Below are 56,481 nucleotides of genomic sequence, written 5' to 3' on the forward strand. Positions count from 1 at the left end.
GGTGACGACGTTTTTGCCTGCGTGATGATCGGCGGTTGCGGTCATTTTCCCGATATAAGCCGATTGCCTTCAACCGCCTTGATTCCGGTCAAAAGCGGCGGTGATCACCACATTGTGCCCAAGCGTGAGGCCCGTGTGGCAGTCGACCTTGGAACCGGCTAAGCTATGTATGAACGTATGGAACAGGTCGTCGCGATGGAAGAAAAGGACGTAACGGAGCCTTCGGCGCCTGCCGAGTTTGGTGAAGCCCTCTCTGTTGTCGCCCTGGAGCACATGACCGGCCCTTGCCGTGGAACCGTCACGTGGCTGTGGCAACCGGAGGTCTATCTGCGGCTTGGGCCCTATGGGCATATGCATATCACCGAAGGACCCATGAACGAGGCGCGGGAAGGATGGGTTGCCCGAATTTGCCGCGACGGCAATGGCTTCAACATCAGTGCAGTTGACGATCAGCCGCTGTGGATTAACCGGAAACAAGTTGATTCAAAGGTTCTGGAGCATCATGACACGATTGAATTCGGCAATAACGGGCCGATGTCGCGTTGCTATCTCTATGACAATCAGCATCCGATGCGCGAAACCGTTACGGATATTATCGGTGACACGCTTGCCTATTTTCGAAACAGCCGCCAACCGTTCTTCAATCGGCTGATGCGCTCGGCGGGTCAGCTTGCACGGCGGCTGGCGGGTGAAACAACGCTTCTCTTTCGCTTCTCCGTGATCGTGGCGCTCGCTTTTCTCGGTTGGTTTACCTACCAGCAGGGCCGTATCGACACGCTGCTCACGCAACAGGTGGAAAGCGGCGCTGCCGAACTTGAGGCATTTTCCAGCCGGCTGACGCGGGCGCGCGAGGAGGCTTTGACACCGGAAGACCTGACGGCGCTCAGCAGTGAGCTGCGCGATGAGCTCGCGACTACGGCGGAGCGGGTGACGGATATCGAGCGCCGCTCGGAGGCGAGCGCCAATGTCATCGCCGACGCGATGCCGTCGGTGCTGTTCCTGCAAGGGTCATGGGGTTTTAGGGAAAAGGACGGCGAGCGCATGCTGCGCATCGTTGTCGATGAAAACGGCAATCCGTTACCGACAGCTTCGGGTGTCCCGCGCCTGTCGCTGGACGGCACCGGGCCGGTGGCGGAACGCCAGTTTACCGGGACCGGCTTCATGGTCGGCGATAACGGGGCTCTTGTGACAAATCGCCATGTCGGCCTGCCGTGGGAATATGATGCCAATGTCAAAATGATGCTGACCGGCAATCTCGAACCGATCATGACGCGGTTTATCGCCTATGTTCCCGGTGTTCCCGATTCGATCCCGGTTGAGTTCGTGGCCGGAAGCGACGATGCGGATGTTGCGATACTGAGGCAGACCGAGACCGTACTGCAGATCAAGGGGCTGCGGCTTGCGGGCGCGCCGCCGGATCCGGGCGAGGAGATCATCGTCATGGGATATCCGACCGGCCTTCGTTCAATGTTGGCTCAGGCGGGCGAGAGGTTCCTTGAAGATCTGCGCAAGACCGGCGAGACGGGTTTCTGGAGTGTTGCCGAGCGGTTGGCGCTTTCGGGACGTATTCTGCCGCTGGCGAGCCGCGGCATTGTCGGCGGCACGTCAGGCGAGACCATTGCCTACGATGCGGAGACCACCCACGGCGGCAGCGGTGGCCCGGTACTCGATATCAATGGAGAGGTGGTCGCGGTGAACGCTGCCATTCTGCCTGAATATGGCGGCTCCAACCTCGGTGTTCCGGTTGCCAAGGTCCGCGAACTGCTTGAGCGGGCCAAAATGAACTAGGACTATCCTGCAGCAAGGGCATAGCGACCGACCTCCTTGTTGGCGCGGGCCGGCCGCTATGCGGGCATGATCAATAGGACACGCCGACGGCGCGGTTCAGGTAGCGCCCATCCGACAATTGCCGCCTCAGGAAGGCCGCGACATCGGCCCGGGGAATTTTCAGGGACAGGCTGCGGTCATTGGAGCCGAAGTCTTCCCGGTAGGTGCCACGGGCAGGTCCGTCGGTGAAAGCGCTGGGCCGGACCAGTGTCCAGTCAAGGCCGCTCTGCCGCACCAGATCCTCCTGGAGTTCATGATCCTTGAAGACCGGACGCAAGAGTGCGCCGAACATGATGCGTTTCCAGAAGAAGTTCAGGTTGCCCCAGCTTTCATGGGCGCCAAGGGTGGACTGGCAGACAAGGCGGCGGACGCCGTGTCTCTTCATGCCGGCGATAATATTGGCCGTGCCCACCGAACGGATGACGCTTTTGCGGGACATGCCCGATCCGAGGGTAATGACCACGGCATCGTGACCTTTGATCGCACCGGCCACCGATGCCGGGTCCATTGCATTGCCCTCGGTCAGGGTCAGATTGGGGTGCTGGATTTCCAGCTTCTGCGGATGACGGGCGAAGGCCGTGACATGATAGCCTTCGTCCAGCGCCTGCTCGACAAAGAGACGGCCGACCGTGCCGGTGGCTCCGAAGATTATGACTTTCATTTTTCTGCTCCTTTGAGTATGAGTCTTTCTCGACTTTACACTATGTAAAGTTTACACGGTGTCAAATAGGAGATGCTTTACACAATGTCAAGTGACAATCTGGAAACGCGTGAGCGTATCCTGCAGTCGGCCTGGAAATTGCTGGAGGACGGAACGGCCAGCGCGGTGCGTATGTCGGATATTGCCAAGGCCGCGGGTGTCTCGCGGCAGGCGGTTTATCTTCACTTTCCCAAGCGCGCCGAGCTGCTGGTGGCCATGACCCGTTACCTGGACGAGGTGAAAAATGTCGATGGCCGGTTGGAGAAGAGCAGGGGGGCAAGGTCCGGCAGGGATCGACTTGATGCCTTCGTGGAAGCCTGGGGCAACTACATTCCGGAGATTTACGGTGTCGCCAAGGCTCTGCTTGCCATGAAGGACACTGATCTCGAGGCCGAAATGGCATGGAACAACCGGATGGAAGCCGTACGCCAGGGCTGCGAGGCTGCGGTCCGTGATCTGAAGCGCGATGGCGACCTCATGGATGGGCTGACGCAGAAACAGGCAACGGAGCTTTTGTGGATGCTTTTATCGGTGCGGAACTGGGAGCAGCTCACCCGCGAATGCGGCTGGTCGCAGAAGCAATATATCAAGCTGGTAAAGTCCGCAGCGCGCAGGATGCTTGTCGTTCAGCAAGCCGGATAGATTACCGGGTTTGTCGCCGGACTCGGATGTCTATCGAGACGCCGCTATAGTGTGCCGGTGAACCGGCTTATGGAGAATTGGCCGGCAGGGAAGCGATAGATGAGCACAGCGCAGCCTTTTTCGGATGTACAGGCGCATGGGGAATTGCGTCAGGTTCTGCCCGGCATCCATTTCGTGACGGGATCGCTTGCATTGGGGCGGCTCATGCCGGTGCGGTTCAGCCGCAATATGACTGTCATCGCGCAAGACGGGGCTCTGACCCTCATTAACTCGGTTCGGCTTGATGGGGGCGGGCTAAGAGCGCTCGATGCGTTGGGTGAGGTCAAACATGTTGTTCGTCTTGCCGGGTTTCATGGTATGGACGATCCCTTCTACAAGGACCGCTATGGAGCCAAGGTCTGGTCGGTCGACGCTCCATACGTCAAAGGTTTCGGTGAAAATCCCAAGCGCTATTTCGAGGCCGACGCTGTTCTTGACGAGCAGACCGAATTGCCGATCAAAGGCAGCAGGGTTGTCCTTTTCAAGTCGGCACATCCCGGTGAGGGGCTGCTCTTTCTGGACCGGGAAGGCGGTGTCGTCATCTCCGGCGACTGCCTGCAGCACTGGGCGCATACCAATGAATATTTCAATCTGCCGGCCAGAATCATGATGCGGATGATGGGATTTATCAAGCCGCATAATGTCGGACCGGGATGGCTGAAGGCGGCCAAGCCGGACAGGTCTGAAATCCGCAAGGTTTTCAATGGGCTTGAGTTCGAGAACGTCTTGCCGGCCCATGGCGAGCCGGTCATCGGCAATGCCAAAACCAATTATCTGCCGGCTGTTGAGGCACTATGACAAATCTACCCTATGAACGCATCGTTGTCTTGACTGGGGCAGGCCTTTCAGCTGAATCCGGTCTTTCGACATTCCGTGACAAGGACGGCATCTGGTCGAAAGTCCGGATTGAAGACGTTGCTACACCCGAGGCGTTCGCCCGCGATCCGCAAGGCGTCCTTGATTTCTATAACGGGCGGCGCAATGGCGCGGGCGAGGTGGAGCCGAACGCTGCCCATGCGGCCCTTGCGCGTCTCGAAGCGGAGCACAAGGGAGACGTTCTGACGGTCACGCAGAACATTGATCCCCTTCACGAGGCGGCGGGCACGCGGAACCTCGTCCATATGCACGGCGAAATTCGCAAGGTACTTTGCAACCATTGCGGCACACGCACACCCTATGAGGACGATCTGACGGTCGATCTCGTCTGCACCCAATGCGGCAATCAAGGCGGCCTTCGGCCGGATGTTGTCTGGTTCGGCGAGATGCCCTATCAGATGGACCGTATTTATGCGGCGCTTGGCGCGTGCGATCTTTTCATATCCATCGGAACGAGCGGCAATGTCTATCCGGCGGCGGGTTTTGTTGCCGAAGCGAGGGGCGCCGGCGCACGCACGGTGGAGCTCAACCTTGAGCCCTCGGAAGGGATCACGATGTTCGATGAGGCCATCCACGGCAAAGCGACGCAGGTCGTGCCCGCCTATGTGGAGCGGCTGCTCAACGGCGGTTAGCCGGTTTGGTCATCGGATAGTCCGGCCATGGCAAAGAGCGCGGTCCGGGTTGGTTCATCAGCGGGAAACATAAGCTCGATCTTGAGCTCGGAAAGGGCGATATCTTCGGCCGAGCCAAATTGCGCGATGGTGGAGAAGAAGGACAGCACCATATCACCGGCGCGATAGCGGGCCGGTATGACTGCCGGCAGTGCGCCGTCATTTGCAGGCAGGCGATGGCCAAGCTCTTTGGTTAGGTGCTCAACGGCGTCGTCCAGTACCGGATCACCGCCGAGATGGACACTTTCGGTGCGCAGGCGCACGATCATGTGCTGGGCCACTTCCAGCCAGTTATCCAGGGCGCCGGCCATTCTGTCCGTATCAAACAGAGCCTCCAGCAGGCTATCGCCCTCACCAAGTCCTGCGCCGGAGAGGATGAGGCCCGCCGATGTGTTGACACGAACGACCCGCCAATGCCGGTCAAGCGCCATCGCCGGAAACGGGTCCTGTCTTTCAAGCGTCCAGTCAACAGCAGCGCGCACATGCGCCATGTCCGTGTCGTTCAGGTCGCGGCGCCGGTATGCCGGCGCGAATCCGGCCGCACCCAAAAATGCGTTGCGTTCGCTGTGCGGCAGTTCGAGGGAATCGGACAGCAGGCGCACCATCGAGCGGCTCGGCCGGGAGCGCCCCGTTTCCAGGAACGAAATGTGCCTGGCGGAGACATTGGCGGCGAGGCCGAGATCAAGCTGGCTCATCCGGCGCTGGCCGCGCCAGTGTTTTAAAGAGTCTCCAAAAGCGTTTTGCACGGGTTTGTCCTCGCTCTGATCGTCAGGGACTCACTATAGCCAGTGTCTGACTGAAAACACTTACCTCCTAGGTAATTGAGACTGTGCAGCCGCGATCCTATCCAAATGGCATCGAATGCTACTCGGAGACACGGTTATGCAGCATCAAACATCAGTCACCTGGCTCAAGGGCGCGGCGGCACTTCTTGTCGGTTTCGGCCTGATCAGTCTTCCCGGCGCGCACCCTTCGACCTCGGGCCTTGCGCACATCATGATGGACCTTGCCTTCTGGCCGCTCGATGCGAGCCCTTCCGGTGACCCGCCGCAGGCCCGCCTCCTGTGGGCAATCGGCAGCGGCATCATTGCCGGTTGGGGCGTCATGATCTGGATGGTGACCTCCCGGGTCTATGCCAGGGATCCGGCGCTTGGCCGGCCGATCATCCTGACTGCCGTCATTACCTGGTTCGTGATTGACAGCACCGGGTCGGTCCTTGCGGGTGCGCCGATGAATGTCCTCTACAATTGCGGCTTCTTGCTGCTTTTTGTCATTCCCCTCCGGCGGCCTGCCGAAGTCGTCCATGGCTGACCGCAACCAAAGTATTGCCGCCCCGCAGGCCGGACTTATATTCTGGTCTGCGGGATGGCTTGTCTTGGAGGTTGCAACTGTTGGCAAAGACAAATGAAGGCCAATTATCAAGAAAATGGCAGCCGGAGGCTGTCAGTTCGTGGATTCTGGAGACGGGCCGCATGTCGGCAAGTTTCGATGAACTCGTCGTTGGTCTTTGTGAGGCGCTTTGCGCCGAGGGCGTTCCACTGTGGAGGCTTCGACTAGCGTTTCGGACCCTGCATCCGCTGGTGACGGCCACGTCATCGGTCTGGGAGCGAGAGGGTGCGGAAACCGAACGCATCGACACACCGCACGGAATGGAGGGGCGTTCGGATTATGCCGGCAGCCCGATGGAATTCATTGCAAGCAACCGCTCGACCTACAGAAGAAGGTTGCGGGAGCCACTGACACAAGACGATCATCACGTCCTGCATGGGCTGCGTGAGCGTGGCGGAACCGACTATTTCGGTATGCCCCTGGAGTTTTCCGATGAGATGCGCGCCATCATTGTCTTCGTGACCGATGCGGAGGGCGGATTTAGCGACGGCGATATCGAGGGTTTTATAGCGCTGGCGCCGGCACTTGCGCCAATCGTCGAGGTTTTCCGCGGGCGGCTCCTGTCGCTGGCGGTTACGGAAGCCTATCTTGGACGGCGAACGGGAAAACGTGTGCTTGACGGCAAGATCACGCGTGGGGATGTCGAAACAATCAATGCGGCGATCCTTTTCAGCGATATCCGCGGCTGGACCGGGATCAGCAGCAGGCTCCCGGCCAATGAAGCGCTGGCGCTGGCAAACAGCTATTTCGAATTGGTCGGTGAAGCCGTGGAAGCCCATGGCGGTGAGATATTGAAGTTCATGGGCGATGGCGTGCTGGCGGTGTTTTCCGCCGACGACATGCCCTCGGGCCGGTCTGAATGCCGCTCTGCGCTGGATGCGGCTTTTGAGGCATTGCGGCAGGCCGAGCAGGCAAATATTCCTGACCTGGAATTCGGGATCGGCCTGCATTTCGGTGAGGTGCTTTACGGTAATATCGGATCGAGAACCCGTATTGACTTCACGGTTCTCGGCTCGGCCGTCAATGTTGCGGCGCGCATTGAAAGCCTGTGTGGTCCGCTGGCGACGCCCGTGCTTTTCTCGGAAGCGTTCGCCGAGCGCGCCCGGGTATCGCACCGTCTGGTTTCAACGGAACGGCTGAAGGGCATCGACGGTCCGATGGCGGTCTATACGGCCACAGTGGATTGAAGCAGAAACGCTCTAAGCACTGCTGCCGCGCACTTCTTCAAGTATCCAACTGACCAGCGTTTGCACCGCCGGTTTGGTGTCACGGCTCTTCGGCCAGACTGCATAGAAGCCGCTGGTGTGCGTGCGCCTGTCACACCACAGCTCAACCAGCCTGCCCTGATCAAGGTCCATGTCCAACAGCAGTTTCGGGGCAAGGACAACACCTTGACCGTTTGACGCCGCATCGATGCCGAGGGCCGTCTGGTTAAACTGCATCGGTTTTTTCTCGGGGCGGATATCTTCTTCCGCGAACAGGCGATCCCAGTTGCGATGGCTGTCCTGGACCAGATCCAGCCCGGCGAAACCGGCTGCCTTGTCAATCTGCCGCAAACCTTGAGCAAAAGCGGGGCTGCAGGCGGCACGCAGTCTCAGGGGTGAAATCAACTCCACGGCGAGGTTTGCGTCGGTCGGCGGTTCGCCCTGGCGGATGGCCGCGTCCGCACCGTCTGACTGAAAGTCGCTCAGCGCCTCGCTGGCGATGATCTGCACATCGATGTTGGGATGGGTGGCGGAAAACTTCGGCAGGCGGGGAACAAGCCATTTGGACGCAATGGAGGGTGTCACGCTCAAGGTTACATGCGGCCTTTCGGGTGTGAGCTGCCGTGCGGCTGTTTCTATGAGAGCCAGCGCCCGGGCGACGGGGGCATGAAGGCTCCGCCCCGTATCGGTCAATGCAAGACCGCGTGCCTTGCGGTGAAAGAGCTTTTGTCCAAGATCGGCCTCCAGCCGCCTGACCTGCTGGGCCACCGCACCTTGTGTCAGATGCATCTCCTCGGCGGCGGCACGAAAGTTGAGGTGTCGTGCCGCGGCATCGAACATGCGCAAGGCATTCAGGTTCGGTATGCGTGCCATGACGCCTCCACCAGCCAGTAGAATTTCTACACTCTTGCGCGATGAGACATGATTGGTCAATCACCCCGGACCGGTTCATTGTGTCGTCAGACACATCATGGGAGTGGTCACAATGGATACACAGAAAGTGGCGGTTATCACGGCCGGGGGCAGTGGCATGGGTGCCGGTGCGGCACAGCGGCTTGCGCAAGAGGGTTATCAGGTTTCCATCCTGTCATCATCCGGCAAGGGAAAGGCACTGGCTGAAGAGCTCGGAGGCGTTGGTGTAACGGGCTCAAACCGTTCGAGTGACGATTTGCAACAACTGGTCGATCTGACCATGACGCGCTGGGGCCGGATCGATGTGCTGGTCAACAGCGCCGGGCACGGGCCACGCGCGCCGGTGCTGGAGCTGAGTGACGAGGATTGGCACAACGGCATGGAGGTCTACTTCCTCAATGCGGTGCGCCCGACACGGCTGGTCGCGCCGATCATGCAGGAACAAAAATCCGGATCGATCATCAATATATCGACCTTTGCGGCTTTTGAACCTGACCCTGTATTTCCGACTTCGGGTGTTTTTCGCGCCGGTCTTGCAGCGTTCTGCAAGCTGTTTTCTGACGCCTATGCGGCAGATAATGTGCGCATGAACAATGTCCTGCCGGGCTTTATCGACAGCCTGCCCGAAAAACAGGAGTTCCGTGACCGCATCCCGATGATGCGATACGGGAAAACGGAAGAAATCGCCGGGACGATTGCGTTTCTCGCCTCAGACGCCGGCGGCTATATCACCGGCCAGAATATCAGGGTCGATGGCGGCATCACCCGCGCGGTGTAACCGCTTCCGCGGCTGCTAGCGCACGGCGATGCAGGTCATCGGGGCCGTGTGTGCGATGCGGTGTGAAACGCTGCCGACCATCAGTGCTTTCAGGTCCGAAAGGCCCCGCGCACCGGTAACAATGAGATCGGCGCCGGTTTCCTCCGCAGCTTCGACAATCCGCGAGGCCGGATTGCCATCCTCGATGCGCGAATCCACATCCTTGACGCCGTGTTCGCGTGCAATCCGGGTTGCGTTTGAGATGATGTGATTTGCGACAGCGTGCAAAGCGTCATGCGGGCCGCTCACATCTTCGGGTATGATATTGGCCAGAGGAAAGCGTCCGTAGGGGGACGCGGCGATGACCGCCGTAAACGGCATTTCCTGACCGGTTGCGCCATATTCCTGCGCAGCCATGTGTCTCAGGCTCTCGGAGAGGTGATCGCGCAGCAGAACGTGGACAACCACGACCTTGGCGCCGTATTTGGAGGCGATGTCGCAGCCGAAGGCGACCGCCTTGTCGGCATGGCTTGAACCGTCTGTCGCAATTAATACCGTATTGATCATGTTCGTATCCTCATTGGTTTGCCCCTGCGGCAAGGCAGATGCCTGTTCAGCAGCCCCAAGATATCGTCGCCCACAATCATTTATATATCGTTTGGTCGCTCTCGCATCCCTCTATGGCACTACGGATTAAGCTCATAAGGATATTGGTCGATGAAATGCTGCCATATCTTTTCGCCGATGAGACAATCGTAGCCGGTATCGGTCTTGCCGCTGAAAGCTGCCTTGAGCGGCTGGGGCATGGCGGCGAGTTCGAGGACAAGTTTCCTGCGCACAGCTTCCGGGAATTCATCCCAACTTGTTACCGGGATGACGAATGAACCCGGACCGCCGATAACGCAGTGATGATAGTATTCGTCGAGGTCTTCCAGATGAAATTGGGTGCCCAGACCCTCGCGTGTCATGAGTGGCAATCCGTTTATGGTAATACCTCTTGCGACGGCCGTATCGCGCGCGCCGGTAACGGGCGGTCCGGAGTTGTTGGGCCCGTCACCCGAAATGTCAATGACGCGGCGCAGGGATTGAATGTCGTTGTTCTCAATGCGTGCTGCCGCATCGGCGATGGCGCCGGATATCGATGTGCGCCGCATGCCGGTATCGACTGTCAGGGTGATCTTTTCGGCAAAGGCTGCAAGATCGGCTGCATTTTCCAGGATATGCCAGTCAACAACCACCCGCTGCCAGGCGATGCCGCCCCATTCGACATAGGTGAGCGCAATCTTGCCGGTCAGTGTGTTCTGAACGGCGCGGGCAACTGCCGGACTGCGCAGCGCCTCGGCGTAGCCTCGCCGCTGAATGCGCAGTTCGCGCTCGGTCATGGACCGGGACACATCAACGGCGATGACGAGTTCGACATCGACCTCGGTCGCCGAGACGGCTGAAACAGGGCCGATAGCTGTGAGGGCGCAAAGGACAGCGGCCAAAAGCCCATTCAGGCACCATTGAAGACCCGGTACGGGGTCAGCGGCTCGTGCGTTCAAGGCTCTGGCGTTCGGGGTCATATGATCCGTTCAACTGGTGCCGTCTGCCTTGTTAGAATAGCGGAATTGAGGACGGTGGCATAGTTCCGGTATCGGTCTTCAACCGCAGCGTTGTTGATTTTGGGCGCATTCCTGTTGCAAATAGGCATCCGACATTCCGACCCTTCTCGTCGCAACACATCATGTGTACCGACCCCGGACCCGGCGACGACTTCTCAGCTCCTGGAGATACCACATGCATTACAACGAGCTTGGCCGTACCGGCATCATGGTGAGCGATATCTGCCTGGGTTCGATGACCTGGGGATCGCAGAACAGCGAACAGGAAGCGCATGAACAGCTCGACTATGCGGTCGGCGAGGGCGTCAATTTCATCGATACGGCCGAGATGTACCCGACGACACCGCGGCTGAAGGAAACGACCGGCAGAACCGAGGAACATATCGGGACCTGGCTGGAAATCCGTGCCGATCGGGACGACCTGGTGATCGCCACCAAGATTACCGGTGAAGGCAACAAGGACGTGCGTGATGGCAAACGGGTGACCGGCCAGATGGTGCGCGAGGCACTGGAGGACAGTCTCAAGCGTCTTAGAACGGACTATGTCGATCTCTATCAGCTACACTGGCCCAACCGCGGGTCTTACCATTTCCGCAAATACTGGACCTTCGATGCGACGGGGCAATCGCCTGAGGATATGGACCAGGAGGTGGCCGATATACTCGGCGAAGTGGGGCGGTTGCGTGACGAGGGCAAGATGCGTGCGTTCGGCTTGTCGAACGAAAGCGCCTGGGGCGTGATGAAATTCCTTGAAGTCAGCCGCAAGCATGATCTGCCGCGTGTTGCGTCTGTCCAGAATGAATACAGTCTGATCTGCCGGCTCTTCGATCTCGACATGGCCGAAGTGAGCGTTCATGAGGATGTCGGTCTGATGGCGTTTTCACCGCTCGCAGCCGGTGCGTTGTCGGGTAAATATCTTGACGGAGATATTCCGGAAGGCTCACGCCGATCGATGCAGCCCAATCTTAACGGGCGCTATGTTGAAAACTCCGAGCGGGTGATCAAACGTTATGCAGATATTGCGGGAAGACACGGGCTGAACCTGGCGCAGATGTCGCTTGCCTTCTGCCGGATCCGCCCGTTCATGATGTCCACCATTATCGGTGCGACCTCGATGGAGCAGTTGAAGACCGACATTGCGGCCAAAGATGTGACGTTAAGCGATGAGGTTCTGGCAGATATCCAGGCCGTTTATCGCGAAGACCCTATGCCGATGTAGGCATCTCACCGGCCACAATGCCCTATCGCCGGTCAGGATCATGTTTTGGCTTGCGCCTGCGGTTTGCCGCGCCGCTTCTCGCGCAGGCGCTGAATGGCGACATAAAGAACCGGGATCATCAACAGCCCGATCGTGCTGTCGAGCACCATGCCGGCAAAGACCGGAAGGCCTATCGAAATGCGGCTGGAGGAGCCGGCGCCGCTGGCGAAGACAAGTGGCAACACACCGATAATAAAACACAGGCCGGTCATTGTAACAGGCCGGAAGCGTGTATGTGCGGCGCTGATCGCGGCCTCGACAATGCTGTCTCCGGCATCGCGCCGGTTGCGGGAGAATTCGACCAGCATGATGGCCTTTTTCGCCGCCAGGCCGATGAGAAGCACGATGCCGATCTGGGCATAGATATTGTTGTTCAACAGGCCGATGAAGTAGAGCGGCAACAGCGCCCCCAAGACGGCAAAGACCGTCGAACACATCACCGATATGGGCAGTGACCAGCTTTCGTACTGAGCCACAAGGCACAGATAGGCAAAAGTGAAGGCCAGCAGGAACACATAGATGACAAATGAGCCGGCCTCGATCTCCTGGAACGATACGCCGGTCCATTCGATGCTGTAGCCATCCGGCAGGGTCTTTTGCGCAATGCCCTTGAATGCTTCAATGCCTTCACCGGTGCTGTGCCCGGTGCTGGTCAGACCCTGGACAGCGGCGGTGCGGACCAGATTGTATCGGGTGATTGCCTCGGGCCCCAGAACGGGATCCGTGCCGACCAGCGTGCTGAGCGGGATCATGTCGCCCGACGCACCCTTGACGTAGATATTGCCGATATCGTCGATCGTCTGGCGGTAGCCGGGTTCGGCTGAAAGGATGACCCAGTATATCTTGCCCTCGAGCAGGAAATTGTTGACGAACATCGAACCGAGATTGGCCTTCAGTGCGGTGAAGATGTCGCTGACATTCACACCCAGCGCCTCGGCTTTGTCGCGGTCGATGGATACGCTGTATTGCGGAGAGCCGGTCGACAAGGAGCTGAAGACCTGCTGAAAGACCGGATCGGCATTGGCGGCCGATACAAGCGCGTTGGTTATGGAACCCAGCTTTTCAACACTGTCGTTGTTATTGTCCTGCACCTGCGCCGTGATGCCGCCGGAGATACCCAGCCCGTCAATGGGCGGAAGGGGAAAGACGAAAGATGTGGCGCCCTGCACCTTTGTCAGGTCTTCATTCATGGTCGCCAGAATATTGAACCACTGTGTCTTGGAGGTCTTGCGCTCATCCCAGGGCGCGAGGACGGCGATCAACGTCACGTAATTCGACGCATAGTCCGAGATCAGACTGAAGCCGGAAACGGAAATGACATCCGTCACACCATCGACCTTCAAAATGATGTCCGTCATTTCGCTTGCAACGGCTTGCGACCGCTGAAGGGATGCCCCGTCGGGCAGTTGGGCGTTGACGAAGAGCACGCCCTTGTCTTCCAGCGGAATGAAACCGGTTGGCGTTTCACGCATCATGTAAAGCGTGCCGGCGACCGCTGCGACAAAAATCAGAAGCGAAACCCAGACATTCTTCAGCATGATCCGCACGAGGCCGACATAGGCGTCGCGCACCTTGTCGACGGCCCTGGGAACAATGCTCAACAGGCCGGATGATTTGCCGGTCTTCGGCTTCAACATGGTTGCACACAGGGCGGGCGCCAGTGTCAGAGCATTGACGGCCGACAGGCTGAAGGCGACGATGATGGTCAACGCGAATTGCAGATAGATCTCCCCGGTGATGCCCGGGAAGAAACACACGGGCACAAAAACCGCCGCAAGGACAAAAGTCGTCGCGATAATCGGCCCGGTGACCTGATCCATTGCCTTGAGCGTCGCCTCGCGCGGCTCCAGGCCGTCTTCCTCCATGATCCGTTCGGTATTTTCGATGATGACAATGGAATCGTCGACGACAAGCGTAATAGCGAGGATGATGCCGAAAAGCGTTATCAGATTGGCGCTGAATCCGATCAGGAAAAGAACGGCGAGCGTGCCGAGCAGGGACACCGGTATCGCAATGGCCGGAATAAGAACGGCGCGCCAGCTCATCAGGAACAGGAATACGACCAGAACCACCAGAACGGCGGTGATGCACAAGGTGACGATAATTTCCTGGATCGAGGCGCGGACCGCTTTTGTCACGTCATAAAGAAGCTGGTATTCGACGCCCTGCGGGAAAGACGATTTCATGTCTTCCAGTGCCGTGTAGACGCTTTCAGCGACCTGCAGGGCGTTTGCACCTGGCGCCTGATAGATGCCGATGGCTGTGGAAGGTTTGTTGTTGAGCGAGGATGTGGCGGAATAGGAGCGCGAACCCAGTTCAACACGGGCTACGTCGCGCAGCCGTACAAGCTGGCCCGAACTGTCTCCCGAAACGATAATGCGTCCGAATTCCTGCGCCGTTTCCAGGAGCCCCTCGGCGCGCAAGGTGAACTGGAAGTCGGTCTCATCATTGAACGGAGGGCTGCCTATGCTGCCGGCTGTCGCCTGGACGTTTTGTGCCTGAATGGCGTTGGAAAGATCGCTAGCCGTCAGCCCCATCGCCGTCATCTGATCGGGGCGCATCCATATGCGCATGCTGTAGTCGAGCGGTCCGAACTGGGAGACGCTGCCGACACCGGGAAGGCGTGCCAGCGCATCCTGCATATGGATCGACGCGTAGTTGCTCAAATAGAGCGCATCGCGTGATTCATCCGGTGAAATCAGATTGACGACTAGCAGCATGCTGGATGATTGCTTGCGCGTCGAGACGCCTTGCTGGGTCACGGCGCTCGGCAGTAGCGGCTCGGCCAGGGAGACCCGGTTCTGGACATTCACCGCCGCGATGTCGGGATCGGTGCCCACCTTGAAGGTGATCGTCAGCGTATAGGTGCCGGCATCGGTGCTGGTGGATGCCATGTACAGCATGTTGTCCACCCCGTTGACCTGTTCCTCAATCGGAACGGCAACGGTTTTTTCAATCAATCCGGCATCGGCGCCCGGATAGTTGGCACTGACGACAACCTGTGGCGGGGTTACATCGGGGTATTCGGCAATCGGTATGAGTATGATCGCAATGACGCCGACAAGCGATGCGATGAGCGACAGGACGATCGCGAATTTGGGCCGTGCGATGAAAAATCTCGACAACATAACCGTTGTGCCCGCCTACTGCTTTATCTCAACGGGGTTGACCGTGACGCCGGGGCTTACTCTCTGAATACCCTGAACCACGACCTTTTCGCCCTCCTTGAGGCCGGAGGCAACAGCCCAGAGCGCCCCGTATTGTCGACCCAGATCGACGTCCTGACGCACGATCTTGTCAGACCCGTCCACCAGGAAGACAAAGTGCCCCTTGCTATCAAGCTGCACGGCGGATTGCGGGACAACCAGCGTGGTTTGCGGCTGCGCTTCCTCGATGGCCACATTGACGAACTGTCCGGGAATGAGGATATTTTTCGGGTTTGCGAACGTTGCCTGGATTTCAACGGTGTCACTGTTTTCGTCAACGGTGGTGCCGACATAGGTGATCGAACCCACCGTATCGAAAGGTTCCCCGTCAGAAAGGGTCAGTTTTACCTTCAGGCTGCCATTGTCGTCATCGATGAGGCCCGCCCTTCGATCCTTTATGAGGTCCTTTTCGCCCATGTAGAAGCTGACCTTGATCGGATCGACGCTGGTGATGGTGGTGAGCGTGCCGGAATTGCTGTTGACCAGATTACCGACATCGATGTTGGATTTGCTGATGCGCCCGTCTATCGGGCTGCGGATTTCGGTGTAACCGAGATTTATGTTGGATGTATCGAGGCTGGCCTGAGCCTCGTCGACGCTTGCCTGGTCCTGCCCGACCGTTGCGAGGGCCGAATCATAAGTGGATTGCGGAACGTCGTCTTTCGACAAAAGGATCCTTTGTCGTTCCAGATCGATAGTCGCATTTTTCAGGGTCGCCTGCGCCCCTTCCAACTGCGCCTTTGAACTGGCGACATCGGCTTCATAGATACCCTTTTCGATGACGTAGAGCAGATCTCCCTTCTTGACGGTGCCGCCTTCCTGGAAATTGCGCTGTTCCAGAAAACCCTCTACCCGAGCCACGATGTTGACGGTGCTGACGGCCTGCACCCGGCCTATATAGCTGCCCCGATTGCCAAGCTGTTCGCCGGCTACAGTGGCGACCGTCACATTGGGTTTTGATGCTGATTGTTCTTGTGCTGTTGCAGCGATGGTTAAAAGAAGCAGTCCGAGAATGGTGGTTAAGCCGGAGACATACTTCATTTTCTACGAATCCCAACCTGGCTGCAAATTATTGGATTGCATATTATCCATGACTGCCCAAAAGAAAAGCATCATGCCAAACCGGCTTTGGATAAGACTTCCGGCGTGGGCGCAGATTCCCGTGTAAGCCACGGATCAGGCCAGTTTCCTTGGCGGCGGCTCAGTGCCAGAATTTCGGGCTGGATTTTAGATGACGCCAGCGCCTGCCGGCCTTTCGCAGCTCCAGGCGGGCGCGTATTGTGTGCCATCTGCAGATGTGGGTGACGCTTTTGTTCAGATCGTGGCCGGCAGGAAACTCCGCCGCGATTTTGGCGGCCAGCTCATCGGCCATTGCCACGTCGTTGAGATAGCCGAACACGTCCTGGAGGCTTCTCAGTTTCTTGTAGAAGACCTTGGGTTCGGGCCCCGAATATATCGGCATCAGATAGTCACAGGCATAACGCAGGGTCTTTAGCGATTTGCGCATATTGTGACGGTCATCGATCCGGTGCTTGCTGAAACCCCGGCCTTTCCGTTTGACATGTTTCCAGCGCTTGCGAAGCGCCACGCCGGCGATTGTGCCCAGCTTCATGTCTTGCAGGGATTGATCCGAGCCGTGGCAGGCGCGCTCGACAGCCTGGTCGAACAGCATGCAGTTGAGCTTCAGCAGCGTCCATTGTTCGCTGGCAAGTGCAGTCCTGACCGCGTTGCGCTGTTCAATCCGGTTCTCCTCCAGATAGCGGATCAATGCATCATGTTTGTTGTTCCTGCCGAGTTGATCGACTGCCGGCAGGACGATGTCGTCGATGATGACGTCCGCGTTTCTGAGTTCACCGACGACCTTGCCAAGATGCTGTGCCGCGTGTGACAGCGCCTTTAGATCGGGGCCGTAGGCGAGGGGCTTGAAAAAATTCAGGCAGGTGCGCAATCTTCGAAGACCAACGCGAAGCTGATGGGGTACTTCCGGATCGTCGGAGATGGAAATGCGCCCCCAGTTCCCAAGGATCTGCTGCGATGCAGAGCGACCGATCGCGGACATAGCGTTCCTTGCGGTCATGTCGGGGTCAAGCGCCGGTTTTTCAGGCAGATACGGACCTTTATCGGACCCGGAGGTGCAAGGCTCACACAGTGCGTAGCCGCGGCCGGCCTTGCTGGAGGTTGAGGGATCTATGCGTTCGCCGTCGAATATTTTCTCGGAGATCGACAGGAGCGTATGGGGTAGCCCGGACATCAGTTCAAGTTCAACCTCGCTGAAATCCTGCGACCGGCCGGTGGTTTCCACTTTGCCGTTGTCGAGCGCAAGTTCCGCGGTGCCGATGCCGTCACAATTCAACAAAAGTGTGTCGCGATCGATCTGTGTCTCGAACACCGGTTCCAGTGTCTGGCCGGAGACAAGATCTTTCAGCCACGGGATGATTTTCGGGTCGCTGATTTTCGTCAGATCCAGTTGCTGCCTGTCCACCGGGTGTTCGATCTCCACCGGATTGGACAGGCCGTTCTTCAAGCCGGTGCCGCATTTAAGGGTCTGGATCCAGGCTTTTCCGTCCCATCTCAAACGAAGCGAGGCCTTGGCTTTTTGCAGGCGATGGTCCGCCGTGTCGTAATAGATGGATCTAAGCCGACGTGAGGCCGGTTTGCCGAGTGTCAATTCCTTCAGCGCGGCCTTGCCAGGCAATCTACGCAGAACGTCCGTGCCAACTTCCAGCTTTACTTCCAGCTCGGGGTTACTCATGTACCGTTTGACGCTTTGATGACGGAATACACATATACATCTAGCATCGGGAAAAGGCGGCAACAAGCAAAACGGACTGTCCGTTAGCGGCGATCAGTCGTCCTGCATCTCCCTGATCTCCAGACCCATTTCGTTTTTGTCTTCATCGACCAGCTTTGGTGCGATTTCCTGCGAGATCAGCCTGTAGTGCACGATGCGCCAGATATGGTAGGCGACCCGATGCAGCCAACGTACGCTGTCTATGCGTACAAGTATTTCGTCGACATCGGTTCCGGGAGCCATGTCGAGCACCTCGCTGCGAAAGGCGTTTCGCCGCGCACGCAGATGTTTGCGCAACCGGTCCGTTTCTTTCTCGCCGCTTTTGTCGATGGGGCCTTCCACGATTTGAAGAAGCTGTGCGCGCATTTGGCTGCCAAGCCCGGCCAGGCCGGGATCACGGGCGATCTGTTCTATCCGTTGCAATTGGCGGCAGCGGCGCAGCATTCGGATCAAGTGATCCATTGCGTGCAGGGTTGCGGTGTATCTGTCACGATCTGCTGTGCGGGAAGGATCGATTCTGACCTGTTCGGCATAGCGACGAAATGTTTCCAGCGCCTTGTCGATATCGCCCAGTCGGCTGACGGTCGAACCCGCGCCCCGGCCCGCCATCTGATCAGCGACGACCTCAAACAGGGAGTTCGATATCGTCTTGATCGTGCCAACCATCGCATCGACGGCTGCACCGCTGTCGGAAAGCAGGTGATCGTCAAGTTGTGCTGTCAGCACGGGCCCTCTTTCCGGTACGAGACGAATGACCAGCCTGGCGAAATAACGGATGATGCTCAGCATCACAATCACACCCATGACATTGAAGGTGGTGTGAAACGCGACCAGTGCGATCTGCGGGTCGAACGAGCCGTTTGTGCTCGTCAGCCGTTCGATCAATCCGGTCAGCGGCGTCAGCAGGATGAGCGCCAGGGTTCCGGCCAGAACATTGTAGATGACGTGGGCGTAGCCGGTTCTCCGCGTCGATGTGGAGCCGCCGAGCGTTGCAAGCACGGCCGTAAAAGTCGTTCCCACATCCATGCCGATCACCAGTGCTGCCGCCTGTGGAAACGAGATCGCACCAGTCGACAACGCCGCCAGTGCAACGGCGACACCGGCGCTGGATGATTGCGTTACCAGTGTAATCGCCATGCCGATGAAGACGAGCTGGATGCGGCCGAACACCGTATTATCGGGAAAGTCCGACGGGCTGACCACTTCGCGCAGGAAGGACATGCCTTGCTGCATGGCATCGATGCCGATGAACAGCAGGCTGAAGCCCGCCAGCGACCAGCCGATATGCTGCCAGCGGCCGGAACCGAAGATTTTTAGCATTGCGCCGAAGAAGACGAGCGGCGTCACGATCAGTCCCAGGTTCAACTTGAAACCAAGTATCGCGACAAGCCAGCCGGTCATTGTCGTTCCGATGTTGGCGCCGAAGATCACGCCGAGCGCCTGGGGAAATGTGATGAGGCCGGCTCCGACAAACCCGACCGTGGCGACCGTCGTCGCGCTGGAAGATTGAAGGATGGCCGTGGTGAAAGCACCTGCCACCGCGCCGCTGAGAGGGCTTCGTGTCGACCGCCGCAGCAGGTTGCGAAGGGCGTTCCCGGCAAGCTGGCGCAATCCGTCGGTGAGGATGAACATGCCGATGAGGAATAGGCCAACTCCCCCCAGCGCTTTGAGAATCAAGACGTCCATGATGCCGGTATCCATGCATAAAGCCCTGCGGCGTGCACGGTACTGTTAAATGAGCTCGGCTGATACTCAAGCGCAGACGCACACAGTGCGACAATGGGCGCAGAAAAAACCGGCGTCGAAGCGCCGGTTTTCGTGTTTTGAGATTGGTTTCAGCCGCCGGGACCGGGCCTGAGGTTTTCCGGCAGATAGGTGGCAAGATCCGGAAAGACGATCAGCACGAACACCATCAGGACCATAATCAGGAACATCGGTATTGCGGATTTGGCAATGAAGTTCATCTCGTGATTCGTCATGCCCTGCATGACAAAGAGATTGAAGCCGATGGGCGGTGTGATCTGCGCCATTTCCACAACGACCACGATGAAGATGCCGAACCAGATGAGATCGATACCCGCCTGCACGATCATCGGCTCCACCACGGCCATGGTGAGAACCACCGACGAGATGCCGTCAAGGAAACAGCCGAGTATGATGTAGAACACCAGAAGAACCATCAGCAGCTCAAAGCGGCTGAGCTCCAGCTCGGCAATGAGGTTTGCCAGGCCACGCGGCAGCCCGGTAAAGCCCATCGAAAGGGACAGGAACGCCGCGCCGGCGAGGATGAGCGCGATCATCGCGGAGGTGCGCGTCGCGCCCATCAGGCTGGCCGAGAAGGTCTGCCAGTTCAGCGATCCTTGCGATGCGGCAAGAACGAGACCGCCGATGACACCGAAGGCGGCGGCCTCCGTCGCGGTGGCGTATCCCAGATACATGGACCCGATCACCACGACAATCAGCGCGATGACGGGCAGCAGGAAGCGCGAGTTCTTCACCTTCTGAGCAAAGCTGAGACGCGGTTCCTCGTTTGGTTGCCACTTGGAGGAGACCTTTGAATAGATCGCGACATAGGTCATGAACATCAGCGCCAGTACCAACCCGGGCAGGATGCCGGCAAAAAACAGCTTGGTGATGGATTCATTGATGGTTACGCCGTAGACGATCAGCGTCAAGGAAGGCGGGATCATCAGGCCGAGCGTTGCCGCGCCGGTGAGGGTTCCGATCACCATCGTTTCGGGATATTTGCGTTTTCTGAGCTCCGGGATCGACATTTTGCCGACCGTTGTCAGCGTTGCAGCCGAGGAGCCGGAGACGGCGGCAAAAACCGTGCAGCCGACGATATTGGTATGAACGAGGCCACCCGGCAGCCGTGCCATCCATGGCGCGAGGCCGCGGAACATGTCCTCGGATAATCGTGTGCGGTAGAGAATTTCACCCATCCATATGAACAGCGGAAGGGCGGTCAGCGTCCAGGAGGACGAGGCGCTCCAGATCGTCGTGACCATGACATCGCCGACCGGCCGCGAGGTGAACAATTCCATGCCGACCCAGGCAACGCCCATCAGGGCAAGGCCGACCCACACGCCGGTGCCGAGCAGCAAAAAAAGGATGAACAGGAAGAGGAAGATGACCGAAATGTTTTCCATGACCTATTCTCCGTGGCTCTGCTCGACCAGATCGGATTCGATCCGGTGATCGCCCGAAACGATCACGTGTATGAGATGGTCGGTCAGTGCGATCGCGAGGACGACGGAGCCGATGACCATGGAGGATTGAGGGATCCATAAGGGGGAGGCGTCCTGGCCCTGGCTGACCTCGTTGAATTTCCAGGACCAGTAGACAAACCGGTAGGCGTAATAGGAAAGGTACCAGGCGGTGGCCGCGCCGATGCCGAAACACCAGATTTCAAGAATACGGCGCACGGGTTTCGAGACAGCATTGAGGACGATCGATACCCGGATATGGGCACCGCGGTGAAGAGCGTTGGCAAAGGCGAAGAATGAGGCGGCTGCCATGCAGTATCCCGCATAGTCCGGCGCACCTGGAAAGACCTCGCCCGTCCATCTGGCCAGCATCTGAACGACGATAAGCAACAGAATGGCGATCAGAAAAATTGCACCCAGGACACCGGATGCGCGATAGAGAAAATCCAGGCCCGTGCGAAGCTGTCTGAGTGCAGCCATCTACCCCTCCATTCTTGTCTTTGCCGCAATGTGAAGCGCCGGTCCTCCTTCCGGTCGCCTTGCCCCGCCGCAACAGTGCCGCGGCGGGGCGTTTGCTGACGGTCGCCGCGTTGGCGGCGCGTCGCTATTCCATGGCCTTATAAGCGTCGAGGATCGCCTTGCCGTCGTCGCCGGCATTCTCCAGCCATTCGGTGGCCATGACCTCGCCGACTTCCTGCAACTGGCCTTTCAACTGGTCGCCCGCCGGTCCAACGGTCATGCCGCCGGCGCGCAGCCCGTTGAGGGTGAACTGCGTATACTCGACAGCCCGCCAGGTGCCGGCATATTCGGCCAGTTCCGCGCAGCCCTTGATGACGTTCTGGGAGGCTTCATCCAGACCGCCCCAAACATCCTTGTTGATCATGATGTAGTTGCGCGGCAGCCAGGCATCGACTTCGTAGAAATGGGTCAGGCTCTCCCATACCTTGCGGTCATAGCCGGTTGCTCCGGACGAGATCATCGAATCGGCAACCCCGGTGGCAAAGGCCTGACTGATCTCGGCTGCCTCGATCTGTACCGGCAGCATGCCGGTCAGTTCGGCGAGGCGTGCGGTTGCGTTGTTATAGGAACGGAATTTAATGCCTTCCATATCATCGACGGAGTTCACTTCCTGTTTGAAGTAAAGTCCCTGAGGCGGCCATGGCACGGAATAGAGGAGCACGAGGTTCTGCTCGTCGAGGATTTTTTCCATTGTCGGCTTCGCCGCTTTCCAGAGCTTGGATGCGTCATCGAAGGATGTCGCCAGGAACGGAACCGAATCGACGCCAAAGACGGCGTTTTCATTCTGGTGTCCCGACAAAAGCCGCTCTCCGATCGGCGCCTGGCCTGTCTGGATGGCGCGCTTGATATCGGCGCCCTTGAACAGCGAGCCGGACGGATGGGTGACGACTTCGATTGCACCGCCGGTTCCTGTGGTGATGCATTTGGCGAACTCAGCCGCGGTTGCCGAGTGGAAATTGGTTGCCGAATAGGCAAGCGGCATATCCCACTTTTCCGCGAAGGCGGCACTGGCGGTCACTGCAAGGGCTGCCGATACCATCAGTGTTGCCGTGTGTTTTGCGATTGATGTTTTCATTTTTGTCTCCCAGTTTGAAGCATGAGCGGTTTTTCAAAACCTGTTCGGGTCGTAGGCGGAAAGGTCGATGTTCGGCCTCTCGCCGGATACGAGGCCGGCGACCAGCCGTCCCGTCTTGGGCCCACCCGTTAGCCCAATATGATGATGCCCGAAGGCGGTGTAGACGCCGGTGCCGCCAATCTCTCCGATCAGTGGCAGGCTGTCGGCGGGGGCCGGGCGATGACCCAGCCATTCTTCCGTTTCCGAAAAGGTCATCTCCGGAAAGGTTTTCTTGACCTGCCGGCGCAGCAGCTTCAGTGGCGCTTTCGAGGGGCCGGCATCAAGTCCACCGAATTCCACAATGCCGGCGCATCTAAGGCCGGCATCCATGGGTGTCGCGACAAACTTTCCTGATGCGACCATGACCGGCGACGCGGGCATAATTGAAGGTTGTTTGAAGACGATGTGATAGCCGCGTTCGGTCTCCAGTGGCACGTTGAGGCCGAGTTTGGCGGCAAGCGGTTTTGACCAGACGCCCGTACACATGATGGCCGCATCGCACTCGAAGCGGCCTTGATCGGTCTCGACCGCCGTGATCGTGCCGCCACCCAGATCGAAATCCTGAACCTGAGCAGTGACAAGGCGGCCGCCCATGCCCTTAAAGGTATCGGCAAGAGCGGCAACATAGGCACCAGGATCGGTGATGAAACCATGATCGCGCATGACCGCGAGCAGGCCAATTGAGGACCCGAAGGCCGGTTCGACCTCGCGAACGGTTTCACCCTCCACGATCTGCGGTTCGAAACCAGCAATTTTACGCAACTCCCAGACATAGGCATCCGCCTCGAAAGCGGCTCGGTCGGCATAGGCGAAACTGTAGTCGGAAGAAGTCATGAAGCCTTCGGCTGCTCCACCGCCGTTGAGCGCTTTGTGCTGATCGACGCTGTCGGAAACGATGGGTGTCAGTCCGGCGGCTATGCGCCTTGTGTCACTGTCATTGGCGTGGCGTAAATAACGCATAAGCCAGGGAGCAAGCCGCGGCAGGTAGGACCAGCGAAGAAAGAGCGGGAAGTTCGGATCGAAGAGGAGTTTCGGGCCCTTCAAGGCCATGCCGGGACCGGTCACCGGCACGACGGAGCAGGAAGCAAGCACGCCTGCATTGCCGAACGAGGTCCCCTGACCGGGTTCTGCGCGGTCGATCAGGGTGACCTCGCATCCGGCACGGCGAAGCCAGATCGCGGCGGAGACACCGACAATGCCTGCGCCGATGACGACGATATGTCGTGCCCCGGTCACGAAGCTTCCCCGATGGCCTGTGGCCGTCTTGTGTTGCTTGTCGCGTTCCTGTCAGCCACACGCGTTTCCTCCAAGTCCACGAGCTTGCCAGCGCATATTCATCATTTCAAATACAAACATATGTACAAGCCATAAGTCTGAGTGATATGTTTCACGCATGTCTCTGCGCTTCCGTCAGTTGCAGGCTTTTCACGCCATCGTTGAGATCGGGACCGTAACCGGCGCCGCCGAACAGCTGGGTATCTCCCAGCCGGGCATATCCAACCTCTTGGCGCAGCTTGAGCGCCAGACCCGGCTGAAGCTCTTTGAGCGTTCGAAGGGGCGACTGGTTCCGACACCGGAAGCGGGTGTCCTTTATCAGGAAGTGGATACGGTTGTACGCGGCCTGGACCATGTGGGGCAGGCGGTTCTTGATCTGCAGAACAAGCAGGCGGGCCAGCTGCAGGTGGCCTCGCCGCACGCGCTTTCCTTCGGATTGATGCCGAAGCTGATCGCCCGGTTCGCACAGGAGCGGCCGGATATGTCGATTTCGTTTCAGTCGCAGTATTCGACCAAGATCCAGGAGTGGGTCATGTCCGGTCTGTTTGAGATCGGCGTATGCGAAATGCCGCTGACCTATGATGCGTTCGATGCCCGGATCATCCATGTTGAGACGCTGTTGGCGATACCGCAGGACAGCCCGCTTGCGCGCCATGACGTGCTGACGCCGCAGCTTCTTGAAAACGAGCCGTTCATTGTCATGGGACCGGATCACCTGACCCATCGGCGAACCCGCGAGGCTTTCAGCAATGCCGGCGTGGCATGGCGAACCCGGGTTCATACCCATTTGTTCAAGAATGTGCTGAGCTTCGTGCAGGAGGGCATGGGTGTCGGGATCATCGATCCCTTTTCCCTGAATTTCGATTTCGAGGGCGGGTTTGTGACCCGTCCGTTCCAACCGACTGTGCTGATGGATTTCGCCGTGATCACGTCGAAGGCACGGCCCTTGTCGGCGCTCGGCAAACAATTCCATGAGACATTGCTTGCCGAATTGCAGACTTATGCGGCTTCGGCGCGAGGCTGATGCCGATGCGGCAAACCGGAAGCGGCGATCATGGCCGTTTGCGGAGTTCCTGAACGGCACCTCAACCATGCTCATCCCATCCAGCGCCGCACCGGCGCATTGGCTTGTTCGAGTGGCTGGCAGACAATGTCGACCAGTGTTGGCCCGTCATGGCCGACGGCCTGTGTCAAGACAGATTCAAGCTGTTCGGGGTCTTCTACCCGCCAGGATTTGACACCGTAGGCAGCAGCGACCGCCGCCTGATCCGTCCGGTCGAAGTCGACATTGTAGTAGCGGGCCTCGGTATCGGCATGCTGGCTTGCCTTGATCCAGCCGAAGCTTGCATTGGAAAAGACCACGTAGGTGATGGGCGCGCGGGCGCGGCATATGGTCTCCAGTTCGCCGCAGGTAAAGCCAAATGAGCCGTCACCCATCATGGCGACAATCTTGCTTTGCGGACGTCCGTACCACGCGCCAAGAGCCGCCGAGAGGGCATAGCCGAGCGCGCCGTGAGCGCGGTTGGTGATAAAGTAGCGGCCAGCCCGCTTCTGGGAGAAATAGGCGGAGTAATAGGGGCAGCTTGTCCCCGGATCCGAAAGGACCGTCGCATCCTCAGGCAGAACCTTCATCAATGCGTTGATCACGCGTTCGGGCCTTATCGGCCGGTCGGTGCTTGCCGCCAATCGATCGAATATCGCAAATTTGCGGGCCTTGATTTCGGAGATTGCCGCCGCGCCGCCAAAGGTCCCGGTGCCCTGCGCGCGGCGGTCCAGTTCGGCGTTCACCTGTTGCAGTGCGAGGCCGAGGTCGGCGACAACCGCAACTTCTGTGCGGTAATTGGCCCCGACGACCATCGGGTCGCTGTCGAAATGGACAATGCGCGCACCCGGACCGGGCGCTTCCCAGCGTGCCGTCGTGGTGGAGCCGGCCCGGCATCCCATGAACACGATCAGATCGGCGGCCTGCATCAGTTCCCATGTCTCGTCGGTTCCGCCATTGGAGCCGACGACACCGAGGCAGTTGGGATGCGTATCGGCGAGCGATCCCTGGCCGGAAATCGACGTGGCGACGGGGATATCCAGCCGCGTTGCCAGGCGGTCCAGTTCCGCCATGGCTCCGGCGATGACCAGTCCGCCGCCGCAGACGATCAGCGGGTCTTTGGCTGACAGGATCGCATCGAGCGCGGCCTCGACCGCACCCGGCTCAGGCGCTGCCGGGTAGGCCGGATAGTTTTGCAAATGCGGATCGGCCCATATGTCGTCCGTATCGACGGGTTCATACTGGATATCATAGGGAAGGCCGAGATGCGACGATCCCGGCCGCCCTGTGGTCATGGACCGAAAGGCGGCTCGCACCATGCGGGGAATGTGATCGGCGCGGCGGATCACGGTGTTCCATTTCGTCAGCGGGCGCATCAGCGCCTCCTGATCCACTTCGGTCAAGGGGTATTTCCCGTAGGACGACACCGAGATATCGGTGGTGATGCCGAGGACGGCGTAGGAGGATTCGCTGGCCTCGATCAGCCCGGGAAGAATGTAGGTCGCACCGCCGCCGGACGGGCCTTCACACACACCGGCGCGCCCCGTCACGCGGGAGTAGGCGTCGGCCATATAGGTAGCGGAGCGCTCATCGCGCGTCAGAACATGGGTGATGCCGTGTGTGAGCCGGTGCATGGCATCGTAGAAGGGCAGGGTGGTGTCGCCGCACAGGCCGAATATGTGCTGCACGCCATGGGCTTCCAGCATGCGCACCATAGCCTCTGCGCCGTTCAAGGTGTTCGTCACGCCGTCTGTCCTTCTTATTTGCGCGCTTTGCGGAGCTTATCGTCAGCAGTATTCAGAATTGTATACAGTAAAATATTCAGAAGTGAAGACAAAAAAATTGCAGGTTTAAGCCAAATGTGTCATCTGAAGACGATGCGGAACCGGAGAAGTGGATTTAAGCTTGAAGGGCAAGACAGGCAGCAGCGTTGATCGCGTCTATGACCGGCTTCGGCGGATGGCGGCGGATTTTGAGTTCAAACCGGATGAGCGGATCAATGAGAGCGCCTTGTCGGATACGCTCGGCGCAAGCCGTACGCCGCTGCGCGAGGCGTTGAACCGGCTTGTCGCGGAAGGGTTCCTCACGTTTCAGAACGGACGGGGCTTTTTTTGTAGATCTCTTAGTCCGGAGAAAATTGTCGAGCTTTACGAAGCGCGGCAGGCGATCGAATGCGAGGCGCTTCGGCGGGCGGTCGAAAAGGCTGCGGATGAGGATATCCAGGCCGTGCTGGACTATCTCGATCGCACCGAGCCGCACTACGAGACCTGCGATTCGGCCATGGAACTGCTTGAGATGGACGAGGATTTCCACATCAGGCTTGTAATGCTTTCCGGCAACTCGGAACTGGTCCGCATGCTGCGCAATATCAATGATCGGATCCGGTATGTGCGGTTGATCGACCTGAAAATGATCGCCGCCAAGAAACAGATCGCCAGGAATCGGGGTGCACGGCTGTCGGCGCACAGGGTCATCTTGAATGCGCTGACGGCACGCAATGAGGACGCTGCGGTTCTGGCGATGCGCAATCACATCGAACGAAGGCGGGAGGAGGCGACGGAAGCCGTCCGCATCGCCTATTCGCAGCTTTACGTTCCCGCGGATTAAAGCGCGGCAGTTTTGGGAGACCGCCATGTCCTTGGAGTACGGTGGAAAGACAGTCTATGGAGCCAATATCGGCATCATGATGCTGGAGACACAGTTTCCGCGCATCCATGGCGATATCGCCAACGCCTACACCTGGCCGTTTCCGGTGCAGTACAGGATTGTGCGCGGGGCGACGCCCGACAAGGTCGTACGAAAGGATCCACTGGCCTTGATTGATGACTTTATTGCCGCTGCAAAGGATCTTGTCGCCGCGGGATGTGATGGGCTGACGACGAATTGCGGCTTCCTGGCGCTTATCCAGGACAAAGTATCCGAAGCGGTGCCTGTCCCCGTGGCGACCTCGTCGCTCATGCAGATCCCGCTGGTTCAGCATATGCTGCCGCGCGGTCAGCGGGTCGGGGTCATAACCATCTCGAAAACCAATCTGTCGCGAGCTCATCTGGAGGCGGCAAATGCGCCGCTGGATACGCCCATTGTCGGCACCGACAATGGCAGAGCCTTCAGCCACGGCATACTGGATGATCAGCCGAGCATTGATTTTGCCGATTGCAGACTCGACCTTCTGGATGCGGCGCAGGAACTGGTCAGCGAGTACGACAATATCGGGGCCATCGTGCTGGAATGCACCAATATGACGCCCTACGCCGCCGATATCCGAAAGTTGACCGGACTGCCCGTCTATTCAATCTACAGCTTTGTCCGCTGGTTCCATCAGGGGCTTGTGCCGGATCGCTTTGACCTGCGGCTCGACGATCCGAGGCCCGGACTCGCAGCCCGCTCGCCCCGCTAGCCAAGCTGACCGCCAAGCTCATCCTCTATGTGAATGCGGATAATCTCGTCGATGGACTGATCGGCAACAAAGCCGAGTTCGATTGCCCGCGCGGGATCAAAGCGGGTGGGGAAACTGCTGACCAACCGGGTGATGAATGCGTCCGGTTCTTCGCGGATCAGGGCCACCCTGTCTTGCCCCGCGACCCGTCCCAGCGCCTCGATCAGTTCTGCGACCGTAGCCGTGATCCCGGGCATTGTCAGCGCCCGGCGCGGACCGACCGCATCCAGATCGACCTCGGCCGCATGAGTGAGAAAACCGGCCGTTGCCCGCGGACTTGAATACCAATGGCGCAGATCGCGTGGAACGGGCAGGACCGCTTCCTTGCCGACAAGCGGCTCGCGCAGGATGTTAGAAAAGAAGCTCGTTGAGGCCTTGTTCGGCTTGCCCGGTCTGATCATGACTGTTGGCAGGCGAATGGAGATGCCGTCAAAAAAGCCCTTGCGGCTGTAATCCATCAGCAAAAGCTCGCCACAGGATTTTTGAACGCCATAGGAAGAAAGCGGCGCGGACAGAAACTCATCGCTGATGATTTCCGGATAGGGCGCGCCGAAGACGCCGATGGACGATGTAAAGACAACACGGGGACAATAGGATTGCGCGCGGATGGCCTCAAACATCATCAGTGTGGCGTTCAGATTTGTGCGATAGCCCTTGTCGAAGTCGAGCTCGGCTTCTCCGGAAACGATGGCCGCAAGGTGAAAGATGACATCCGGTTTTGCGGCGACCATCCGATCGATCTCTGCCGGGTCGCACAAATCGCCCGCCCTGGCTTCCACTGGCCAGGGCGCCGACACCGCTGCCGGCTCCACGACATCGAACAGGGTCATGGAGCTGATTGTCTTGCCGCCGATCGTGCCGGTCCTGCAAAGCCTGTCGGTCAGTTTGCGTCCGACCATACCGGCCGCTCCCGTGATCAAAATGTCCATGATCTTGTTGTCTCTCCATTGAGCCCGTGTTGACGGAGTTTTGATTTGCTTTGCCGGAAAGGCAAGCCATAGGCTGCGGCATGAAACGCCTTCTGCCAAGTCTTGCATTTCTGCTGATGGCCGTCACCAGTCCCGGTGCCTTTGCCGGTGGATTGAACTGGGAAGACCTTCGTTCAAGGGTTGAGTCGGCACCGGTTATGGGTGGCGCTAGGGCGCTGGACCAGAACTCCGGCGGCCCGGTTATCGTAACCTTCTTTGCCTCCTGGTGTCCGCCCTGCACAGATGAATTCAGGCACCTGAACGCCCTGTCGGCTAGCGGCGAATTCAATGATGTGCAGATTGTCGGCATCAATGTCTTCGAGGATTTCGGGGGCGTGGAGGACCCCGGGCGCATGGAGCGCTTTATCGAGCGGACCGAGCCGGATTTTGCCTTGGTGAAGGGATCGAAGGCCATCCGCGCAGCCTTTGGCGGCATTGACCGTATCCCCACTGTTATCGTCTACGGACACGCGGGCGAAGAGGTCTGGCGCTTCGTGCATGAGCGCAATGCGGAAAAGACCCATGCGACGGAAGCAGATTTACGCCAGGCATTGAAACGATTGCAGAACCAATAAAGAAGAAGCCCCCGGGGAGGAACCGGGGGCTTTTCCGTTTTGGAGCGTATCGTTTTGGTGAGGGGGATGCGCTCCCGGGGGAAGCCTGTTAGTTGGTTACCGGGCCAATTGCTCCCTCATATTGGGGGATTTCGCGATCGGAGGCTGCGTTTGCTTCAAGATTGGCCCAGTTCGTCGAACCGATGTTGATGTTGCCGGGGATATCTTCTTCCCAGAAACCCACGACGTTCTTCGTGATGTTCAAATAGAGCTTGCCGTCGACAATGCGCCAAAGATGCGGGTTGGCCGGGACCTTGCCGCCCTTGGCAATGCCATAGGCGCAGTGGCCGTCAAACTGCGGAGCGTATTTTTCCGGGTTGGCGGCGAACTTGTCGCGGTTCTCAGGTGTCGAGAATGCCCATTTTGCGCCATTGTGTTCAACAGTGTAATCGGCATTGCCGCGCACGGCTGAAGGCTGTGCAGTGCCGACGGGAGCCTGATCAAGATCAAAATAGGCAACAACGTCGTAACCTGAAACGGCGTAACCGGAACTGTCTACATACTGATCGCCTGCGAATGCCGAAAAGGCGCTGCCGGCGAGGAAGGTCAATGCGAGGGCTGTTGTGCGAAGTGACATATATTCTCTCCCGTGTGGCTGTGTGGAGCCATAATTACGGCGCGTTGTGGCCGATTGCCATTCACGGCTCTACACAGGTTCGTTAGTTGTGTGTGTTTCTTTGCCGGATGGATGCCAGGGCCATTTGATCAAGGTGCGCGCGCTTGACAAAGGCGGCCGCAACACGAAGTAACGAAAGAGGCTGTGCGAGCGTCTGCACAAGCCCCCGACGGCAACAACGAAACCTGTGAGGCAGACATTGAGAGATCTTTCACGTCCCGGGCGCTCGCCTGTTCTTTCAGGAAAAGCCATGGCGGCCACCTCACATCCGTTGGCAACGCAGGCAGCCATACAGACTCTTCAAAATGGCGGAAACGCAATGGATGCAGCCATTGCCGCCTGTGCGGTGCAATGTGTCGTTGAGCCTCATTCGACCGGGGTCGGTGGGGATTGTTTCTGCCTGTATGCGCCGGAAGGCAGTGATGAACTTGTCGCCTATAATGGGTCCGGCCGGACGCCCGCGGCGACGGACGCCGATGCGCTTTTGCGCAGTGGCATGAAGGATATTCCGAGATATTCGCCGGTTTCGGTCACGGTGCCCGGGGCAATCGATGCCTGGGTCCGGCTTCTCAAAGACCATGGGCGTCTGTCGCTCGCCGAAGTATTGATGCCGGCAATCGGATACGCCGAGGACGGTTTCCCCATTTCTCCGCGCATTCATTTCGATATGGCCAACCAGGCGGAGTTTCTCGGCAACGATCCCGTCAGTTCCGCGACGTACCTAAAGGATGGCAAGGCTCCGGCGGTGGGATCGGTGATGCGTCTTCCGCAATTGGCCAGGACGATGAGGGCGGTTGCCGAGCAAGGCTCCGACGTCTTTTACAAGGGCTGGATCGCGCGCGACATTGTCGAACGATTGCAGGAACTTGGCGGCGTACACACGATGGACGATCTTGCCCGTGCGGGCGGGGAGTATGTTGCGCCAATTGCATCGCGATACCGCGACCATACCATTCACCAGTGCCCGCCCAACGGGCAGGGTGTCATTGCGCTCTTGCTGCTGAACATGATGCAGCGGTTCGATATCGATCCCGGCGGACCGCTGACGGCGGATCGCATTCATCTTGAAATCGAGGCATGCCGGCTTGCCTATGCGGCGCGCAATCATTTTGTCGGCGATCCTGAGTTTTCGGCAGTGCCGGTCGAAGTGCTGCTTTCAGACGATTATGCGCGCAAATTGGCGGGATCCATCGACATGTCCCGGGCAACGGTGCCTGCGGTAGATATTGATGTGCCGCGCCACCGCGATACGGTCTATATCAGCGTGGTCGATGAGGACCGCAACGCCTGCAGTTTCATCAATACGCTGTTTTTTGGCTTCGGCAGCGGCATAACGGCGCCGGAATCGGGCGTAACGCTGCATAATCGCGGCCAGGGCTTTACACTCCAGGAAGGCCATCCGAACCGTATCGCTCCGGGCAAGAGGCCGCTGCACACCATTATTCCCGCCATGGAGACGAAAGACGGCCGTGCGCAGATGTCCTTTGGTGTTATGGGCGGTCAATATCAGGCATTCGGGCATATGCAGTTCTTGTCGCGGTATCATGATTTCGGGCTCGACCTTCAGGAAGCAATGGACGCGCCACGTTTCATGGCCGATCCGTTCAACGGGCAGGTCGAGATGGAGAACGCGATCGATGCCGATATCTGTGAGGACCTTGTTCGGCGTGGCCACGACATCGCGACGGCGTCCGTTCCGATTGGAGGATCGCAGGCCATTGCTATCGATTGGGAAAACAACGTCCTGACCGGAGCTTCTGACCCGCGCAAGGATGGCTGCGCGATCGGCTACTGAAGATATGAGACGGGCCGGCGGTCGACCGATTTCGCGTTAATGATGATCTGCGCCGCCAGAAAGCCGCCTAGTTTGGAATATAACGAGGCCGTCGTCACAATCTCCGGATGATGAAAGCCGGCATTGTTTCATGTCAATTCGGTGATAGATTGTCGCAGAATCATCCGGTAGCAGAGGCCGTTCAACTCTTTCATGCTTCGATTTCTTCGTTCCGAATACGCGCTCATCGTGGGCTTTATCATTACAGGTCTGGCCTATGGTCCGTTTTCGGGCCTGTTTGGTGAGACCTTTACCGGGCCTGTCTATACTGTTTTGTTTGTGGTGCTCTTTACCAGCATGCTGCTGCTTTCGTTCTCGGCAGTGCGGCATGCCGACCATCTGGCCGAACTGCTTGGTGAGCCTTACGGCACGCTGATCCTGACGATTGCCGTCATTACCATTGAGGTTGCCTTGATCTCGGCAATCATGCTCAGCGGCGATGCACAGCCCACCCTTGCACGCGATACGATGATGGCCGTCCTGATGATCGTGATGAACGGCGTTGTCGGTCTTGTGCTGCTTGTGGGCGGGTTCAAACACAGTGAGCAGGAGTTCAATCTGCGGGGCGCCAGCGCCTTTCTGACGGTTCTGGTGACCCTGGCCACGATGACGCTGATCCTGCCGAACTTTACTGTTTCGACACCTGATCCAAGCCTCAGCCGGATACAGGCAGAGTGGTTCGCGGTCATAACGATTGTTCTCTACGTTACGTTTCTGGCGATCCAGACATCGCGTCACCGCTCGTTTTTCATGCAGCCGGGTATGGAAGACGGGGAAGACGCGCATCACGGTCCGCCGGGCGGCGGGTCTGTTTCCTATCATGCCGTGCTGTTGGTGCTGACCCTTGTTCCCGCGGTGCTCCTGTCGAAGAAGCTCGCGGTGCTGGTCGATTTCGGCATCGGCACGTGGAGCCTGCCCGCTGCGATCGGCGGCATTATCATCGCGGCACTTGTGTTGGCGCCGGAGGCGCTTGCGGCCTTTCATGCCGCGCGGCAGAACTACCTTCAGCGGGCGGTCAATATCTGTCTCGGATCGGCGCTTGCGACCATCGGCCTGACTGTTCCGGCAGCGCTTGCCATTTCCATCTTTTTCAACAAGGAAATCCAGCTCGGTATCGGCAACACCGACATGACATTGCTGCTTTTGACCATGTTCGTCAGCGCGCTGACATTCGGCGGAACCCGTACGAACATGCTGCAAGGCGCTGTCCATCTGGTGATATTCGTCGTCTATATCGTGCTGATCTTCAATCCCTGATATCCGGATGGTCCGGGCCTTGCGGAAAGGACTTGTGCGGCGTCATTGCGCCGCGGTGGCTGCTACATTTTTGGCAATTGAAATCAGGCCGGCTATGCCAATAATGGCAGCGGGGTGCTTCAACCGAGAACGGAAGATTCGCGATGGCAGACTTCAGCGACCCAGTTATTCTTGCCCGCATTCAGTTCGCGTTTACCGTCTCGTTCCATATCATTTTCCCGGCGACGTCCATCGGGCTGGCGAGCTTCCTTGCATTCGTGCAATGGCGCTGGATGCAAACCCGTGAAGAAGTCTATCTGACCCTTTTTGATTTCTGGATCAAACCGTTCGCCGTCGTGTTCGGCATGGGTGTCGTATCCGGCCTGATGCTGAGTTACGAATTCGGCACCAACTGGAGCGTTTTCGCCGACAAGGCCGGCCCGGTGATCGGCCCGCTGATGGGTTACGAGGTCATGACCGCATTCTTCGTCGAGGCGGGCTTTCTCGGTGTTATGCTGTTCGGACGCGACAAGGTCGGTCCAAGATTGCATTTTTTCGCAACCTTCATGGTGGCGGCGGGCACGCTCGGATCGGCCTTCTGGATCCTGAGCGTCAATAGTTGGATGCAGACGCCGGCCGGCTACGGCATGAACGAGGCGGGACAGTTCATTCCGCTGAGCTGGATGGAGGTGATCTTCAACCCGTCCTTCCCCTATCGCTTCGTCCATATGGTCTTTGCCGCCTATCTGACGACAGCGCTGGTCGTGGCGGCAACGGCCGCCTATCATTTGCGCCGCGCCCGGCAGAACCGCACGACGCGCAAGATGTTCTCGCTGGCCATGTGGATCATCGCCATTGTCGCACCGCTGCAGATCCTTGCCGGCGACCAGCACGGGCTTAATACCTATGAGCACCAGCCGGCCAAGGTTGCCGCGCTGGAGGGGCATTTCAAGACCCGCAAGGCAGCACCGGAGTATATTTTCGGCTGGCCCAATATGGAGACCGGCGAAATCGACTATGCGGTTTCCATTCCCTATCTCGGGTCGTGGATTCTTACTCATGATTTCAACGCGGAGGTTGTCGGACTTGACCAGTTTCCGCGCGAAGACTGGCCGAACGTTAATATTCTGTTCTGGTCATTCCGGATCATGGTGGGGCTCGGCCTGTTGTTCTTCACGCTCGGCTGCTGGGGCCTGTGGAAGCGATATCGCGGCCAGCTTTACGACAGTCCGCGGCTGGCACAGTTCGCACTGATGCTCGGGCCGACCGGCTATATCGCGGTTCTGTGCGGCTGGGTGACGACGGAGGTCGGCCGGCAGCCCTATACGATCTACGGCCTTTTGCGGACGTCGGATTCCGTTTCTCCGGTCGCCGCGCCGGCGGTGGCCACATCGCTGGCCGCCATCGTGGTCGTCTACCTCTTCGTCTTCGGACTGGGGACGCTCTATACGCTGCGGCTTTTGGCCAAAGACCCGCCGGACAGCCCTGCCGAACAGCAGCGTGGACTGCTCGATCAGGGCGGACGCCGCGCCGTCCGGATCTGGCGGCTCATATGGCCGGGCAGGGAGGTCTAGCGATGGACTATGCTTTGATCTGGGCGCTCATTCTCGCCATCGGTGTCTTTGTCTATGTCGCACTGGACGGCTTTGATCTTGGCGTCGGTATCCTGTTTCCCCTTCTTGAAGACGAGCAGGAGCGCGATACCGCCATCGGCGCCATTGCGCCTGTCTGGGACGGCAATGAAACCTGGCTGGTCCTTGGCGGCGGTGGATTGCTGGCGGTGTTTCCGCTGGCCTATTCGGTCATCTTTCCAGCGCTTTATGTGCCGCTCATCGCGATGCTGTTGGCGCTGGTCTTCAGGGGCGTTGCCTTCGAGTTCCGGGTGCATGCCGGCCGTCACAAGCGGTTCTGGGATCATGCCTTTTTCGGCGGTTCACTGGTCGCTGCATTTGCCCAGGGCATATCGCTCGGCGCATGGCTGCAGGGAATCGAGGTTGTCGGGCGGTCCTATAGCGGCGCGTGGTGGGACTGGCTCACGCCCTTTTCGGTCGCAACGGGGCTCGCCCTGGTGTTCGGCTATGCATTGCTTGGCGCGGCATGGCTTAACCTGAAAACCGAGGGAGCGCTGAATGCCCGTGTGAATCGTTTGATCATCCCGCTGGCGGCGGCGACGATCGGCTTTATCGTCGCGGTCAGTCTCTGGACACCGTTTATGAACGAGCGCTATGCCGCGCGCTGGTTTACGTTTCCGACGATGATTTACGCCTTGCCCGTTCCGCTCTTTGTCGCAGCGACGGTGTTCACGCTATGGCAATCGCTCAAAAATGATAATGCCCTACGCGCCTTCCTCAGCGCTGAACTTCTGTTTCTGCTTTGCTATATCGGCATCGGTATCAGCGTTTGGCCGCATATCGTCCCGACTGCGATAACCATCCATGACGCAGCCGGACCTGACAAGAGCCTCGGCTTCCTGCTTGTCGGTGCGGTCGTTCTCATTCCATTGATTCTTGCCTATACGGCGGCGGCCTACTGGATCTTCCGCGGCAAGGTCAAGCATGGCGGTTATCACCATTGACGGGTGCGGCCATGGACAAGGAAAAGAAAGACATGCCAAAGGGCCCGCTTTGGCGCAGGCTCTTGTGGTTTATCGCCCTTTGGGTCGCGGGCGTGTTGACGATCACCGCTGTCGGCTACCTGTTGAGGAGTTTTTTCATCCCCGGCTAAAGCCTTAACTCGGTTTCAGGATCGAACAGGCAGGCCTTGTTCATGTCGATGGCGAATTGCATGGTCTCGCCCTGATCCGGCGCTTCGTCCGGATCGCAGGCAACGATAACTTCCTGCTCACCAAGCCTTGCCATCAGGATCGTTTCTGACCCGGTGGGTTCCACCATGTCGATGCTGATGTCCACGAGGGTGGACGTGCCGCCCTTGCGTTCCGCCCGTTGCTCATGCGCCGGGCTGAAATGTTCAGGCCGGATACCGAATACAACCTTTTGCCCGGCCTCCAGCCTGGTGTGTGTTTCCGTAATCAGCGGAAGGACCGCGCCATCGCCGCCTTGAAGGACGATGCCGGGAGCATCTCCGGCTCCGGTTATCTCGCCCTGCAGGAAGTTCATTGTCGGCGATCCCATGAAGCTCGCGACAAACCGGTTGGTCGGATTGGAGTAGATATTGTTGGGGGTGTCATATTGCTGCAAAACACCGTTGAACATGACCGCGATGCGGCTGGCCAGCGTCATCGCCTCGACCTGGTCATGGGTGACGTAAACGGTTGTCTTTCCGATATTCTGGTGCAGCTTCTTGATCTCGGTGCGCATTTCGACGCGCAATTTTGCGTCCAGATTGGACAAGGGTTCATCGAACAGGAACAGCTTCGGATCGCGCACGAGGGCGCGGCCCATGGCCACCCTCTGGCGCTGTCCACCGGAGAGCTGGCTGGGTTTGCGCCCGAGCAGGTGATCGATCTGGAGGAGCGCCGCAACGCGGGCGATCTCCCTTTCCCTTTCGGCTTTCGCAATGCCCCGGCTTTCCATGCCGAAGCTCATGTTTTCGCGCACGCTCATGGTGGGGTAGAGCGCGTAGCTCTGGAATACCATCGCGATGTCGCGATCCTTCGGTGCTTCGTTGTTGACGAGATGGCCGTCGATGCGGATCTCGCCCGAGGTCACACTTTCCAGACCTGCAATCATGGAGAGCAGTGTAGATTTTCCACAACCGGACGGGCCGACCAGCGCAATGAATTCGCCGGATTGAGCCTCGAGGTTCACATCCTTCAGAACCTCGACGTGTCCGTAGCGCTTGCGCAGATCCTTGATCAACAATGACGACATGAGTTCAACCTGCTATTTGACTGCGCCCTGGGTCAGGCCGCGCACGAAATATTTGCCGCCCACCAGATAGATGAAAAGAGGCGGAAGAGCCGCCATGATGACTGCCGCCGCTTCGACATTGTAATGGCGTTCGCCGGTTCCTGAGCCGGAGAAGGCGACGATGGCTGCGGTGATCGGCTGCTTATCGCCGGATGTGAACACGGTGCCGAACAGGAACTCGTTCCAAATCCCGGTGAACTGCCAGATCACCGTGACGATCAGGATCGGCGGCGAAAGGGGTAGGATGATGCGGCGGAAGATGCGCCAGAAGCCGGCACCGTCGATCCGCGCCGCCTTGATCAGGTCGTCCGGAATATTGACGAAATAGTTCCGACAAAACAGCGTCGTGAAGGAGACGCCCTGAACCGTATGGACAAGCACCAGCCCGGCAATCGTGTTTGAGAGCCCCACCGTTCCCAGAACATAGGCCCAGGGCAGCAAGGTCATCTGCGCCGGCAGGAAGACGCCAAGCGTGATCAGACCGAATATGAGGCCGTCTCCACGGAAGCGCCATTTCGACAGGATGTAGCCGTTGACGAGACCCAGCGCCGTCGACAGGGCCGTTGCCGGGATCGTCATCAGGAGCGAGTTTTTGTAGAAGCGCGAAACGCCCTCGCAGGTTCCGCCGATGCAGAACGTGCCCCAGGCTTCGGCCCAGTATTGCAGGGAAAAGGAAGCCGGCCAGGAGATGAAACCCCTTCGCACAATGTCGTCGAGCGGTCGCAGCGTGTTTGTTGAAATGATGATCAGCGGCGCCAGGTAGACAAAGGCGAAGATGCCAAGGGTCAGATAAACCCCGAATTTGGACATGAGCTGCCGGTTCCGGCTTCCCGTGGCCAACGGGTCGAATTCCTGACGGGTTGCAGTCTCAGCCATGGCCGCCGCCCTCCTTGCGTTGCCGCCAGACCGACCAGAGCGCATAAGGCACGAGCACGAGTGCAAGAGCCGCCAGGATCATCACCGCCGCGGCAGCGCCCTGTGCTATCTGTCCGCGCTGAAACATCAGATCATAGACGACGATGGCCGGGACGGTTGTTGCGACGCCGGGACCGCCCTGGGTCAGCGCGACGACGAGGTCATAGGTCTTGATCGCGAACTGAAGCAGCACGACCGTTACGGCCACGAAGATCGGCCATATGGTCGGCAAAATTACCCGGCGGTAGATGCGCGGCATCGATGCGCCGTCGATCTGCGCCGCCTTGACGAGATCGCCGTCCACGGACCGCAGGCCGGCGAGGATCAGCGCCATTGCAAAGCCGGACGCATGCCAGATCGCCGTAAGCACAACGACATAGAGCGCGACGTCGCGGTCGGCGATCCAGTTGAATTTTGCCGTCACCCAGCCGATGTCCTTCAGGGCCAGTTCGATGCCGGTCTGGGGATGGAAAATCCAGCGCCAGACAGTGCCTGTGACGATAAAGGAGATGGCGAGCGGATAGAGATAGATGGTGCGCCAGATGGCTTCAAAACGCACACGCTGATCGATCAGGATCGCCAGCAGGGTGCCAATCACCAGCGCTCCAAGCACGTAGAGCGCGCCGAATACAAAAAGGTTCTGATAGGCGAAGGTCCAACGCTTGCTTTGCCACAAAGCCGCATAGGGGCCAAAGCCGCCGTAGTCGAGTTGGGGCAGGAGCGTGGAGTTGGATATCGAAACCCAGAACGTCCAGCCGGAAAACAGCACCACATAGACAAAGGCCGCGAAGATCGATGGCACCAGCACGAACTGTGGAGTCAAGCGGGACAAGCGCTGCCACAGTGCGTTTTGCCGGGTATTACCCTGCTGCTGCATCAAGGACCTCCTCCAGACTTTTGTCGGCACGTGACCGGCAGGCGGCCCCGCATCGGCGGGGCCACCCGTAATCATCGTCTTATTGCTGCAGCTCGACAGCGTCGGCCAACTGGTTTGCGGCTTCTTCCGGCGTGATGGAAGGATCGGCGACAAACTCGGTGATGACCTCCATCATGGCGCCGCGGTACTTCTGGAGAACCGTCATATTGTGCGCCATGGAACGCACCAGCGTGCCTTCGGAAACCGATGCCTTCAGGTCCTCAAGACCCTTTTGCTGGCACTGGGTAAAGCCGCCCTCGGACAGATCAACATCCGTACGCGAAGGAATGGAGCCCTTGGCGACATTGAATGTGACCTGGAATTCCGGGGACATAATGATCTTGGCCAGGAGCTCCTGACCCGTCACATAGTCCGGATCGCTCTGCTCGAAGAAGACAACGGAGTCGGCGTTCAAAATGAAACCGTTGCCGCCCCAGTCGACTGGGGTCTGGTTACACAGGTAATCGACGTCTTCCTTGTATCCGGCAAGATTGGCGGAGGCGACGGTCCAGTCGCCCATCAGGAAGAAGGCAGCATCTCCATCCATCGTCATCGCCATGGATTGTTCCCAGGACCGGCCGTTGATGCCGTCATCCATATAACCGACCATCTTGCGCAACTGTGCGAAGGCATCGATCATGCCCTGGCTGCGCATGGCGTCGGTATCGGCTTCCTGGAAGGCCTTGCGGTAGAGATCCAGATCCATGCCGTAAACGATGCTGTCGAAGGTCGTCGTGTCCGACCAGTCGGCGGCGCCATGTGCGATGCAGATCTTGCCGGCGGCCTGAACCTTTTCGCAGGCTGCATTGAATTCGGCCCAGGTTTTCGGAACTTCGATGCCCAGATCGTCAAGGATCTTCTTTGAGCTGTAGAGCCAGTTGACGCGGTGAATGTTCATCGGCGCGGCAACCCAGTTTCCCGTCGGCTTCATCACCGAGATCAGCTCAGGCGCGACGACCGCGTCCCAGCCTTCCGAGGATGCAACACCATCGAGATTTGCCGTTCGGCCCGTGGCGTTCCATTCGGCAATTTCCGGACCTTTGAGCTGCACCGCAGCAGGCGCGTTGCCGGCGACAACGTCGGAGCGCAGCTTGGCCAACGTGTTCGAGGTATGACCGGAAATCGCGGTCTGCTCCCATACACCGCCGGCTTCCTCGAACATCTCACCGAGTTTGGCGATGGCTGCGGCTTCGGAGCCTTGCGCCCATTGGTGCATCATGTTGGTCTTTGGTTCAGCCTGAACACCAGCGACCTGAGCGCCGAGCGCAATGGTGCCAAGCAGTGTGGTGATCGTTAGTGTTTTCCCTTTATTTTCCATGGGTACCTCCCGTTGTTTCTAGGAAAAGGGTCTTCAGTGTGTCGCTGAAAGCGATGGCCGGGTGCGGCCGGCTTTAGCGAATCTGCAAATGGCGTGAAGTCGTTTCACGGCGCGCCTCAATAGGTTGCCCGCCCGCCGGACAGGTCGAAGGCTGCGCCGGTGGTGAACGAGTTTTCAGCCGAAGCCATCCAGAGGATCATGCTGGTGATCTCCTCTACCGTGACAAAACGGCCTCGGGGTATCTTGGAAAGCATGTAATCGATGAACTCGTCAGTGACCTGATCGAGGATGCGTGTCCTGGCCGTTGCGGGCGTCACGCAATTAACAGCGATATCGTGTGTCGCTGTCTCCTTGCCGAGCGACTTGGTCAAGGCAATCACGGCTGCCTTGGATGCGGAATAGGCCGAGGCGTTTGGATTGCCTTCCTTTCCGGCGATGGAGGCGACATTGACGATGCGCCCGTAGTTGCCGGCGATCATTGCCGGAATGACTGCCTTGCAGCAGTGAAACGTTCCGTCGAGATTGACGGCCTGAACCTTGCGCCATTCGTCCGGCGGATAGCCGGCGACCGTGTCGGTGGGGCCCGCAATACCGGCGCTGTTGATGAGCACATCAACCTTGCTCAACCCGGCTTCGGTGTTTTCAAGCGCCGCGCTAACGCTGGCAAAATCGCTGACATCGACCGTCACCGGCAGAATTGAATCTGCGGGAAGCGCAGCGACCCGTGGCTCCAATGCTGTGACGTCGAGGTCCCAGATGGCGACGCGGGCTCCCGATATGACCAGGCGTTCGGCAACGGCTGCTCCGATACCATTTGCGCCGCCGGTGACAACGGCGACCTTGCCTGAATAGTCGTAGCTGTTCATGCCGCCACCTCGCTTAAGTTGACGACGCGCTGCTGCTGCTCGCCTAGACCGTCAATGCCGAGAGACACGTTGTCACCGGGGCCGAGCCAGACCGGTGGTTTCATGCCGGCACCAACGCCGGGCGGAGTGCCGGTGCAGATGAGGTCTCCCGGCTCCAGACGCATGAATTCGCTCAGATAGCTGACGATGGTCGCAACGTCGAAAATCATCGTATTTGTGTTGCCGGACTGCATTCTCTGTCCGTTGACATCGAGCCACATCGGCAAGGCGCGTGCGTCCGCGACTTCGTCGCCTGTTACGATCCACGGGCCCGTCGGGCAGAAATTCGGAAACCCTTTGCCCTTTGCCCATTGCCCGCCCCGTTCAAGCTGCCAGGACCGCTCGGAGACGTCGTTGACCACCGTGTAGCCAAGCACATGGTCGAGCGCGTTCTCGCGTTCGACATTGAGTGCAGCCGTGCCGATGACAATGCCGAGTTCGACTTCCCAGTCGAGTTTGGACATTTTCGGTGAGTAAAGGATTGGATCGTTCGGCGCGCAGAAGGTCCCGGACGCCTTGTTGAAGAGGATCGGTTCCTCGGGGATGTCCATTCCGGCTTCCGCAGCATGGTCGGAATAGTTCAGGCCGATACAGTAAATATTGCGCGGCTGTGTCATCGGCGTGCCGATACGCGCGCCGGCGGTCTCAACTGCCTCAAGCGTTGTCGGATCGGTATTGCCCAGCGTATCGGCGAGCAGCGGAATGGTCTGCGGTGTGAAATCCGCGACGAGCGGAGAGACGTCGCGCGCCGTGCCCGTGTCGTCCAACATGCACGGTATCTCGCTGCCTTCTCTTCCGACACGCAGTAGCTTCATGCTGCATTCTCCTTGTTGTTCTTCTTGCCCCACCAGGTTCCGGCAAGCGGCCTGCCGCCAACGAATGCCGAAGCGCCGAGTTCGTCCTGAATGCGCAGGCATTCGTTCCATTTCGCCATGCGCTCGGAGCGGGCGAAGGATCCGACCTTCAATTGTCCGCCGCCCAGACCTGTCGCCAGATGGCTGATCGAGACGTCTTCCGTCTCGCCCGACCGTGCCGAGACGATGGAACGCCAGCCGGCCGCCTGTGCCGCGTCAAATGTGTTGATCGATTCGGTTACCGTTCCGGCCTGATTGACCTTGACGAGAACGGCATTGCAGGCACCGCGCGCGGCCGCCTGCTCGACAAGGCCAGCATTGGTCACAAGATAGTCGTCTCCAATGATCTGGACGCGCTCACCGAACCGGCGGGTGAATTCCTCCATGCCGTCGGCATCGTCCTCGCCGAGGGGATCTTCGATCGAAGCGATGGGGTAGGCGTCGAGCCAGTCGCCCAGCATGTCGATCATGGCGGCGCTGTCCAGTTCACGATCTTCGAGCGCCAGCCTGTAACGTCCATCCTGTCCAAACTCCGATGCCGCGATATCGAGTGAGATCACGACGCGTTCGCCGGGCTTTTCTCCTGCCTTCTCGATGGCACTGACCAGTGTTTCGAGCGCCTCTTCATTGCTGTCGAAGACCGGCCACCAGCCGCCTTCATCGGCGACGCCGGCAATCTTCCCGCGTGACGCCATAATGTCGCCGGCGGCAAAATAGACCTCGTTGGTCACTTCCATGACTTCATCCAGGCTGGAAGCGCCCGGCACCATGATCATGAAATCCTGAATGTCCACACGGCGTCCGGCGTGCGCGCCACCGCCAAAAATCTGAATTTCCGGCAAGGGCAGGGACGGTGTGTGCCGATAACGGTCGGCAACATGCCGCCACAGGGGCGTGCCGCTGTCGGCGGCGGCCGCATGGAGGACGGCAAGAGACGTTGCAACGGTGGCGTTACCGCCCAGTTTTTCCTTCAGCGGAGAGCCATCGAGCGCCAGGATTGCCGCATCGACGCGTTCCTGCTCGCCGGCCTCGATGCCGATGAGTGCGGGTGCGATCACGTCGTTTACTGCCGCAAGCGCCTTTTTGACACCTTTGCCGCCGAATGCCTTGCCGCCGTCGCGAAGATCAAGTGCCTCGCGGGTGCCGCGGGAGGCCCCCGACGGGGCAATCGCCCGGCCCAGCGCACCGCTTTCGAGCCTTACATCGACCTCGACGGCCGGATTGCCGCGTGAGTCCCAGACCCGTCTTGACCTGATTGATGCGATCGGGCTCACGCGTCGACCCCTTCCATTCGATTTGTCAGTTCGCGGGTGAAATCCCGCAGCGTAGGGGTCGGCGCCTTGACAAAGCCAAGGGCGAGGCCGCGGATCCTGTCCTGTTCTGCGGCGCTCAGATACTCGACCGGCGATTTGCCATCGATCCGGGCCAGCATCAGCGCCGGTACGAGGCCGCATATCCGCTCTTCAAGCTTGTTTTTCGGCTCCCAGACAATGTGAGCCGAATAGGCATTCCAGAATTCAACAACGCCGGACAGCAGCCGTTGTCGCGAGGCGGGCAGATGCGCGGCCTTGAGGATCAGGTGATTGATACAGAATGACGCATCGAAACTGGCATCGCCCATCGTTGCGCATTCGGCGTCAAGGATCACCGGCTGACCGTTTCTGAACAGGATATTCTTCGGGCTGATATCGCCGTGCACGAGGACCTGCCCACTTTCGAAGAGCATTTCGGCAAGTGCGACAAGTTCATCGGCAACTTCCGGATGACGGCCCGCCGTGAAGGTCAGGTATGGCTCAATGCGCAGGGCGCGAAAGTCCTCGCGATTGTGAAACGGAGCGGTATCGAAGCCCGGCTGTGTCGAGATGGCATGTATCTGCCCGAGCAGGTTTCCGACCCGCCCTGCCTCGCTGCGATCCTCGCGCTCTTCCAGCAGCGCGGCTTTCCACAGATAGACATCGCTGCCCTGCAGATATTCCATGGCAAAGCCGTGCAGGTGTTCGGAACTGCCAAAGAGTTGCACCGCGCTGCCCGGAGCAATGCGGGCCGCAACGCGCAGCCATTCATATTCCGCACGGTTCCTGTGGACGGGCGCGCGCCAATCCTCTTTGACCTTCAACTTGGGCAGGGCGAATTTGGCGCAAATGCTCTTGTCACCCAGATCGACGACCGCGATGTCGGAGGCAACGCCCCCGGAAAGCGGATCGATCCGCACGATCTGATCTCCTGACCCAAGCCCAAGTTCAACGACCAGCTCACGGCATTTTTTTTCGATGGTGGAGATGACGCCTCTGCCTTCAAGTTGCAATGTTCACGTGAACAATTACAATTAGCCCTGAGGCTGAGTCAAGACAGGAATGTCTGCAAATGATAGAAAGCCGTGTGCCGAGGGGGGCAAATTGTCCAAACGCGTAACAATCAAGTCCATTGCGAAAGACCTTGGGATCTCGCACATGACGGTGTCCCGGGCGCTTTCAGACAATCCCAATGTGCATGCCAAAACCCGTGAGGCGGTGGTCAGGCGTGCAGCCGAGCTCGGCTATGTGAAAAGCGCGGCGGCAAAGGCGATGCGCGGTGACGGGACCAAGATCATCGGCCTGCTTTTGCCCAATATCGTCAACGAGTTTTACGCCCGTTTCGCCAATACGCTGGCCGAGGCCTGCGAGGAGGGCGACTACCATCTGATCATCCACCTGACGAATGATGATATCGAACTTGAGCAACGCTCACTGCAGCGATTGCTGGAAGTGCAGGCGATGGCCGCGATCATGGTGCCGGCTCCGGGCGATCCGGGCGAGAGTCTGAAACGCCTGGGTTCGATGAAGATCATCCAGCTCATCCGGCAGAGACGCTCGGATAAGCCGACCGCATCCATTCTTGTGGACGACGAGGCAGCCATTCGCGACGCGGTCATTCATCTTGCAGGCATCGGTCATCGCGCCATTGCCTATATTGGCGCAGATGCGGCTTTATCATCGGGCCGCAGCCGCCTTTCCGCCTTCAAATCCGGGCTCTTGGCGTCGGAGGTGACGGAGATTGCCGAGCTCATCCATGTGGGTTCTCCGTCTTTCGAGATGGGGCGAAGTTGTGCACGCCGAATACTGGAGGAGCGTGTCGCAACCGCAATCGTGTGCGGGGGGTTCGAGATTTCGAACGGCGCCCTGACTGCCCTGCTTGAAGCCGGTAAGGGCGTCTTGGAGGAGGTCGAGTTCGTCGGCTATGGCGACCCGTCATTTTATGCCTGGCTCATGGGCGGTATATCGACGATCCGTATTCCGGTTGATGATCTTGCTTTCAAGGCGGTCGACATGCTGGACGGGGATGCATCCAGCGGCAGGCTGGTATCTTTCCCGGCCGAACTGACTGTCAGGGGCGGCGTTTCCTGACCGGAAACAGGCCCTCTGCATCATTGATTATTCGTCTCGACAATTGCCTTGATGGGTGCCCGATCGGCAGATCGCGATGATGCGTGGCTTTCACTGCCAAAACGGTCATCATGTTTTGCCCGCGTTTTTCTGCTAGCCTGATGCGCGTTGCGTCGCGCCGGATTGGTGCAATTGGTAATTGTTCAAGGGCCAAGGGCGGTATTTTAGGGCCCGCTGCAAACACTGCATTGCGGACCGAACCATCGAGGAGGACAGACATGCTTGAAACCACCATCGACAGGGAAAACAACCTGATCATAGCCACGGCGCGCGATACGCTGAGCGAGGCCGATTTCGACGGTCTTTCCGAGAATATCAACGACTATATCAATAGCACGGACCGGGCACCGGGGATTGTGCTGAATGCGGAAACCCTGCCGCACTGGAAGAATGCGGCCGCTATGTTCGCCCATTTAAAGCTGGTGCGCGAGCACGAAAAGGTACTGCCGAAAGTGGCGCTGGTCAGCGATAACTCGGCATTGTCGATCATGCCGTCGCTGGTTGATCATTTTGTCCGAGCCAAGGTGCGGCATTTTTCGCATGACGCCTTTGACAAGGCGGTCGAATGGGCGGCGCTTGAAGATGACCCTTCCGGTTCGATCAGGATCATGGAAGGATTTCCGGCAGATGTGATCGCCTACGAGGTGATCGGCACACTCTCATCGCGCGATTACAAGACCATCCTGACGCCGCTTGTCGAGGAAAAACTCAAGGGCCACGACAAGATCAAGATCCTGGTTGTGCTTGGTGATGCGTTTGATGGTGCAACCGCATCCGCCTTGTGGGACGATGCCTGGCTTGGGCTTGGACATATTGCCGCTTTTTCCAAGATCGCCATTGTGTCGGACATTGAATGGATACGTAATGGCGCGAAGGTTTTCGGCCCGCTGATGCCCGGTCAGTTACACATCTTTGATACCGGTGCGATCGATGACGCTCGAGCCTGGATTATCAGCTGAGAGTGTTCCAGAACCGGCCGGAGCAAGCGCTGTCATCTCAAACTCGTCAAAGAAGGACTGCCCATGACGTTGCCGTTCCAGACAGACCTGTCCGTCAAACCGGAAGTGATTGCTTTCTTCGACGAGGGGTCCAATACGATCTCCTACATTGTGCGCGATCCCGGATCGGTATCGTGTGCCGTCATCGACGCGGTTATGGAAATCGACTATGCGGCCGGCCGGCTGACCTTTGAGGGCGCCGATGCGATTATCGAACGCATCAGGGCGGAAGGATGGACACTTGAATGGCTGATTGAGACGCATATCCATGCCGACCATCTGTCCGGCGCGCCCTATATCCAGAAACATCTGGGTGGCAAGATCGGTATCGGCGAACAGGTGACCGTCGTTCAGGACACATTCGGCAAGATCTTCAATGAAGGCACGGAGTTCCAGCGCGACGGATCGCAATTCGATCGCCTTTTCACCGATGGTGACACCTACCGGATCGGGGCCATGAACGTCTTTGTCATGCATACACCTGGGCACACGCCGGCCTGCATGACCCATGTCATCGGCGATGCAGCCTTTGTCGGCGATACCTTGTTCATGCCCGACGGCGGCTCGGCCCGGGCCGACTTCCCCGGGGGCGATGCGCGCACGCTCTACCGCTCCGTGCGCCGTGTCCTTGAACTGCCGCCGGAAACCCGACTTTTCATGTGTCATGACTATGGCCCCAATGGCCGGGAAATCCGCTGGGAAACGAGTGTAGCGGAAGAACGGACCAACAATATTCATGTCAAAGACGGTATTGACGAAGATAGCTTTGTCCAGATGCGTGAAGCGCGGGACGAGACGCTTGCCATGCCGAAGCTCATCATCCCGTCCCTGCAGGTCAATATGCGTGCCGGCCGATTGCCGCCCAAGGACGACAAGGGCGATGTGTTTTTGAAAGTGCCCATCGACAAGCTTTGACCGCGCCCCGCAACAGGCGTCCGTTTCTTTGCGTCAGGGGCTTTACATTTGCCTGTCGCACAAGACATACTACCGAGTATGTTGGTTGCTGATAGGCGCCGGTGACAAGGCGCGAATGGGGAGGCTGGTTTGAGCTATCTTGACGATCTTTTTTCGGTTGCCGGGAAGACGGCACTGGTGACAGGCGGTGCGACCGGCATCGGCAAGATGGTGGCAAGTGCGCTTGTCAGGGGCGGCGCACATGTTCTGATCGCCTCGCGCAAGGGCGAGGCCTGCGAGGCCGTTGCGGCCGAGCTCAACGCCATGAATGCACCGGGATCGGCCGTCGGATTTGCCGGCGATGTCGGGACGGAAGAGGGAGTCGCCGCCCTCGTCTCCGACGTCAGGGCGCGAACCGATGTGCTTCATATTCTTGTCAACAATGCAGGTGTTACCTGGGGAGAGCCGCTCGAGACCTTTCCACACGCTGCCTGGCATAAGGTGATGAACATCAATGTTGGTGGGCTGTTCACGCTGACACGCGAACTGCTGCCGCTCCTCGATGCAGGTTCATCGGATGATGATCCTGCCCGCATCATCAATCTGGGATCTGTCATGGGAACGCAGCCGGTTGCCGAGGGTGCCTATTCCTATTCCGCCTCGAAGGCGGCGGTGCATCATCTGACAAGAATCCTCGCCAATGAATTTGCAAAGCGCCGGATTACTGTGAATGCATTTGCGCCGGGCCCGTTCCAGAGCAAGATGACTGCCTTTGCCACGGCAAGTGATGAGATGGCGCAGAAGGTCGGCAAGGGTGTGCCGCTCGGGCGTATTGGAAGCCCTGACGACATCGCCGGGGCCACCCTTTATCTTTGCAGCAAGGGCGGTTCCTATGTTTCCGGTGCCATCCTGCCATTGGACGGTGGCCTTTCTGTCTATAGTTCGATGGGTCTTTTCGCACACGCGCTGGAATAGCCCAGTGCCTCGGGGTTGCGTTGCGTCCCCGAGATCGTCCTGTTTCTCCGGAGTGGGGAGGTGATGCCGCCATGAGCAAGTCCAATGATCTTGATGCAGGGCCCCTTGGCGCCGAGCTGGAGGCCGGTATCAAAGGCTTTGAGGGGCTGCGGGAGATTTCGAAATTTGACACGGGTCAGTCGAACCCGACCTATCTGCTGAAAGCGGACAGCGGCGCGTATGTGTTGCGTGCAAAGCCGCACGGCCAGTTGCTGAAGTCGGCTCATCAGGTCGATCGTGAATTCCGCGTCATGCAGGCCCTTAGCGGCAGCAATGTGCCGGTGCCGCAGATGCTTTATCTCTCAAAGGAAGACTCGTCCATCGGCCGTATGTTCTTCGTGATGAGCTATCTGGAGGGGCGTATTTTCTGGCAACCGGATTTGCCGGAATGCGACAGGGATGAACGCGGCCCGATTTACGATGCTATGAATGCTGCACTGGCGGCGCTGCACGATGTTGACCCGTCGGCTGTCGGTCTTGGAGATTTTGGCAAGCCCGGAAGCTATTTCGAACGCCAGCTCAGCCGCTGGAGCAAACAGTACAAGGCGAGCGAAACACAGCCGAACCGCGATATGGACGCGCTGATCCTCTGGCTGGAAAAGCACCTGCCGGCGGATGACGGGCAGGTCTCGCTGGTTCATGGCGACTACCGCATCGACAACATGATCTTTGCTCAGGACAAGCCCGAGATCCTTGCGGTGCTTGACTGGGAACTGTCGACCCTTGGCCATCCGCTTGCCGATCTCGCCTATCAGTGCATGCAGTGGCGGCTACCGCACAATACCGGTTTTCGCGGTCTTGGCGGTCTTGATCGCAAGGCCCTGGGGCTTCCGAGCGAAGAAGACTATGTCGCCGCCTATTGCCGGCGCAGGCAGATTGAGCGGATCGAACACTGGTCGTTCTATCTGGCGTTTTCCTTTTTCCGGCTGGCGGCGATCCTTCAGGGGGTTTTGAAGCGGGCGCTGGACGGTAACGCGTCCAATCCGAAAAGGGCCAAGGAAATGGGTGTGGCTGTGCCTGTGCTGGCGGCCATGGCGATGCAGCTGACGAGGGAGGAGGCCTGAAATGGCGGGTCTGTTTGAAGGTGCAACGGTTCTGATTACCGGCGCTTCCGGGGGGTTTGGAAGCGGGGCCGCCCGGCGTTACGCCTCGGAAGGGGCGCGGCTGGTCCTGTCGGATTACGACGAAGGGCGGCTTGAGGCCATTGCCGGCGAAGTCTCGGATGCTTGTGGCTGCGAGGTGGCGATGCTGGCCGGTGATGTGGCCGAGGAAAGCCTGTCGGAGAAGCTTGTGGCCCTCGCCGTCGAGCGTTTCGGCCGCCTTGACGTTGCCGTCAACAATGCCGGTATCGCCCAGGACGCCTTTGAGAAACTCCCCAAGACGTCTTCTCGGGAGGCGCGCCGTATTCTCGATGTTGATCTCCTCGGCATGTTCTTCGCGCTCAAACACCAGCTTCCGGTCATGGAGCGTCAGTTTCGCAGTGGCGGAAAGGGAGGCTCGATCGTCAACGTTGCGTCCGTCGCCGGAGTAACCGGCGCATCGGGCCTTGCCGTCTATGCGGCGGCCAAGCACGGCGTTGTCGGTCTGACCCGCTCAACCGCTCAGGAATATGCGCGTCTGGGCATTCGTATCAATGCGGTCTGCCCTTCCTTTGCACGCACGCCCATGGCGACCGACATGCTGAATGTCGAGGTTCGCGGGCGCGTGGTGACCGAGGAGCAACTTGTGCGCGGAATACCGATGGGCCGGCTGGCGGAGGTCGAGGAGGTCGTGGAGGCGTTTGTTTTTGCGTCTTCACCGAAGAACTCGTTCATGACCGGTCAGACCATCCATGTCGACGGTGGTCTGACCGGCTATTGATCAATCGCCGATTTCGGCGGGCCTGCCGGCGATCGTATCGAAATAGTGAGCGGCAAAGAACCGGACATCGATATCGAGCAGGGCTGTGTGCTGTGGCCGCTGCTGCCAGCTCGGATCAACCGTCGGTTTGCCTGTCGGATTGAAGATGGTCTGTCCGATACCCGGGCCATCGGTGGCGGCGGCGATTGCGCCGCGCTTTTGTTTGTAAACGCCCGGAATGGTCAGATAGGCCAAAGCCATGACATCATGGGGGATACAGCCGTTGAGGCCGGAATGGCTGCGGTAGAAGCGGGCGTAGAAGCGAGCCATGTCCGACAGCAGCTTGCCGACCTTCGGATTGGCATCTTCAAGATCGGCGAAGAAATGCGGCGACAGGACAACCTTGGTCGTCACATCGAGCGGTGACAGGACAACGGGCCAGGACGCGGCGAAAACCTTTTCGGCGGCATGCGGATCGTTCCAGATATTCGCTTCGGCAACCGGCGACACATTGCCGGGAATATAGACTGCGCCGCCCATGATCGACACGGATTTGACGCGTGATGCGATGGTCGGATCGATGTCGAGCGCCCGCGCCAGATTGGTCAACGGGCCAATGGCGCAGATGTCGATTTCGCCGGGCATTTCCCGCGTCTTTTGCACCAGATATTCTGCGGCTGATTGAGAAACGGCTGAGTTGGCGGATTTCGGCACCTCGACATTGCCAAGCCCATTGCGGCCATGGACAAAATAGCTGTGCGGTCTGGGCTCCATGACGAGCGGACGGGTTTGGCCCTGTGCGACATCGCATTCATGGCCGAAGCAGTCGAGAAGGGCGAGGGCATTCTCCGTCGCCTCGGAGACTGACACATTGCCGAAGATTGTCGTCAGGGCGATGAGATCGATATCGGGATGGGCGATCGCATATGCGATGGCCATGGCATCGTCGATGCCCGGATCCGTATCGATGATGACCTTGTGTTTCATTGTCAATCCTTCTTCTTGTCGGTCATACGGGAAGTCGCGGACCGTGAAATAATCGGTGCAATGAAGTCAAGTGAAATCGCGTTTCGGTTTATGTTGTGTCAGGCAAAACGGGACGGCCGGCAGATGTCGAGCAGCGGCTCTTCCCCGGCTTCGAGGAGTTCATATTCAGCGAACCGGCCTATGGCTGGGGCCAATGTCATGCCCGAATGCGTGACCGCCAGATAGAGCCCGGCGACCTGTTGAGAGAACCCGATGATCGGCAGGCCGTCCTGCGGGATCGGCCGCCAGCCGACGCCAACGCTTCTGAATTGGATTGCGTCGGAACCCGCAATGTTTTCCCGGATCTTGGCAAGCACGGTATCTGCCACCGCGAGGGGGCCGTTTTCATCCAGGTTGCCGGCATATTCCGCGGCGGCGGCGATCGTGTTTTGCGAAACCTGCCGGATTTCAAATTGCGGACTGACGATGACGCTGTTGATCAGGGCGGAAGGCGCCGAGAACTGTGCAAGTACAGCCGGCGAGGCTTCGACCGGAACCGGAATGCCAAACGGGGCGCACAATTCTGCGCTGGCTGCTCCCGCAGCCATGACAACGGCGTCTGCTTCAAGTATTTCGTCCGCCAATCGCACACCGGCGAGGCGACCGCTTCTTTCGATCAAGGCTTCGACCTTTGCAGGCATGCGAATGCCTGCACCGGCAGCGGCTGCATGTTTCAGCAGGAGCTGGGTTGCCTCAACGGGCTCTATGACCCCTTCGCCAGGTGCAAATGCCGCCAGTTCGGGCACAGTTTGCAAATTTGGTTCAAGCCGTGCGATCTCTTCCCGCTCAACGATCCTGATGTCGAGGCCGGCTTCTGTCTGCTCGCTCACACGTTTGTTCACGCTTGCCGCATCGCCGCGCCAGATAAGCGTACCGTTCCATTTCAACGGCAATGCGCCTGCGAACTCGTCCTGCAGACGCCGGTATTCTTCCAGCGCGCGCTGCCGCAGGCGAATATAGGCCTTGTTGCGCGTGCTTGAGGCGTTGAGCCACGAAAAGGACTGACCGGTTGCACCGCCGGCTGCGTTGCCGCGGTCAATAACGGTCACCGTCGCACCACGCCGGGCAAGGTGATAGGCGATTGACGCGCCGATGATACCGGCGCCGATAATCACGATCTTCTTGTTCGCGGAACTCATTTTCGCGAGCGGTCAGTCTTTGGTCGGCGGTTCGCAATAAAGCCCGTAAAGAGTTTCCAGAACCGCCTGGACCTCGTGGGACGCAAGGGAATAGTAGATGGTCTGTGCGTCGCGCCGCGTCTTGACGAGTTTGAGAGCGCGCAGTTTTGCAAGATGTTGCGACAGCGCCGACTGGCTCAGATCGACGGTTGTTGCAAGTGCACCGACGGCCATCTCGCCGCCGACCAGATTACAAAGAATAAGCAGGCGTTTTGGATTGGCCATAGCGGCCAGAAGCTGCGAGGCCTGCTCCGCATTTCCAGCCAAATCAGCTTGGACGGCCTTGTCTTCAACAAGTGACGACATGATGCTTCAGGATTTCCTTTGTTGGTTCCTACCCTGCTTATATAAGCATATTCGAAAATAATCTATCCCTGACGCTCCCTGGCGGTTTTTGCCAGGGCGGCAAGCGCGCCCGCAAGCTTGCCGGCGTCATCAAGCTGGGTTTCAAATTCTATGCGCCGGAGCCGATCCCCGCTCGCCAGTTCGAAACCGGCTGCATCGATGCCGCTGATGCGCCATTTGCCGGTTTTTTCGCCGGCCAGTACCCGGGCATAGACCATGACCGCATCGGCGTGGTCGTCATTCATATGGGCGATGGCGCTTTCTTCCAGCGCGGCAAGTTCGTCTGCCGCGGGAGAGTGAACCAGGAAATCGGCCGGTGTGAGGTGGTAAGCTTTTCCAAAGCCGCCATTGAGACTTGCGGATACTGGGTTCAACCGGAAGAAGGCGAAATCGCCGAAATCGGCATAGAGCGCGGCCTTGGGATGACGCCTGAGAAAGCGGGCGCGCACGCGAATGTGTCCGGCCGATTGCCGTTCGATGCGCTCGGCTTCGCACTGAAGCGTGATGCGGGGGTGCGCAAGCGGATCACCCTTTCCCGGCTCCCCCAGCAGGAGCGAGACATGCGGATCGTTGGTCAGGCCAGATGTATGTTCGGACAGGGCCGAGACGAGAATGACGGGTGCACGGTCGATGTCGTTTGCGACTGCCGTGCGGCTGGCGAAGGGATAGCCCGAGCCGGGGAGCAGAACCGCGAGGGATCCGTGGCGGGAAGAGCTGATGAGATCGCGGGCGAGCGCGCGCGCCTCCTCATTTGTCTCCAGGACCTTGCTGTTCTTCTCTGCCATGTCGACGGTCGCTTCTAGTTCGATGAAAATTTCGGTGCGATACCCGGCATGATATGGCCAGAAACTGTGTCAAAGCTCTGTCGGCTGATATTGTGCGGATGGTTTGCCGCCTCTTGCGGCGTCAGAACAGGTGAAACGCAGGCATCTGTTCCGTCAAAATGTGCAGCCCATTCGTCGCGCGGGCGGGTGAGAAAGACCTCAGCAATCAGCGCGCGCAACTCCGGCCAGCCCTTGCGGTCGTATTGACGTTCCTTCCAGGCTGCATCAAGGCCTAGCCTATCGACCAGTTCGGCGAAGAATTGGGGCTCCAGAGGGGCGATCGCGACATAGCGCGCGTCTGATGTCCTGTAGGTGTCATAGAACGGGCAACCGGTGTCGAGCAGGTTTTCTCCCCGTTTATCGCCGTCCCACACTCCCGAGGCCATGAAGGAGAAAATCGGCGAGGCCAACATGGCTGAGCCTTCGACCATGGCCGTGTCGAGAACCTGGCCTTGTCCGGTCTGGCCGCGGGCAAAGAGTGCGGCAAGGACGCCCATGATGAGCACCATTGTGCCGCCGCCATAGTCGCCGACCAGATTGAGCGGCGGAACCGGGGCCTCGCCCTTGCGGCCGATCATGGAAAGGACGCCGGACAGAGCGATGTAGTTGAGATCATGGCCAGCCATGGCAGACATTGGACCGTCCTGTCCGAAGCCGGTCATGCGGGCATAAATCAGGCGCGGGTTGGCCTCCATCATGCTGTCGGGGCCCAGGCCAAGCCGTTCCATGACACCGGGCCGGAAACCCTCGATTAGCACATCGGCTTCGCGGATCAGCGAAACCGCCTCGGCATGTTCGTCGGCGGATTTCAGATCAAGCTGCACTATTCGGCGATAGAGCAGGTCGCAGTTGGTTTGCGGATCGAGCGGCAAGAACAGCGGAGCGCGGCCCTTGCCTTCGATACGCGTGACGTGCGCTCCAAGGCCCGCCAACAGGTAGCAGGCAAAAGGAGCCGGGCCGAGGCCCGCCATCTCAACGATTTTCAGACCGATGAGCGGCTTGGTCATCGGGCCTTACTTCGGCGCCAGGCGAATGGCCCCATCAAGGCGGATCGTCTCGCCGTTCAACATGGTGTTGTCGACGATATGCATGACGAGGGCCGCAAAATCCTCGGGCGTGCCCAGCCGCGACGGATAGGGCACTGAGGCAGCGAGGCTGTCCTGCACTTCCTGCGGCATGCCCATCAGCATCGGCGTGCCGAAGATGCCGGGAGCAATTGTCATGACGCGGATACCGAAACGGGCAAGCTCGCGCGCCGCCGGCAATGCCATCGAGTGAATTCCGCCCTTTGAGGCGGCATAGGCGGCCTGTCCGATCTGCCCGTCAAATGCGGCGACGGATGCCGTTGAAATAACGACGGCGCGCTCATTGTCGTCCATCGGCTCCAGTTTCGATGCCCGATCGGCAACCAGCCGCAGCAGGTTGAATGAGCCGATCAGATTGACATTGATGACTCGGGAAAAAAGTTCCAGGTCGTGGGGGCCTTCGCGTCCGACGATGCGGCTGGCATTGGCAATGCCGGCGCAATTGACGAGGATGCGGGCATCGCCGTGTGCCTTGGCGGCGGCGGCAACGGCCTCTTCGGCTGCGCTGGCGCTGGCAACGTCGCAGGCGATTGCCAGACCGCCAATCTCATCGGCGACCGATTTTGCCTGTTCCTCGTTGATGTCGAGCACGGCCACCTTGGCGCCTGCTGCAGCCAGTGTCCTTGCCGTTCCTGCTCCCAGGCCGGATCCTCCGCCGGTTACGATTGCAGCCTGTCCGTTGACCTTCATGAAAACCTCCAAAACGAAAGAACATCAACAATCCCGGCCATAAAGTGCCGGGCTTTCGGCGAGCGCCCTAACGAGCGTTCGAATTTCCGTCACTGGGTGGCAGACTGCCGGTGGCTGGTCAAGCCCTTGATGATCTCCTGGGCGCCGATCGTGCCGACGACCGTGCCATTGTCCACAATGCCGACGGTGCCCGGGCGATTGGCGAGGGCATCCAGAACGTCCGTTAAGGGCGTGTCCGGTTTTGCCACCGCCGAAAACGCATCGTCGGTCGCCGTCCTGCCCTTGTCATCGGCTGCCATCACATCAGCGGCATGCAACATGGAGAGCGGGTTCATGTTGGCGACGAAGTCCGCGACATATTCGTTTGCCGGGCTTTGGACAATATCTTGCGGTGTGCCGCACTGGACGATACGGCCACCCTCCATGATCGCGATCCGGTTGCCGATCCGGAAGGCCTCGTCGAGGTCGTGGCTGACAAAGATGATTGTCTTGCGCAGCTGCTGTTGGAGTTGCAAAAGCTCATCCTGCAGGCGTGTTCGGATCAGCGGGTCAAGGGCGGAGAATGGCTCGTCCATCAAGAGGATCGGCGCGCCTGTGGCAAAAGCGCGCGCCAGGCCGACGCGTTGCTGCATCCCGCCAGACAGTTCGTTGA

54 protein-coding genes (1 of these 54 cut by a window edge) are annotated in these 56,481 nt (G+C 58.9%); 23 read left to right on the forward strand and 31 right to left on the reverse strand.

What is annotated here, in order from left to right:
• Positions 1–165 precede the first annotated feature (165 nt).
• Positions 166–1,788 (forward strand): S1 family peptidase, encoded by a 1,623-nt coding sequence (locus tag OQ273_RS01580; RefSeq protein ID WP_267988715.1) that lies wholly within the window; start codon positions 166–168, stop codon positions 1,786–1,788.
• Positions 1,789–1,858: 70 nt separating this feature from the next.
• On the opposite strand, the gene OQ273_RS01585 is transcribed toward OQ273_RS01580, so the two are convergent.
• Complete coding sequence (locus OQ273_RS01585; protein ID WP_267988716.1) at positions 1,859–2,488, reverse strand: NAD(P)-dependent oxidoreductase; 630 nt, start codon at positions 2,486–2,488, stop codon at positions 1,859–1,861.
• An 84-nt stretch (positions 2,489–2,572) separates the two neighbouring features.
• On the opposite strand from OQ273_RS01585, the gene OQ273_RS01590 reads away from it, so the two are divergent.
• From OQ273_RS01590 to OQ273_RS01600, 3 genes are all read left to right on the forward strand, one after another.
• Positions 2,573–3,169: a TetR/AcrR family transcriptional regulator gene (locus OQ273_RS01590; RefSeq protein ID WP_267988717.1), complete on the forward strand. Its 597-nt coding sequence runs from the start codon at positions 2,573–2,575 to the stop codon at positions 3,167–3,169.
• A gap of 99 nt (positions 3,170–3,268) precedes the next feature.
• Positions 3,269–4,006: an MBL fold metallo-hydrolase gene (locus OQ273_RS01595; protein ID WP_267988718.1), complete on the forward strand. Its 738-nt coding sequence runs from the start codon at positions 3,269–3,271 to the stop codon at positions 4,004–4,006.
• Positions 4,003–4,716 (forward strand): NAD-dependent deacylase, encoded by a 714-nt coding sequence (locus OQ273_RS01600; RefSeq protein WP_267988719.1) that lies wholly within the window; start codon positions 4,003–4,005, stop codon positions 4,714–4,716. Before OQ273_RS01595 ends, OQ273_RS01600 begins: the two co-directional genes overlap by 4 nt.
• Here the strand turns inward: OQ273_RS01600 and OQ273_RS01605 are convergent.
• Positions 4,713–5,501 (reverse strand): helix-turn-helix transcriptional regulator, encoded by a 789-nt coding sequence (locus OQ273_RS01605; RefSeq protein WP_267988720.1) that lies wholly within the window; start codon positions 5,499–5,501, stop codon positions 4,713–4,715. The two genes, OQ273_RS01600 and OQ273_RS01605, sit on opposite strands and share 4 nt — an antisense overlap.
• 136 nt (positions 5,502–5,637) lie before the next feature.
• On the opposite strand from OQ273_RS01605, the gene OQ273_RS01610 reads away from it, so the two are divergent.
• On the forward strand, positions 5,638–6,066 hold the full coding sequence (locus tag OQ273_RS01610; protein ID WP_267988721.1) for a hypothetical protein: 429 nt from the start codon (positions 5,638–5,640) through the stop codon (positions 6,064–6,066).
• A gap of 161 nt (positions 6,067–6,227) precedes the next feature.
• Positions 6,228–7,331, forward strand: a complete 1,104-nt coding sequence (locus tag OQ273_RS01615) for an adenylate/guanylate cyclase domain-containing protein (RefSeq protein WP_267988722.1) — start codon at positions 6,228–6,230, stop codon at positions 7,329–7,331.
• Positions 7,332–7,343: 12 nt separating this feature from the next.
• Here OQ273_RS01615 and OQ273_RS01620 read toward each other — a convergent pair whose 3' ends face one another.
• Positions 7,344–8,222: a LysR substrate-binding domain-containing protein gene (locus OQ273_RS01620; protein WP_267988723.1), complete on the reverse strand. Its 879-nt coding sequence runs from the start codon at positions 8,220–8,222 to the stop codon at positions 7,344–7,346.
• A gap of 112 nt (positions 8,223–8,334) precedes the next feature.
• Here OQ273_RS01620 and OQ273_RS01625 point away from each other — a divergent pair, with 112 nt between their 5' ends.
• A complete protein-coding gene (locus tag OQ273_RS01625; protein WP_267988724.1) occupies positions 8,335–9,039 on the forward strand; it encodes an SDR family oxidoreductase in 705 nt (234 codons plus the stop codon).
• A gap of 15 nt (positions 9,040–9,054) precedes the next feature.
• Here OQ273_RS01625 and OQ273_RS01630 read toward each other — a convergent pair whose 3' ends face one another.
• The gene (locus tag OQ273_RS01630) at positions 9,055–9,585 is read right to left on the reverse strand and encodes a universal stress protein (protein WP_267988725.1); all 531 of its coding nucleotides are present in this window, start codon (positions 9,583–9,585) and stop codon (positions 9,055–9,057) included.
• 119 nt (positions 9,586–9,704) lie between these two features.
• Positions 9,705–10,583, reverse strand: a complete 879-nt coding sequence (locus OQ273_RS01635; RefSeq protein WP_267988726.1) for a DUF1194 domain-containing protein — start codon at positions 10,581–10,583, stop codon at positions 9,705–9,707.
• Between the two features lie 214 nt (positions 10,584–10,797).
• On the opposite strand from OQ273_RS01635, the gene OQ273_RS01640 reads away from it, so the two are divergent.
• Complete coding sequence (locus tag OQ273_RS01640) at positions 10,798–11,841, forward strand: aldo/keto reductase (protein ID WP_267988727.1); 1,044 nt, start codon at positions 10,798–10,800, stop codon at positions 11,839–11,841.
• 38 nt (positions 11,842–11,879) lie between these two features.
• On the opposite strand, the gene OQ273_RS01645 is transcribed toward OQ273_RS01640, so the two are convergent.
• The 8 genes from OQ273_RS01645 to OQ273_RS01680 all read right to left on the reverse strand — a co-directional run bounded on the left by OQ273_RS01645 (position 11,880) and on the right by OQ273_RS01680 (position 23,952).
• Positions 11,880–15,008 (reverse strand): efflux RND transporter permease subunit, encoded by a 3,129-nt coding sequence (locus tag OQ273_RS01645; protein ID WP_267988728.1) that lies wholly within the window; start codon positions 15,006–15,008, stop codon positions 11,880–11,882.
• Positions 15,009–15,023: 15 nt separating this feature from the next.
• Positions 15,024–16,127 carry an efflux RND transporter periplasmic adaptor subunit gene (locus OQ273_RS01650; RefSeq protein ID WP_267988729.1) on the reverse strand — a complete coding sequence of 368 codons (1,104 nt, stop codon included), beginning with the start codon at positions 16,125–16,127 and terminating at the stop codon, positions 15,024–15,026.
• Positions 16,128–16,287: 160 nt separating this feature from the next.
• Complete coding sequence (locus tag OQ273_RS01655) at positions 16,288–17,838, reverse strand: CYTH and CHAD domain-containing protein (RefSeq protein ID WP_267988730.1); 1,551 nt, start codon at positions 17,836–17,838, stop codon at positions 16,288–16,290.
• Positions 17,839–17,931: 93 nt separating this feature from the next.
• Entirely contained in the window at positions 17,932–19,563 is a 1,632-nt protein-coding gene (locus tag OQ273_RS01660; protein ID WP_267988731.1) for a Na/Pi cotransporter family protein, read from the reverse strand.
• Between the two features lie 149 nt (positions 19,564–19,712).
• On the reverse strand, positions 19,713–21,026 hold the full coding sequence (locus OQ273_RS01665) for a TRAP transporter large permease (RefSeq protein WP_267988732.1): 1,314 nt from the start codon (positions 21,024–21,026) through the stop codon (positions 19,713–19,715).
• A gap of 3 nt (positions 21,027–21,029) precedes the next feature.
• Positions 21,030–21,563: a TRAP transporter small permease gene (locus OQ273_RS01670; RefSeq protein WP_267988733.1), complete on the reverse strand. Its 534-nt coding sequence runs from the start codon at positions 21,561–21,563 to the stop codon at positions 21,030–21,032.
• A 124-nt stretch (positions 21,564–21,687) separates the two neighbouring features.
• The gene (locus tag OQ273_RS01675) at positions 21,688–22,677 is read right to left on the reverse strand and encodes a TRAP transporter substrate-binding protein (protein WP_267988734.1); all 990 of its coding nucleotides are present in this window, start codon (positions 22,675–22,677) and stop codon (positions 21,688–21,690) included.
• A gap of 33 nt (positions 22,678–22,710) precedes the next feature.
• Positions 22,711–23,952, reverse strand: coding sequence for an NAD(P)/FAD-dependent oxidoreductase (locus tag OQ273_RS01680; RefSeq protein ID WP_267988735.1), 1,242 nt, complete (start codon positions 23,950–23,952; stop codon positions 22,711–22,713).
• Between the two features lie 157 nt (positions 23,953–24,109).
• Between OQ273_RS01680 and OQ273_RS01685 the strand changes: the two genes are divergently transcribed.
• Positions 24,110–25,015 carry a LysR family transcriptional regulator gene (locus OQ273_RS01685; protein ID WP_267988736.1) on the forward strand — a complete coding sequence of 302 codons (906 nt, stop codon included), beginning with the start codon at positions 24,110–24,112 and terminating at the stop codon, positions 25,013–25,015.
• Between the two features lie 71 nt (positions 25,016–25,086).
• Here OQ273_RS01685 and OQ273_RS01690 read toward each other — a convergent pair whose 3' ends face one another.
• The gene (locus OQ273_RS01690) at positions 25,087–26,778 is read right to left on the reverse strand and encodes a thiamine pyrophosphate-binding protein (RefSeq protein ID WP_267988737.1); all 1,692 of its coding nucleotides are present in this window, start codon (positions 26,776–26,778) and stop codon (positions 25,087–25,089) included.
• A gap of 160 nt (positions 26,779–26,938) precedes the next feature.
• Here OQ273_RS01690 and OQ273_RS01695 point away from each other — a divergent pair, with 160 nt between their 5' ends.
• Both OQ273_RS01695 and OQ273_RS01700 read left to right on the forward strand, forming a co-directional pair.
• Positions 26,939–27,640 (forward strand): GntR family transcriptional regulator, encoded by a 702-nt coding sequence (locus OQ273_RS01695; protein WP_267988738.1) that lies wholly within the window; start codon positions 26,939–26,941, stop codon positions 27,638–27,640.
• A 25-nt stretch (positions 27,641–27,665) separates the two neighbouring features.
• Complete coding sequence (locus OQ273_RS01700; protein WP_267988739.1) at positions 27,666–28,430, forward strand: aspartate/glutamate racemase family protein; 765 nt, start codon at positions 27,666–27,668, stop codon at positions 28,428–28,430.
• On the opposite strand, the gene denD is transcribed toward OQ273_RS01700, so the two are convergent.
• Entirely contained in the window at positions 28,427–29,398 is a 972-nt protein-coding gene (denD, locus tag OQ273_RS01705) for a D-erythronate dehydrogenase (RefSeq protein ID WP_267988740.1), read from the reverse strand. The genes OQ273_RS01700 and denD overlap by 4 nt on opposite strands.
• A gap of 80 nt (positions 29,399–29,478) precedes the next feature.
• Between denD and OQ273_RS01710 the strand changes: the two genes are divergently transcribed.
• On the forward strand, positions 29,479–30,012 hold the full coding sequence (locus OQ273_RS01710) for a TlpA family protein disulfide reductase (RefSeq protein WP_267988741.1): 534 nt from the start codon (positions 29,479–29,481) through the stop codon (positions 30,010–30,012).
• An 88-nt stretch (positions 30,013–30,100) separates the two neighbouring features.
• Here OQ273_RS01710 and OQ273_RS01715 read toward each other — a convergent pair whose 3' ends face one another.
• The gene (locus OQ273_RS01715; RefSeq protein WP_267988742.1) at positions 30,101–30,628 is read right to left on the reverse strand and encodes a YHS domain-containing (seleno)protein; all 528 of its coding nucleotides are present in this window, start codon (positions 30,626–30,628) and stop codon (positions 30,101–30,103) included.
• Positions 30,629–30,866: 238 nt separating this feature from the next.
• Here OQ273_RS01715 and ggt point away from each other — a divergent pair, with 238 nt between their 5' ends.
• The 5 genes from ggt (at position 30,867) to OQ273_RS01740 (ending at position 36,461) form a co-directional block, all read left to right on the forward strand.
• Positions 30,867–32,462 carry a gamma-glutamyltransferase gene (gene ggt / locus OQ273_RS01720; protein WP_425493322.1) on the forward strand — a complete coding sequence of 532 codons (1,596 nt, stop codon included), beginning with the start codon at positions 30,867–30,869 and terminating at the stop codon, positions 32,460–32,462.
• Between the two features lie 192 nt (positions 32,463–32,654).
• Positions 32,655–33,758, forward strand: coding sequence for a calcium:cation antiporter (locus OQ273_RS01725; protein ID WP_267988744.1), 1,104 nt, complete (start codon positions 32,655–32,657; stop codon positions 33,756–33,758).
• Between the two features lie 143 nt (positions 33,759–33,901).
• Positions 33,902–35,311 carry a cytochrome ubiquinol oxidase subunit I gene (locus OQ273_RS01730; protein WP_267988745.1) on the forward strand — a complete coding sequence of 470 codons (1,410 nt, stop codon included), beginning with the start codon at positions 33,902–33,904 and terminating at the stop codon, positions 35,309–35,311.
• A 2-nt stretch (positions 35,312–35,313) separates the two neighbouring features.
• Positions 35,314–36,312, forward strand: coding sequence for a cytochrome d ubiquinol oxidase subunit II (gene cydB, locus OQ273_RS01735; RefSeq protein WP_267988746.1), 999 nt, complete (start codon positions 35,314–35,316; stop codon positions 36,310–36,312).
• Between the two features lie 11 nt (positions 36,313–36,323).
• Entirely contained in the window at positions 36,324–36,461 is a 138-nt protein-coding gene (locus tag OQ273_RS01740; RefSeq protein WP_267988747.1) for a DUF2474 family protein, read from the forward strand.
• Here the strand turns inward: OQ273_RS01740 and OQ273_RS01745 are convergent.
• The 8 genes from OQ273_RS01745 to OQ273_RS01780 all read right to left on the reverse strand — a co-directional run bounded on the left by OQ273_RS01745 (position 36,458) and on the right by OQ273_RS01780 (position 44,726).
• Positions 36,458–37,567, reverse strand: coding sequence for an ABC transporter ATP-binding protein (locus OQ273_RS01745; RefSeq protein WP_267988748.1), 1,110 nt, complete (start codon positions 37,565–37,567; stop codon positions 36,458–36,460). The two genes, OQ273_RS01740 and OQ273_RS01745, sit on opposite strands and share 4 nt — an antisense overlap.
• A 12-nt stretch (positions 37,568–37,579) precedes the next feature.
• Positions 37,580–38,482: a carbohydrate ABC transporter permease gene (locus tag OQ273_RS01750; protein WP_267988749.1), complete on the reverse strand. Its 903-nt coding sequence runs from the start codon at positions 38,480–38,482 to the stop codon at positions 37,580–37,582.
• Positions 38,475–39,398 carry a carbohydrate ABC transporter permease gene (locus OQ273_RS01755; protein ID WP_267988750.1) on the reverse strand — a complete coding sequence of 308 codons (924 nt, stop codon included), beginning with the start codon at positions 39,396–39,398 and terminating at the stop codon, positions 38,475–38,477. The genes OQ273_RS01750 and OQ273_RS01755 overlap by 8 nt, the downstream gene beginning before the upstream one ends.
• Positions 39,399–39,477: 79 nt before the next feature.
• Positions 39,478–40,755, reverse strand: a complete 1,278-nt coding sequence (locus OQ273_RS01760; RefSeq protein ID WP_267988751.1) for an ABC transporter substrate-binding protein — start codon at positions 40,753–40,755, stop codon at positions 39,478–39,480.
• A 116-nt stretch (positions 40,756–40,871) separates the two neighbouring features.
• Positions 40,872–41,621 (reverse strand): SDR family NAD(P)-dependent oxidoreductase, encoded by a 750-nt coding sequence (locus OQ273_RS01765; protein ID WP_267988752.1) that lies wholly within the window; start codon positions 41,619–41,621, stop codon positions 40,872–40,874.
• Positions 41,618–42,475, reverse strand: a complete 858-nt coding sequence (locus tag OQ273_RS01770) for a fumarylacetoacetate hydrolase family protein (RefSeq protein WP_267988753.1) — start codon at positions 42,473–42,475, stop codon at positions 41,618–41,620. The genes OQ273_RS01765 and OQ273_RS01770 overlap by 4 nt, the downstream gene beginning before the upstream one ends.
• Positions 42,472–43,788 (reverse strand): phosphopyruvate hydratase, encoded by a 1,317-nt coding sequence (gene eno / locus OQ273_RS01775; RefSeq protein WP_267988754.1) that lies wholly within the window; start codon positions 43,786–43,788, stop codon positions 42,472–42,474. The genes OQ273_RS01770 and eno overlap by 4 nt, the downstream gene beginning before the upstream one ends.
• On the reverse strand, positions 43,785–44,726 hold the full coding sequence (locus tag OQ273_RS01780) for a phosphotransferase (protein ID WP_267988755.1): 942 nt from the start codon (positions 44,724–44,726) through the stop codon (positions 43,785–43,787). Before OQ273_RS01780 ends, eno begins: the two co-directional genes overlap by 4 nt.
• 184 nt (positions 44,727–44,910) lie before the next feature.
• On the opposite strand from OQ273_RS01780, the gene OQ273_RS01785 reads away from it, so the two are divergent.
• From OQ273_RS01785 to OQ273_RS01810, 6 genes are all read left to right on the forward strand, one after another.
• Entirely contained in the window at positions 44,911–45,897 is a 987-nt protein-coding gene (locus OQ273_RS01785; RefSeq protein WP_267988756.1) for a LacI family DNA-binding transcriptional regulator, read from the forward strand.
• Between the two features lie 257 nt (positions 45,898–46,154).
• On the forward strand, positions 46,155–46,895 hold the full coding sequence (locus OQ273_RS01790; protein ID WP_267988757.1) for a SpoIIAA family protein: 741 nt from the start codon (positions 46,155–46,157) through the stop codon (positions 46,893–46,895).
• A 63-nt stretch (positions 46,896–46,958) separates the two neighbouring features.
• Entirely contained in the window at positions 46,959–47,849 is an 891-nt protein-coding gene (locus tag OQ273_RS01795; RefSeq protein WP_267988758.1) for an MBL fold metallo-hydrolase, read from the forward strand.
• A gap of 129 nt (positions 47,850–47,978) precedes the next feature.
• Positions 47,979–48,803 carry an SDR family oxidoreductase gene (locus OQ273_RS01800; RefSeq protein WP_267988759.1) on the forward strand — a complete coding sequence of 275 codons (825 nt, stop codon included), beginning with the start codon at positions 47,979–47,981 and terminating at the stop codon, positions 48,801–48,803.
• Between the two features lie 71 nt (positions 48,804–48,874).
• Positions 48,875–49,906, forward strand: a complete 1,032-nt coding sequence (locus OQ273_RS01805) for a phosphotransferase family protein (protein WP_267988760.1) — start codon at positions 48,875–48,877, stop codon at positions 49,904–49,906.
• 1 nt (position 49,907) lies between these two features.
• Positions 49,908–50,702 (forward strand): SDR family NAD(P)-dependent oxidoreductase, encoded by a 795-nt coding sequence (locus tag OQ273_RS01810; protein ID WP_267988761.1) that lies wholly within the window; start codon positions 49,908–49,910, stop codon positions 50,700–50,702.
• On the opposite strand, the gene OQ273_RS01815 is transcribed toward OQ273_RS01810, so the two are convergent.
• From OQ273_RS01815 to choV, 7 genes are all read right to left on the reverse strand, one after another.
• Entirely contained in the window at positions 50,703–51,668 is a 966-nt protein-coding gene (locus OQ273_RS01815; protein WP_267988762.1) for a nucleoside hydrolase, read from the reverse strand. It abuts the gene before it with no gap.
• Between the two features lie 98 nt (positions 51,669–51,766).
• The gene (locus OQ273_RS01820) at positions 51,767–52,846 is read right to left on the reverse strand and encodes an NAD(P)/FAD-dependent oxidoreductase (RefSeq protein WP_267988763.1); all 1,080 of its coding nucleotides are present in this window, start codon (positions 52,844–52,846) and stop codon (positions 51,767–51,769) included.
• 12 nt (positions 52,847–52,858) lie between these two features.
• Positions 52,859–53,191: an ArsR/SmtB family transcription factor gene (locus OQ273_RS01825; RefSeq protein ID WP_267988764.1), complete on the reverse strand. Its 333-nt coding sequence runs from the start codon at positions 53,189–53,191 to the stop codon at positions 52,859–52,861.
• Between the two features lie 62 nt (positions 53,192–53,253).
• The gene (locus tag OQ273_RS01830) at positions 53,254–54,015 is read right to left on the reverse strand and encodes a HugZ family pyridoxamine 5'-phosphate oxidase (RefSeq protein WP_267988765.1); all 762 of its coding nucleotides are present in this window, start codon (positions 54,013–54,015) and stop codon (positions 53,254–53,256) included.
• A gap of 14 nt (positions 54,016–54,029) precedes the next feature.
• Positions 54,030–55,061: a CaiB/BaiF CoA transferase family protein gene (locus OQ273_RS01835; RefSeq protein ID WP_267988766.1), complete on the reverse strand. Its 1,032-nt coding sequence runs from the start codon at positions 55,059–55,061 to the stop codon at positions 54,030–54,032.
• A 6-nt stretch (positions 55,062–55,067) separates the two neighbouring features.
• Positions 55,068–55,829, reverse strand: a complete 762-nt coding sequence (locus OQ273_RS01840; protein ID WP_267988767.1) for an SDR family NAD(P)-dependent oxidoreductase — start codon at positions 55,827–55,829, stop codon at positions 55,068–55,070.
• 89 nt (positions 55,830–55,918) lie between these two features.
• A protein-coding gene (gene choV / locus OQ273_RS01845; protein WP_267988768.1) for a choline ABC transporter ATP-binding protein crosses the window boundary here: on the reverse strand, positions 55,919–56,481 show its 3' portion. 499 nt of this gene lie beyond the right edge of the window; the window shows 563 of its 1,062 coding nt (coding positions 500–1,062); its start codon lies off the right edge, out of view; the stop codon is at positions 55,919–55,921.

Origin of the sequence: Hoeflea prorocentri (assembly GCF_027944115.1) — a bacterium.
GTDB lineage: Bacteria > Pseudomonadota > Alphaproteobacteria > Rhizobiales > Rhizobiaceae > Hoeflea_A > Hoeflea_A prorocentri.

What these genes read in the sequence shown, in the direction of transcription:
- OQ273_RS01685 (WP_267988736.1), top strand. Translation starts at nt 24,110, where the DNA reads ATGTCTCTGCGCTTCCGTCAGTTGCAGGCTTTTCACGCCATCGTTGAG.
- OQ273_RS01830 (WP_267988765.1), bottom strand. Translation starts at nt 54,015, where the DNA reads ATGGCAGAGAAGAACAGCAAGGTCCTGGAGACAAATGAGGAGGCGCGC.
- OQ273_RS01760 (WP_267988751.1), bottom strand. Translation starts at nt 40,755, where the DNA reads ATGGAAAATAAAGGGAAAACACTAACGATCACCACACTGCTTGGCACC.
- OQ273_RS01665 (WP_267988732.1), bottom strand. Translation starts at nt 21,026, where the DNA reads ATGGAAAACATTTCGGTCATCTTCCTCTTCCTGTTCATCCTTTTTTTG.
- OQ273_RS01730 (WP_267988745.1), top strand. Translation starts at nt 33,902, where the DNA reads ATGGCAGACTTCAGCGACCCAGTTATTCTTGCCCGCATTCAGTTCGCG.
- OQ273_RS01815 (WP_267988762.1), bottom strand. Translation starts at nt 51,668, where the DNA reads ATGAAACACAAGGTCATCATCGATACGGATCCGGGCATCGACGATGCC.
- OQ273_RS01585 (WP_267988716.1), bottom strand. Translation starts at nt 2,488, where the DNA reads ATGAAAGTCATAATCTTCGGAGCCACCGGCACGGTCGGCCGTCTCTTT.
- OQ273_RS01580 (WP_267988715.1), top strand. Translation starts at nt 166, where the DNA reads ATGTATGAACGTATGGAACAGGTCGTCGCGATGGAAGAAAAGGACGTA.
- OQ273_RS01810 (WP_267988761.1), top strand. Translation starts at nt 49,908, where the DNA reads ATGGCGGGTCTGTTTGAAGGTGCAACGGTTCTGATTACCGGCGCTTCC.
- OQ273_RS01590 (WP_267988717.1), top strand. Translation starts at nt 2,573, where the DNA reads ATGTCAAGTGACAATCTGGAAACGCGTGAGCGTATCCTGCAGTCGGCC.
- OQ273_RS01625 (WP_267988724.1), top strand. Translation starts at nt 8,335, where the DNA reads ATGGATACACAGAAAGTGGCGGTTATCACGGCCGGGGGCAGTGGCATG.
- OQ273_RS01790 (WP_267988757.1), top strand. Translation starts at nt 46,155, where the DNA reads ATGCTTGAAACCACCATCGACAGGGAAAACAACCTGATCATAGCCACG.
- OQ273_RS01765 (WP_267988752.1), bottom strand. Translation starts at nt 41,621, where the DNA reads ATGAACAGCTACGACTATTCAGGCAAGGTCGCCGTTGTCACCGGCGGC.
- OQ273_RS01710 (WP_267988741.1), top strand. Translation starts at nt 29,479, where the DNA reads ATGAAACGCCTTCTGCCAAGTCTTGCATTTCTGCTGATGGCCGTCACC.
- OQ273_RS01700 (WP_267988739.1), top strand. Translation starts at nt 27,666, where the DNA reads ATGTCCTTGGAGTACGGTGGAAAGACAGTCTATGGAGCCAATATCGGC.
- OQ273_RS01600 (WP_267988719.1), top strand. Translation starts at nt 4,003, where the DNA reads ATGACAAATCTACCCTATGAACGCATCGTTGTCTTGACTGGGGCAGGC.
- OQ273_RS01660 (WP_267988731.1), bottom strand. Translation starts at nt 19,563, where the DNA reads ATGGACGTCTTGATTCTCAAAGCGCTGGGGGGAGTTGGCCTATTCCTC.
- OQ273_RS01805 (WP_267988760.1), top strand. Translation starts at nt 48,875, where the DNA reads ATGAGCAAGTCCAATGATCTTGATGCAGGGCCCCTTGGCGCCGAGCTG.
- OQ273_RS01840 (WP_267988767.1), bottom strand. Translation starts at nt 55,829, where the DNA reads ATGAAGGTCAACGGACAGGCTGCAATCGTAACCGGCGGAGGATCCGGC.
- OQ273_RS01630 (WP_267988725.1), bottom strand. Translation starts at nt 9,585, where the DNA reads ATGATCAATACGGTATTAATTGCGACAGACGGTTCAAGCCATGCCGAC.
- OQ273_RS01610 (WP_267988721.1), top strand. Translation starts at nt 5,638, where the DNA reads ATGCAGCATCAAACATCAGTCACCTGGCTCAAGGGCGCGGCGGCACTT.
- OQ273_RS01615 (WP_267988722.1), top strand. Translation starts at nt 6,228, where the DNA reads ATGTCGGCAAGTTTCGATGAACTCGTCGTTGGTCTTTGTGAGGCGCTT.
- OQ273_RS01740 (WP_267988747.1), top strand. Translation starts at nt 36,324, where the DNA reads ATGGACAAGGAAAAGAAAGACATGCCAAAGGGCCCGCTTTGGCGCAGG.
- OQ273_RS01835 (WP_267988766.1), bottom strand. Translation starts at nt 55,061, where the DNA reads ATGACCAAGCCGCTCATCGGTCTGAAAATCGTTGAGATGGCGGGCCTC.
- OQ273_RS01750 (WP_267988749.1), bottom strand. Translation starts at nt 38,482, where the DNA reads ATGGCTGAGACTGCAACCCGTCAGGAATTCGACCCGTTGGCCACGGGA.
- OQ273_RS01620 (WP_267988723.1), bottom strand. Translation starts at nt 8,222, where the DNA reads ATGGCACGCATACCGAACCTGAATGCCTTGCGCATGTTCGATGCCGCG.
- OQ273_RS01770 (WP_267988753.1), bottom strand. Translation starts at nt 42,475, where the DNA reads ATGAAGCTACTGCGTGTCGGAAGAGAAGGCAGCGAGATACCGTGCATG.
- OQ273_RS01820 (WP_267988763.1), bottom strand. Translation starts at nt 52,846, where the DNA reads ATGAGTTCCGCGAACAAGAAGATCGTGATTATCGGCGCCGGTATCATC.
- OQ273_RS01825 (WP_267988764.1), bottom strand. Translation starts at nt 53,191, where the DNA reads ATGTCGTCACTTGTTGAAGACAAGGCCGTCCAAGCTGATTTGGCTGGA.
- OQ273_RS01635 (WP_267988726.1), bottom strand. Translation starts at nt 10,583, where the DNA reads ATGACCCCGAACGCCAGAGCCTTGAACGCACGAGCCGCTGACCCCGTA.
- OQ273_RS01715 (WP_267988742.1), bottom strand. Translation starts at nt 30,628, where the DNA reads ATGTCACTTCGCACAACAGCCCTCGCATTGACCTTCCTCGCCGGCAGC.
- OQ273_RS01725 (WP_267988744.1), top strand. Translation starts at nt 32,655, where the DNA reads ATGCTTCGATTTCTTCGTTCCGAATACGCGCTCATCGTGGGCTTTATC.
- cydB (WP_267988746.1), top strand. Translation starts at nt 35,314, where the DNA reads ATGGACTATGCTTTGATCTGGGCGCTCATTCTCGCCATCGGTGTCTTT.
- OQ273_RS01795 (WP_267988758.1), top strand. Translation starts at nt 46,959, where the DNA reads ATGACGTTGCCGTTCCAGACAGACCTGTCCGTCAAACCGGAAGTGATT.
- OQ273_RS01745 (WP_267988748.1), bottom strand. Translation starts at nt 37,567, where the DNA reads ATGTCGTCATTGTTGATCAAGGATCTGCGCAAGCGCTACGGACACGTC.
- OQ273_RS01645 (WP_267988728.1), bottom strand. Translation starts at nt 15,008, where the DNA reads ATGTTGTCGAGATTTTTCATCGCACGGCCCAAATTCGCGATCGTCCTG.
- OQ273_RS01650 (WP_267988729.1), bottom strand. Translation starts at nt 16,127, where the DNA reads ATGAAGTATGTCTCCGGCTTAACCACCATTCTCGGACTGCTTCTTTTA.
- OQ273_RS01595 (WP_267988718.1), top strand. Translation starts at nt 3,269, where the DNA reads ATGAGCACAGCGCAGCCTTTTTCGGATGTACAGGCGCATGGGGAATTG.
- OQ273_RS01640 (WP_267988727.1), top strand. Translation starts at nt 10,798, where the DNA reads ATGCATTACAACGAGCTTGGCCGTACCGGCATCATGGTGAGCGATATC.
- OQ273_RS01670 (WP_267988733.1), bottom strand. Translation starts at nt 21,563, where the DNA reads ATGGCTGCACTCAGACAGCTTCGCACGGGCCTGGATTTTCTCTATCGC.
- OQ273_RS01755 (WP_267988750.1), bottom strand. Translation starts at nt 39,398, where the DNA reads ATGCAGCAGCAGGGTAATACCCGGCAAAACGCACTGTGGCAGCGCTTG.
- OQ273_RS01655 (WP_267988730.1), bottom strand. Translation starts at nt 17,838, where the DNA reads ATGAGTAACCCCGAGCTGGAAGTAAAGCTGGAAGTTGGCACGGACGTT.
- OQ273_RS01675 (WP_267988734.1), bottom strand. Translation starts at nt 22,677, where the DNA reads ATGAAAACATCAATCGCAAAACACACGGCAACACTGATGGTATCGGCA.
- denD (WP_267988740.1), bottom strand. Translation starts at nt 29,398, where the DNA reads ATGGACATTTTGATCACGGGAGCGGCCGGTATGGTCGGACGCAAACTG.